Source organism: Candidatus Methylomirabilota bacterium (assembly GCA_035764725.1).
Taxonomy (GTDB): domain Bacteria; phylum Methylomirabilota; class Methylomirabilia; order Rokubacteriales; family CSP1-6; genus DASRWT01.
Map to the genome: position 1 here is coordinate 1 of DASTYT010000059.1, position 57,671 is coordinate 57,671.

45 protein-coding genes and 1 pseudogene (1 of these 46 running past the window's edge) are annotated in these 57,671 nt (G+C 70.2%); 23 read left to right on the forward strand and 23 right to left on the reverse strand.

From position 1 onward, the window contains the following. Positions 1-1,367: alkaline phosphatase family protein (locus tag VFX14_10910; protein HEU5190190.1), on the forward strand; the 1,367-nt coding region annotated here is incomplete at its 5' end. Here VFX14_10910 and VFX14_10915 read toward each other — a convergent pair. The 3 genes from VFX14_10915 to VFX14_10925 are packed head-to-tail and all read right to left on the reverse strand — an operon-like array spanning position 1,324 to position 6,767. Then, positions 1,324-4,587 (reverse strand): adenylate/guanylate cyclase domain-containing protein, encoded by a 3,264-nt coding sequence (locus VFX14_10915; protein HEU5190191.1) that lies wholly within the window; start codon positions 4,585-4,587, stop codon positions 1,324-1,326. The genes VFX14_10910 and VFX14_10915 overlap by 44 nt on opposite strands. A 10-nt stretch (positions 4,588-4,597) precedes the next feature. After that, positions 4,598-5,503, reverse strand: coding sequence for an NAD(P)-dependent oxidoreductase (locus VFX14_10920; GenBank protein HEU5190192.1), 906 nt, complete (start codon positions 5,501-5,503; stop codon positions 4,598-4,600). Between the two features lie 19 nt (positions 5,504-5,522). Beyond that, positions 5,523-6,767, reverse strand: a complete 1,245-nt coding sequence (locus VFX14_10925; protein ID HEU5190193.1) for an ABC transporter substrate-binding protein — start codon at positions 6,765-6,767, stop codon at positions 5,523-5,525. A gap of 115 nt (positions 6,768-6,882) precedes the next feature. On the opposite strand from VFX14_10925, the gene VFX14_10930 reads away from it, so the two are divergent. The 5 genes from VFX14_10930 (at position 6,883) to VFX14_10950 (ending at position 12,613) form a co-directional block, all read left to right on the forward strand. Beyond that, positions 6,883-8,358, forward strand: a complete 1,476-nt coding sequence (locus VFX14_10930; GenBank protein ID HEU5190194.1) for a hypothetical protein — start codon at positions 6,883-6,885, stop codon at positions 8,356-8,358. Between the two features lie 57 nt (positions 8,359-8,415). After that, positions 8,416-9,720 carry a homogentisate 1,2-dioxygenase gene (locus tag VFX14_10935; GenBank protein HEU5190195.1) on the forward strand — a complete coding sequence of 435 codons (1,305 nt, stop codon included), beginning with the start codon at positions 8,416-8,418 and terminating at the stop codon, positions 9,718-9,720. Next, positions 9,720-10,709, forward strand: a complete 990-nt coding sequence (locus VFX14_10940) for an LLM class flavin-dependent oxidoreductase (protein ID HEU5190196.1) — start codon at positions 9,720-9,722, stop codon at positions 10,707-10,709. Before VFX14_10935 ends, VFX14_10940 begins: the two co-directional genes overlap by 1 nt. A gap of 80 nt (positions 10,710-10,789) precedes the next feature. Continuing rightward, positions 10,790-11,530: an alpha/beta hydrolase gene (locus VFX14_10945; protein ID HEU5190197.1), complete on the forward strand. Its 741-nt coding sequence runs from the start codon at positions 10,790-10,792 to the stop codon at positions 11,528-11,530. Positions 11,531-11,569: 39 nt separating this feature from the next. Further along, positions 11,570-12,613 (forward strand): cupin domain-containing protein, encoded by a 1,044-nt coding sequence (locus VFX14_10950; GenBank protein HEU5190198.1) that lies wholly within the window; start codon positions 11,570-11,572, stop codon positions 12,611-12,613. A 57-nt stretch (positions 12,614-12,670) separates the two neighbouring features. On the opposite strand, the gene VFX14_10955 is transcribed toward VFX14_10950, so the two are convergent. After that, positions 12,671-13,180: a hypothetical protein gene (locus VFX14_10955; GenBank protein ID HEU5190199.1), complete on the reverse strand. Its 510-nt coding sequence runs from the start codon at positions 13,178-13,180 to the stop codon at positions 12,671-12,673. Positions 13,181-13,430: 250 nt separating this feature from the next. Between VFX14_10955 and VFX14_10960 the strand changes: the two genes are divergently transcribed. Beyond that, complete coding sequence (locus VFX14_10960; GenBank protein ID HEU5190200.1) at positions 13,431-15,533, forward strand: catalase; 2,103 nt, start codon at positions 13,431-13,433, stop codon at positions 15,531-15,533. Positions 15,534-15,583: 50 nt separating this feature from the next. Here VFX14_10960 and VFX14_10965 read toward each other — a convergent pair whose 3' ends face one another. Then, a complete protein-coding gene (locus VFX14_10965; GenBank protein ID HEU5190201.1) occupies positions 15,584-15,991 on the reverse strand; it encodes a DoxX family protein in 408 nt (135 codons plus the stop codon). Positions 15,992-16,056: 65 nt separating this feature from the next. Here VFX14_10965 and VFX14_10970 point away from each other — a divergent pair, with 65 nt between their 5' ends. Continuing rightward, positions 16,057-17,634 (forward strand): ATP-binding protein, encoded by a 1,578-nt coding sequence (locus VFX14_10970; GenBank protein HEU5190202.1) that lies wholly within the window; start codon positions 16,057-16,059, stop codon positions 17,632-17,634. On the opposite strand, the gene VFX14_10975 is transcribed toward VFX14_10970, so the two are convergent. From VFX14_10975 to VFX14_10985, 3 genes are read right to left on the reverse strand one after another with little or no spacing between them, the layout of a single operon-like run. Further along, positions 17,631-18,584 carry a P1 family peptidase gene (locus VFX14_10975; GenBank protein HEU5190203.1) on the reverse strand — a complete coding sequence of 318 codons (954 nt, stop codon included), beginning with the start codon at positions 18,582-18,584 and terminating at the stop codon, positions 17,631-17,633. The two genes, VFX14_10970 and VFX14_10975, sit on opposite strands and share 4 nt — an antisense overlap. Positions 18,585-18,591: 7 nt before the next feature. Next, positions 18,592-19,707 (reverse strand): hypothetical protein, encoded by a 1,116-nt coding sequence (locus VFX14_10980; protein HEU5190204.1) that lies wholly within the window; start codon positions 19,705-19,707, stop codon positions 18,592-18,594. A 7-nt stretch (positions 19,708-19,714) separates the two neighbouring features. Then, complete coding sequence (locus tag VFX14_10985; protein ID HEU5190205.1) at positions 19,715-20,239, reverse strand: hypothetical protein; 525 nt, start codon at positions 20,237-20,239, stop codon at positions 19,715-19,717. 58 nt (positions 20,240-20,297) lie between these two features. On the opposite strand from VFX14_10985, the gene VFX14_10990 reads away from it, so the two are divergent. Genes VFX14_10990 through VFX14_11000 form a run of 3 tightly spaced genes read left to right on the forward strand, consistent with a single transcriptional unit; the run spans position 20,298 to position 23,354 of the window. Further along, on the forward strand, positions 20,298-20,675 hold the full coding sequence (locus tag VFX14_10990) for a hypothetical protein (GenBank protein HEU5190206.1): 378 nt from the start codon (positions 20,298-20,300) through the stop codon (positions 20,673-20,675). A 14-nt stretch (positions 20,676-20,689) separates the two neighbouring features. Next, the gene (locus VFX14_10995; protein ID HEU5190207.1) at positions 20,690-22,081 is read left to right on the forward strand and encodes a lysophospholipid acyltransferase family protein; all 1,392 of its coding nucleotides are present in this window, start codon (positions 20,690-20,692) and stop codon (positions 22,079-22,081) included. Next, complete coding sequence (locus VFX14_11000; protein ID HEU5190208.1) at positions 22,071-23,354, forward strand: MFS transporter; 1,284 nt, start codon at positions 22,071-22,073, stop codon at positions 23,352-23,354. The genes VFX14_10995 and VFX14_11000 overlap by 11 nt, the downstream gene beginning before the upstream one ends. A gap of 6 nt (positions 23,355-23,360) precedes the next feature. Here the strand turns inward: VFX14_11000 and hisC are convergent, their stop codons facing one another. Then, positions 23,361-24,461: a histidinol-phosphate transaminase gene (gene hisC / locus VFX14_11005; GenBank protein HEU5190209.1), complete on the reverse strand. Its 1,101-nt coding sequence runs from the start codon at positions 24,459-24,461 to the stop codon at positions 23,361-23,363. Positions 24,462-24,538: 77 nt separating this feature from the next. Here hisC and glnD point away from each other — a divergent pair, with 77 nt between their 5' ends. From glnD to VFX14_11025, 4 genes are read left to right on the forward strand one after another with little or no spacing between them, the layout of a single operon-like run. Beyond that, positions 24,539-27,238: a [protein-PII] uridylyltransferase gene (gene glnD / locus VFX14_11010; GenBank protein ID HEU5190210.1), complete on the forward strand. Its 2,700-nt coding sequence runs from the start codon at positions 24,539-24,541 to the stop codon at positions 27,236-27,238. After that, complete coding sequence (locus tag VFX14_11015; protein ID HEU5190211.1) at positions 27,216-27,821, forward strand: CDP-alcohol phosphatidyltransferase family protein; 606 nt, start codon at positions 27,216-27,218, stop codon at positions 27,819-27,821. Before glnD ends, VFX14_11015 begins: the two co-directional genes overlap by 23 nt. Positions 27,822-27,830: 9 nt before the next feature. Then, positions 27,831-29,894: a transglycosylase SLT domain-containing protein gene (locus VFX14_11020; GenBank protein ID HEU5190212.1), complete on the forward strand. Its 2,064-nt coding sequence runs from the start codon at positions 27,831-27,833 to the stop codon at positions 29,892-29,894. Further along, positions 29,894-30,325, forward strand: a complete 432-nt coding sequence (locus VFX14_11025) for an RDD family protein (protein ID HEU5190213.1) — start codon at positions 29,894-29,896, stop codon at positions 30,323-30,325. Before VFX14_11020 ends, VFX14_11025 begins: the two co-directional genes overlap by 1 nt. 119 nt (positions 30,326-30,444) lie before the next feature. Here the strand turns inward: VFX14_11025 and VFX14_11030 are convergent. Beyond that, a pseudogene (locus VFX14_11030) lies at positions 30,445-31,059 on the reverse strand (M48 family metalloprotease). A gap of 175 nt (positions 31,060-31,234) precedes the next feature. Between VFX14_11030 and msrP the strand changes: the two are divergent. Continuing rightward, positions 31,235-32,206, forward strand: coding sequence for a protein-methionine-sulfoxide reductase catalytic subunit MsrP (msrP, locus tag VFX14_11035; GenBank protein ID HEU5190214.1), 972 nt, complete (start codon positions 31,235-31,237; stop codon positions 32,204-32,206). 13 nt (positions 32,207-32,219) lie between these two features. Then, entirely contained in the window at positions 32,220-32,849 is a 630-nt protein-coding gene (locus VFX14_11040) for a protein-methionine-sulfoxide reductase heme-binding subunit MsrQ (protein HEU5190215.1), read from the forward strand. On the opposite strand, the gene VFX14_11045 is transcribed toward VFX14_11040, so the two are convergent. Further along, a complete protein-coding gene (locus tag VFX14_11045; GenBank protein ID HEU5190216.1) occupies positions 32,846-33,478 on the reverse strand; it encodes an ABC transporter substrate-binding protein in 633 nt (210 codons plus the stop codon). The genes VFX14_11040 and VFX14_11045 overlap by 4 nt on opposite strands. Positions 33,479-33,965: 487 nt before the next feature. Between VFX14_11045 and VFX14_11050 the strand changes: the two genes are divergently transcribed. From VFX14_11050 to VFX14_11070, 5 genes are all read left to right on the forward strand, one after another. Continuing rightward, positions 33,966-34,724 (forward strand): ABC transporter ATP-binding protein, encoded by a 759-nt coding sequence (locus VFX14_11050; protein ID HEU5190217.1) that lies wholly within the window; start codon positions 33,966-33,968, stop codon positions 34,722-34,724. 1 nt (position 34,725) lies between these two features. Next, entirely contained in the window at positions 34,726-35,439 is a 714-nt protein-coding gene (locus VFX14_11055; protein ID HEU5190218.1) for an ABC transporter ATP-binding protein, read from the forward strand. Positions 35,440-35,444: 5 nt separating this feature from the next. Next, complete coding sequence (locus tag VFX14_11060) at positions 35,445-36,326, forward strand: branched-chain amino acid ABC transporter permease (GenBank protein ID HEU5190219.1); 882 nt, start codon at positions 35,445-35,447, stop codon at positions 36,324-36,326. 4 nt (positions 36,327-36,330) lie between these two features. Beyond that, on the forward strand, positions 36,331-37,341 hold the full coding sequence (locus VFX14_11065; GenBank protein ID HEU5190220.1) for a branched-chain amino acid ABC transporter permease: 1,011 nt from the start codon (positions 36,331-36,333) through the stop codon (positions 37,339-37,341). 62 nt (positions 37,342-37,403) lie between these two features. Then, positions 37,404-38,579 carry an ABC transporter substrate-binding protein gene (locus tag VFX14_11070; protein ID HEU5190221.1) on the forward strand — a complete coding sequence of 392 codons (1,176 nt, stop codon included), beginning with the start codon at positions 37,404-37,406 and terminating at the stop codon, positions 38,577-38,579. Between the two features lie 60 nt (positions 38,580-38,639). On the opposite strand, the gene VFX14_11075 is transcribed toward VFX14_11070, so the two are convergent. From VFX14_11075 to VFX14_11090, 4 genes are all read right to left on the reverse strand, one after another. Further along, positions 38,640-38,930 (reverse strand): NifU family protein, encoded by a 291-nt coding sequence (locus VFX14_11075; GenBank protein ID HEU5190222.1) that lies wholly within the window; start codon positions 38,928-38,930, stop codon positions 38,640-38,642. A gap of 86 nt (positions 38,931-39,016) precedes the next feature. Beyond that, positions 39,017-40,408, reverse strand: a complete 1,392-nt coding sequence (locus VFX14_11080; GenBank protein HEU5190223.1) for a CUAEP/CCAEP-tail radical SAM protein — start codon at positions 40,406-40,408, stop codon at positions 39,017-39,019. Continuing rightward, on the reverse strand, positions 40,405-41,433 hold the full coding sequence (locus tag VFX14_11085; GenBank protein ID HEU5190224.1) for a DUF2332 domain-containing protein: 1,029 nt from the start codon (positions 41,431-41,433) through the stop codon (positions 40,405-40,407). The genes VFX14_11080 and VFX14_11085 overlap by 4 nt, the downstream gene beginning before the upstream one ends. A 22-nt stretch (positions 41,434-41,455) precedes the next feature. Beyond that, positions 41,456-41,800, reverse strand: a complete 345-nt coding sequence (locus VFX14_11090; protein HEU5190225.1) for a hypothetical protein — start codon at positions 41,798-41,800, stop codon at positions 41,456-41,458. Positions 41,801-41,880: 80 nt separating this feature from the next. On the opposite strand from VFX14_11090, the gene VFX14_11095 reads away from it, so the two are divergent. Continuing rightward, positions 41,881-43,107: a TCR/Tet family MFS transporter gene (locus VFX14_11095; protein ID HEU5190226.1), complete on the forward strand. Its 1,227-nt coding sequence runs from the start codon at positions 41,881-41,883 to the stop codon at positions 43,105-43,107. Here the strand turns inward: VFX14_11095 and VFX14_11100 are convergent. The 8 genes from VFX14_11100 to VFX14_11135 all read right to left on the reverse strand — a co-directional run. After that, positions 43,104-44,069, reverse strand: coding sequence for an oligopeptide/dipeptide ABC transporter ATP-binding protein (locus VFX14_11100; GenBank protein HEU5190227.1), 966 nt, complete (start codon positions 44,067-44,069; stop codon positions 43,104-43,106). The two genes, VFX14_11095 and VFX14_11100, sit on opposite strands and share 4 nt — an antisense overlap. Positions 44,070-44,080: 11 nt before the next feature. Then, positions 44,081-45,100, reverse strand: coding sequence for an ABC transporter ATP-binding protein (locus VFX14_11105; protein ID HEU5190228.1), 1,020 nt, complete (start codon positions 45,098-45,100; stop codon positions 44,081-44,083). A 97-nt stretch (positions 45,101-45,197) separates the two neighbouring features. Continuing rightward, a complete protein-coding gene (locus VFX14_11110) occupies positions 45,198-46,103 on the reverse strand; it encodes an ABC transporter permease (protein ID HEU5190229.1) in 906 nt (301 codons plus the stop codon). Further along, complete coding sequence (locus VFX14_11115; GenBank protein HEU5190230.1) at positions 46,100-47,020, reverse strand: ABC transporter permease; 921 nt, start codon at positions 47,018-47,020, stop codon at positions 46,100-46,102. The genes VFX14_11110 and VFX14_11115 overlap by 4 nt, the downstream gene beginning before the upstream one ends. A 151-nt stretch (positions 47,021-47,171) precedes the next feature. Continuing rightward, positions 47,172-48,854: an amidohydrolase family protein gene (locus VFX14_11120; protein HEU5190231.1), complete on the reverse strand. Its 1,683-nt coding sequence runs from the start codon at positions 48,852-48,854 to the stop codon at positions 47,172-47,174. 24 nt (positions 48,855-48,878) lie between these two features. Then, a complete protein-coding gene (locus VFX14_11125; GenBank protein HEU5190232.1) occupies positions 48,879-50,432 on the reverse strand; it encodes a response regulator in 1,554 nt (517 codons plus the stop codon). Then, positions 50,429-50,806 (reverse strand): response regulator, encoded by a 378-nt coding sequence (locus tag VFX14_11130; GenBank protein HEU5190233.1) that lies wholly within the window; start codon positions 50,804-50,806, stop codon positions 50,429-50,431. The genes VFX14_11125 and VFX14_11130 overlap by 4 nt, the downstream gene beginning before the upstream one ends. Beyond that, positions 50,806-57,671 carry the 3' portion of a GAF domain-containing protein gene (locus VFX14_11135; GenBank protein HEU5190234.1) on the reverse strand. Its footprint extends 3,286 nt past the window's final position, so 6,866 of the gene's 10,152 nt are visible here — the last part of the coding sequence; its start codon lies beyond the right edge, outside the window; its stop codon occupies positions 50,806-50,808. Before VFX14_11135 ends, VFX14_11130 begins: the two co-directional genes overlap by 1 nt.

Genomic DNA, 57,671 nt, shown 5'->3' on the forward strand with positions numbered 1-57,671 from the left:
TCGGCTACATGAAGGCGGTGAAGCCGGCCGTGGACGGTCTCAACGGGACCGAATCCATCCCGGCGGACCCGACCGTGCCGGGTTCGCCGCCGGTGCCGGTGACCTCGCTGGCCGGCGACGCCGAACCCGATCCCGACGCCGGGCACGAGCTCGAGGACGTCAGCGAGCAGATGTACGGCTATGAGGACCTGAGTTTCCCCGCCGGCGGCCCCATGAACGGGTTCGTCGTCAACTACGGCCACAAGACGGCCGCGCCCGCCGGCATCATGAACTGCGTGAACCCCACGCGGATCCCAGCCCTTGGAACCCTGGTCCAGCAATTCTGCGTTTGCAACCGCTGGTATTCGTCGGTGCCCGGCCCGACGTGGCCGAACCGGCTGTTCGTCCATGCCGGTACCTCGGGAGGGCATGTCACGAACGATCTGACCCTCTACTTCCTACCTACGATCTTCGACCGGCTCGAGAAGGCCGGGCTCTCGTGGCGGATTTATTACCACGATATTCCCCAGTCACTCCTCTTCTTCTCTCTCTGGGACGACTTTCTCAACCAGCTCTTCACCAAGCGCTTCCGGACCTTCGATCGATGGGGATCGGATCTCTCGGGGCCGACGTGCCGGCTGCCGACCTATACCTTCATCGAGCCACGGTACTTCTCGCTCTTGAACATCGTCGAGGCAAACGATCAGCACCCGTCCCACCACATCGCCATGGCCGATCGCCTTGTCAACGATGTGTACACCAAGCTCCGCAACTCTCCCTGCTGGGCGCATTCGCTTCTCGTCATCGTCCACGACGAGCACGGGGGCACATACGATCATCGGTTTCCGAGCCAGCCCGCCGTCAACCCCGACGGGCTGGTGTCCGCGAGTCCCGCGTTCAATTTCACGCGTTACGGGGTGCGGGTGCCGGCGGTGGTGGTCTCGCCATGGGCGACGAACGGCGTGTGCAAGAACGTCTACGACCACACGTCGATTCTGGCCACGCTCGAGCAGCGCTTCGGCCTGATGCCGCTCACCGCCCGCGATGCCGCCGCCAACTCGCTCGGCAGCTGCCTCACGGCCTCGGTCCCGCGGTTGACCACAGCGCAGGCGCCGCGAGTGCTGCCTCGAGCGGCGATGGCGCGCATGATCGGTCCACGTCGCCGGCCGCTTTCAGAGTTTCAGCGCGGGCTCGTCGAGCTGGCCCTGCAGGTGCGTATCCCCGGTGAGCGGCGTCGTCGAGCGCTCGACGTTGAGAAGATCCGAACGGAGGACCGGGGCGCGCGCATCGTGCACGAGCGCATGGACGCGCTGCGGCGCGCGGTGGGCGCGCCGACTCCCCGCGTCAGGTGGTCGGCCGGTCGCCGAGGTCGGCGGCGAGCGCGCTGAGCACGCGGTCGTAGCGGCGCACGCCCAGCTCGCGCAGGAGCAGCGTGGCGCGCTCCATCTCGCGCGCCGCCATCCCGCGGTCACCGCGGGCGTGGTAGAGGGCGGCGAGGTCGAGGCGGGTGCGCGCTTCCTCGTAGCGGGCGCCGATGGTGGCGAACGTGCTCGCGGCATCCTCCAGCCGCCGCGCCGCCTCCGCCGCGTCGCCCTCGGCCTGCGCGATGTGGCCGAGCGTGCGCTGCGCCCAGCCGGCGCCCTGGGCGGCGTTCACGTGCAGCGTCATCTCGAGGCCCTGCCGGGCGAGGCCGCGGGCTCGGTCCAGGTGCCCGGCGAGAAAGCACGCCTGCGCCAGCAGCGCGGTGAACCAGCTGTGTGTCTGCCGGATGCGGAAGCGTCCGAGCTGCTCCACCGAGCGCTCGAGGAACGGAATGGCGGCATCCGCGTCCCCCTTCTCCAGGAGGCTCGCGCCGAGGAATCCTCGGGCCACCGCGGTGCCCACGGGGTCGCGCGCGAGCTCCACCGCGCGGCGGCAGCGCTCGATGGCGCGCTCGGAATCCCCTCGCAGGGCATGGATGCCGCCCGCGGTGAAGGCCACCGTGCTTTGCAGGCGCGGGTCCATCAGGCTCTCGCCAATGGCCTGCGCGCGCGCGAGGGCGGCGAGCGCGGCGTCGAACTCGCCGGTCATCGCGTGGTTGATCCCGACGACCCAGTGGGCCTCACCCAGCCACCACCGCTCCCGGCTCCCTTCAAGCGCGGCCACCGCTTGGCGGCCCTGGGCGAGGCCGTCGGCGTAGCGCCCCGTCCAGTAGCCGACATAGGCGAGGACGAAGCGCGCCTTGCCCTCCACCGTGCGGTCGCCGCCGCGCTGGGCCTCCTCGATCGCGCGCCCCGCGCACTCGACCGCGCGCTCGTGATCGGCGAGGACGTCGTAGGTGCGGCCGAGGCGGAAGTAGTACTCGCCGGCCAGCGCCGGGTCGCCGAGCTGCTTCACCTCCGGCTCCTGTCGGAGGAGGAGGTCGAGGATTTCGTCGAAGCGCCCCAGGAAGTGCAGCGAGTGAGCCTGGCGCAGGCTCAGCTCGAGGATCTGCCGGTCGCGCGTGCGACCGGCCGGCAGCCGCCGAGCGTGGGCGAGCGCCTCGCCGTACGCGGCCACCGCCTCGGCATTCGCGTACCAGCGCGCGGCCCGCCCGGCCAGGCGCCCCAGGTACTCGACGGCCTTGTCCGAGATCGTGGTGCGCGCATAGTGGTAGGCGAGCCGATCGTCCACGTCCTCGAGGCGTCCCGCATGCAGGCGCTCCAGCGCGGCGGCCACGCGGAGATGGAGCGCCTGGCGGCGCGCCGTCAGGAGGCTCCCGTAGGCGACCTCCTGGATCAGCGCCTGCTTGAACACGTAGATGGGCTCGCCGCCCGACGTCTCCACGTGCACGAGGTCCATGCGCTCGAGGTCGGCGAGCGGCAGCTCGAGCGTGGCCGCGTCGCCCCACAGCACGGCGAGGAGGCGGTGCGGGACGAGGCGACCGATCACCGAAGCCTCCTGCACGAGGCGCTTGGCGTCGGGACGCAGCCGGTCGATGCGGGCCATGAGCACTTCCTGGATGGTGCCGGGCAGCTCGCCGTCGGACCGGCCCTGGCGATGCTCGACCACGTGGCGCGTCAGCTCCTCGATGAAGAACGGGTTGCCCTCGGATTTGCCGAGGATCTCCGCGTCGGTGGCCTCGGAGAGGGCGCCGCCGCCCGGCATCGCGCGCACGAGGGCGAGGCTCTCCTCGGGCGTGAGCGCGGTGAGCGCGATCTGGTGGACGTGGGAGCGCTCCATCCACCGCGGCCGGTACGGCGGGCGATAGGTCGCGACCACGAGGAGGCGGGCGCGGGCCGCCCAGTCGACGAGCGCGTCGAGAAAGTCCTGGGAGGACCGGTCCATCCACTGGAGGTTCTCGATCACGAGCACGGTGGGCTCGCGCTCGGAGGTGCGCAGCACGATCTGTCGGAGCGCCTCCACCGTGCCGGAGTGAATGGCCTCGGGGCTGAGCGGCCCCGCCGGATCGCGCTCCTCCTCGATGCCGAGCAGGCGTAGCACGTGCCCGAGATGCTCGTTCCCCATGATGCCGAGCGCGTCGAGACCCCGCCGCGACTTCTCGCCCACGACGTCGGGTGGGTCGCCGTCGTCGATCTCGAACCGCCCCCGCACCACGTCGATCCACGGCAGGTACGGCACGCCGACGCCGTAGGACACGCAGTGCCCCTCCAGCCACGCGATGGGCCGCGCCTCGGTCTCGCGCCGGAGCTCCGAGACCAGGCGCGACTTGCCCATGCCGGGATCGCCGATGAGCCCGATCGCGCGGCCCGCGACGCGCCCGCGCTCCACGTCGAGCAGGGCGCGGCGGAGCGCGGCCATCTCGTGCTCCCGGCCCACCAGCGCGTGGAGGCGCGGAGGCTCGGGTCGCATGCCCCGGGAGAGCAGCTCGACGATCCGATAGGCGACCACGGGCTCGTCGCGGCCCTTGATCGGCATCGGCCCCACCGGATGCACCTTGAGATAAGCCTGAATGGGCCGGACCACGGCCTCGCTGGCGAGGATGGTATTGGGCTCGGCCTCCTGCTGCAGCCGCGCGGCGAAGTTGGTGGTATCGCCCACGGCGATGAAATCGCTCCGCTTGTTGCCGATACGGCCCACGACCACCGGCCCGCTGTTCATCCCGATGCGAATACGGAGGTCGCGGCCAGCCCAGTCGCGCTCCTGCGCCTGGCGGAGGCGCAGCGCCTGCAGGATGCCGAGCGCGGAGAGGATGGCCCGACGCTCGTGATCCTCGTGGGCGACGGGCGCGCCGAACAGCGCCATGAAGCCATCGCCCAGGAACTGATTGATGGTGCCCTCGTAGCGATGCACCGCGCCGAGGGCGAGATCGAAGAATTCGTTGAGCAGACGGTGCATGCCCTCCGCGCCGAGCCGCTCGGCCAGGGGCATCGAGCGCACGATGTCGCAGAACATGACCGTGACCTGCTTGCGCTCGCCCTCGAGCTCGCCGGGGAGGCGGTCCTGGGGGGCCTCGTCCTCCTGGGCGGCCGCCGCCATCGGGAGGGCCATCCCGCAGGCGTCGCAGTAGCGATTGCCGGGAAGGAACGGAGTCCGGCAGCGGGGGCAGAGCTGGTCGAGCCGCGTGCCGCAGGACTGGCAGAACAGCGCGCCGTCCCGGTTCATGGCCTGGCACGCGGCGCACCTCATGGTGACCAGCCTAGCGCGGAGAGGAAGCTCCGGGCGTGGCTGCCGGCGTCGCGCCGTCCCGGAGGGCCCGGATGACGACCGATAGGTCTTCGTGGTGGTGACCGGCAGCCATGGCCGCCGCGTACAAGCGCTCCGCGACGTCGGTGAGCGGCACCGGGGCGCCCACGGCGCCCGCCGCGTCCTGGATCAGGTGGAGGTCCTTCATGAAGAGGTCGAGCTTCATCTGGGCCGGGAAGGCGTCGCGCACCATCATGGGCCCGCGCACCTCGAGCATGCGCGAGCTCGCCGCGCTCTTCGCCAGCACGTCGAGGGCGAGTTCCAGGTCGAGACCGGCGCGGCGGGCCATGTTGAGGGCCTCGGCCGCCGCGGCGCTGTTGAGCGCCACCAGCAGATTGGCGATCAGCTTGAGCACCATGGCCTGGCCGGCCCGGCCGATGTAGACCGCGCGCGGGAGGATGGCCTCCAGCACCGGCCGCCAGCGGTCGTAGAGCGCGCGCTCGCCGCCCACGAAGAGGATGCCGTCGCCGCGCTCGACCATGCTACTCGTCCCGCTGACCGGGCAATCGAGGAAGGCCAGGCCGCGGGCGGCCAGCGCGCCGGCGAGGCGCTCGGTGAGAGCCGGCGAGATCGTGCTCATCTGGACGATCGGCTGATCGGGACGCGCGGCGGTGACCAGGCCCGCCGAGCCGAGCACGACCTCCTCCACGCTGGCCAGCGAGGGCAGGAGGGCGAGGACGGCGTCCGCCGCGCGCGTCACCGCGACGGCGGACCCGGCGCCCTTGCCGCCGCGCGCCTCCAGCGCGGCGACGCGCTCGCGCGCCACGTCGAAGCCCACCACGGCATGGCCGGCGGCGAGCAGCCGCGAGGCGACGGCCCCGCCGAGGAGACCCAGGCCGACCACGCCGACCGTCGCCATCACGTTCTTGCCCCGACATTCAGCACTTGGTGCACGGCGGGTAGTCGCGGGAGTAGACAGGGTTCTTCAAGAAGTCCTCCGGCTTGTAGGTCCAGAACTGGCTCACGTTCGGGAACGTGTGGATCACCGTGTTCTGGAGCCGGCCGTTCACCCGCTCCACCTTCCGCACGTAGACATTCTGAATCGGGTTGCCGAAGTCGTCGAAGCGGATCGGCCCGCGGGGCGCGTCGGAGAGATCCACGCGACGCAGCGCGGTCAGGAACTTGTCCGCATTCTCGACGTCGCCGCCGATGCTCTCGAGCGCGGCCTTCATGGCGAAGCCGGCCACGTAGGTGCCCTCGGAATAGTAGGAGGGAATCTGCTTGAACTTGGCTTCGTAGGCCTGGGCGAACTTGCGGTTGGCCGGCGTCGCCAGGGCCGCCGAGTACTGCAGCGCCGTCACCACCCCGAGCACCTCGTCGCCCATCGTGCGTAGCACGTGCTCATCCGTGAAGGTGCCGCCACACACCAGCGGGAGCTTTGCCTTGAGGCCGGCCTCCGCGTATTGCTTCGAGAAGCGCAGCGCATCTGCGCCCGAGAAGATGCAGTACACGGCGTCGACGTCCCGGCGCAGCTGGGCGAGATAAGGGCCGAAGTCCGGCGTGTTGAGCGGCGGCCAGAGCTTTTGCACGACCTGGCCGCCCGCCTCTTCGAACGTGCGCTGGAAGCCCGCGGCGACTTCCCAGCCGAAGGCGAAGTCGTACCCGATCATGGCGATCCGCTTGTAGCCGAGATTGTCGAAGACCCACTTCCCGAAGGGGTGCGAGGGCTGCGCGCTGGACCACCCGGTGCGCACGATGTACGGACTCTTCTTCCGCTGAGTGATGTCCTCGGAGGACACGATGGGGAAGATGGTCGGCATTTTCTTGCTGTCCACGTAGGGCGCGATCGCGTAGCCGACGGCGGCGGAGAGAGGACCCACCAGCATGTGCACGCCCTGGCTCTCGACCAGGCTCCGCGCCTTCGCGAGCCCGGTGGGCGGCTTGCCCTCGTCGTCCTCGGTGATGAGCTTCACCTCGCGGCCGGCGACCTTCCAGCCCTGCTCTTCGAAGAAGAGCTGAAAGCCATTCGCCATGTCCTTGCCGTTGGCGGCGAGCGGACCGGTCTCGGGGATGAGAAAGCCGATCTTGATCGGCCCCTTCTGGGCCGGCGCTCGGCCCGGCCCTGCGAGCGCGAGGGCGAAGGCGGCGGCGACGACCACGGCGAGCAGGGCGAGCTTGCGCATGGGCATGTTCCTCGGCGGCGAGAGCGGCCGCGGGTCGGAGTCTCAGCCGCCGAGAGCATGGCACAGCGCGCGGCCGGATGCTAGGCTACGGCCCCGGATCCGAGGAGACACGCGGATGATCAGATCGCGGCACCGTGCCCACTGGGCCACCGTCCTGACGCTCCTGCTCGCGACCGGCTGTGCAAGCAGCCCTCCGCCGCCGGGCGCCTCCGCCGCGCTGAGGGCCGCCGACTCCGAGACGCGCGACATGCGCCTCGTGGGCCATGACGGCCTGCAGACCCGGTCCGCGTATCAGCCGGTGATCCAGAAGCAGGGCAATCGCTGGATCGCCTACATCGGCCATCACGGCGGCCGCAAGCTGAACCCGCTCACCGGCCAGATGGAAGAGAGCGGCACATCCATCGTGGACGTCACCGATCCGCGCGCGCCGCGCTACCTCGTCCACATCCCCGGTGCGCCCGGCGAGGCGGAGGCGGGCGGCGCGGCCATGGTGCGCGTGTGCGACGGCGCGACCCTGCCCAAGGGCAACCCGGCCAAGGTCTACCTGCTCCGCACCCTGGGCAACCTCGCGCATGAGATGTGGGACGTGACCGATCCCGCCAAGCCCGCGCGGATCAACACCATCGTCTCGGGGCTCGAGCAGACGCACAAGAACTGGTGGGAGTGCGACTCCGGCATGGCCTACCTCGTCTCCGACGGCAAGCCGGGCGGGTGGCGGACGAACCGGATGACGAAGATCTACGATCTGTCCGATCCGGCGAATCCGCGCTTCATCCGCGACTTCGGATTGCCCGATCAGGCGCCGGGCTCCACGGGCACCGCCACGCCCGGCGTGCACGGGCCCATCTCGATGGGCAATCGCGTGTACTTTCCCTACGGCACCGGCGCGGACGGGGCGCTGCAAATCGTGGACCGCGAGCGTCTGCTCGCCGGCGATCCCCGCGTGCCGGCGGCCGGCCGCTTCGCGCCGACACGGGAGAATCTGCTCTATCCCCAGGTGGGCTGGATGCCGATGTCGCCGTCGTGGGGCGGGCACACGAGCTTCCCCGTGCTGGGCGTCTCCATCGGCGACTGGACCCGCAACGCCTACGGCGGCACGCGCGACTTCGTCGTGCTCGTCTCCGAGTCGCTGAAGAACGAGTGCCAGGAGGCGCGCCAGCTCACCTTCATGGTGGACGTGACCACCGAGGACAAGCCCTTCTCGGTGGCGACCTTCGAGGTGCCGGACCAGCCCGGCGACTTCTGCGGGCGAGGCGGACGCTTCGGGCCTCACTCGAGCAACGAGTCCTTCACCAGCGCCTTCTACGGCCGCCTGGTGTTCCTCGCCTACTTCAACGCCGGCGTGCGCGCGGTGGACATTCGCGACCCGTTTCATCCCAAGGAGGTCGCGTACTTCATTCCCGCTGTGACCTCCGCCACCGCGCAGCGCTGCGTGAAGGTGCACGGGACCGATCGCTGCAAGGTCGCCATCCAGACCAACAATGTCGAGGTGGACGAGCGCGGCTACATCTACCTGGTGGACCGTGCCGACACCGGGCTTCACATCGTGGAGCTGACCGGCGCGGCGCGGGCGATCGCGCGGCTGCCCTGACGAGGCCCGCGCGCGGGGCGGCCCGAACGGCGTAGAATCGCCTCAGGAGGAGAGGCCATGGAGAAGTACGACTACTTCCGAGGGCTCCCCGAGGTCGGCATCGTCCCCCGCGCGCCCCACGCGGGGCCGCTGCTGCGTCACGTCTACGAGCAGGAGCACGGACGGGGCGGGTTCGCGGGCAAGGTGAGCCACACCTATCACCTCTATCCGCCCACGAACTGGATCGCCGAGGAGGCGCGGGTGCTGGACGGGGCCCGGTGGGCGCCGCTCTGGGAGTCGCCGATGCGCGCGGTGGGCGGCACCCATCACGCGCTGGAGGTCTACTCGCCTCCCATTCCAGGCGATGTCTATCGCGGCATGGCGCGGCTGGTCGCCAACGCCACCGTGGCGATGAACGTCACCGCCCCGCAGGCGTCCATGGACTACTTCTTCGAGCACCACTCCGCGACGTGCGTCTACTTCGTGCATCAGGGCGGAGGGACGCTCGAGACCACGTTCGGGCCGATCGAGTACCGGAAGGGCGACTTCCTCATCGTCCCCAAGGGCATCACGCACCGGTTCGCCATCGCCCCCGGCCCCCAGTACTACTGGATGTACGAGAGCTTTGCCGGCGATCCGGAGAAGGGCGAGGCCCCCACCACCGGCCGCTTCCTCACCCACAGCCAGAGCGACTACCGCTACCCGCGCACGCTCGACACGCGGAACGAGGCGGGCCGCTTCGAGATCGTCTCCAAGGTGGAGGGCGTCTACACGCGGCGCGTGCACGCCACCCACCCCTTCGACGCGGTGGGCTGGCGTGGCGACTATCTCCCGTACAAGCTCGCGGTCGAGGACGTGCGGCCGCTCACCGCCGACCGCTCCCACGTGCCGCCCTCCGGGCACACTGTGTTCAAGCTTCCGGGTTGCTACGTCTGTGTCTTCACGGTGCGCCGTGCAGAACGTGACGGCATGTGGGTGCCGTTCTTCCACAAGAACCTCGACTACCTCGAGACGCTCGGCTATCACTACGGCGACTTCTTCAGCGCCGGCGGCGTGGTGCAGCAGGGCATGGTGACGGTGCATCCGGTGGGGCTGCCGCACGGGCCCAAGCCCGGCTCGCTCAAGCCCTTCCTCGACGGCAAGCGCCCCGAGCAGTTCGACGAGGTCGGCATCATGGCCGACTTCACCAACCCCGCGAAGATCTCGGAGTTCGCGCTCGGCCTCTCGCGCCCCGGCTACATGGCCTCGTGGGGCGGCTACGTGAGCGAGCCGCGCTTCGGCTGGAGTCCCACGCGCCTCGACGAGGTGCGCGCGCTGGGCGAGCAGCTGGCGGACGCGCGAGACACGCTGCGGCCTCCGGGCGAGGAGGGCGCGGGCGGCTGATGCGCCTCGGCCTCTTCTCGGTCGTCGATCACTATCCCGCCGAGATGGGCCGGAGCACCGGCGAATTCTACGCGGAGCTGCTCGAGCAGGCGGAGGCCGCGGAGGAGTGGGGCTTCGACTCCTTCTGGGTGGCTGAGCATCACTTCCACGAGTACGGCGCGGTCCCGCGCCCGCCCATTCTCCTCTCCGCGGTGGCCCAGCGCACGCGCCGGATCCGCCTGGGCTCCGGGGTGGTGGTGCTGCCCTTCGACCATCCCCTCCGCGTGGCGGAGGACTACGCGATGGTGGACGTGCTGTCGGCCGGCCGCCTCAACTTGGGCGTCGGCTCGGGCTACCTCAAGCACGAGTATGCGGGCTTCGGTGTCGATCCCGAGGACAAGCGCGCGCGCTTCGACGAGGCCCTCGAGGTGCTGCTGCGCGCGTGGACGGGCGAGCGCGTGTCGTACGCGGGGGCCCACGTCGAGGTGCACGACGTGCGGCTCAATGTGCTGCCCGTGCAAGAGCCGCGGCCGCCGGTGTGGGTCGCCACGCTGCGCACCGACGGCGGCGCGCGGGTGGGCGCCCGACGCCTCCCCGCCATGTTCATCCCCTACGCCTCCGCGGAGACGCTGCCGCAGATGACGGCCGGCCTTCGTGACTATCGCGCGGCGTTCGTGGCCGCGGGCGGGCGCCTCGAGGACGCCACCGCGCCGTTCGGCTTCCACACCTACTGCGCGGAGTCCACCGCGGACGCGCGCGCGGAGGCGCGGCCCCACATGGAGCGCTACGTGCGCACACGGCTCTATGCGGTGCAGCGCTCGTTCGAGACCCTGCTCGAGCAGGACGTGGTCGCCATCGGCGATCCGGACGAGATCCTGCGCGTGGCCCGCCGCTACGAGGCCGCCGGCTTCACCCACTTCCTCGCCATCGCCAACTTCGGAGGGCTCCCGCACAAGCGGGTGCTGCGCTCGATGGAGCTGATGGCCCGCCACGTCCTGCCACGACTCTGAGCTGCGGGACCCCGCGGAGCATCGACGCTGGCGGGCTCACGCTGCGCCTGCACGAGTGGGGCCGCGCGGGCGAGCCGCCGGTGCTCCTGCTGCACTCCATTGCCGCGCACGGCCACTGGTGGGATGGCGTGGCGCCGCGCCTCGCCGAGCGCGCCCACGTGGTGGCGCTGGACTTCCGCGGCCACGGCGGCAGCGCGTGGGCGCCCGACGGTGCCTACCCGTTCGCCGACTACGTCGCCGACGCGCTGGCCGCCCTCGGCGCGCTGAGCTGGCGCGCGCCCCTCGTGATCGGGCACTCGCTGGGCGGCTACGTCGCGGCCCTCGTCGCCGCGCGTCATCCCATGAAGGTGGGCGCGGTCGTGATCGCCGACATGCTGACGGGGTGGAGCGACGAGATGGCGGCGCGCGCCCGCCGGCAGGCCGAGCGGCCGGCCGCGACGTTCCCCAGCGCCGCCGCGGCCGCCGCCGCCTTTCGCCTCGCCCCGCCCGAGACGCGCGCGTCCGCGGCGACGCTGGCGCATCTGGCCGAGGCCGGCGTCGTGGAGCGGCGGCCGGGCCAGTGGGAGTGGGCGTTCGACCGTCGCGTGCTCCTGCATCCCCCCATCGACCCGTGGCCGTTCCTCGGCAGCGTGCTCTGCCCCGCCCTCGTCGTGCGCGGCGAGGGCAGCGCGCTGATGAGCCGCGACCAGATGCTGCGCGTGGCCGCGTCGGTGCGGCAGGGCCGCTTCACCGAGGTGAAGGGGGCCTATCACCACCTGGTGCTCGACGATCCCGCCGCCTTCGCCGACGTCGTCACGGGCTGGGCGCCGATCCGGGGTTGATCGACCCCGCTCGGCGCCGGTGCTATCATCGCTCGCACCATGACGCTCAAGGCCCGGGACGAGAATCTCCCCGCCGCCTACTCGGACAGCCTCGAGCGCCTGGCGGTGGCGCCGCTGTGGACGGCGTTGCACGCGCTCCTGCCCGGCGAGCGCGAGAGCCGCGTGGTGGCGCATCGTTGGCGCTGGGCGGAGCTGCGCGGGCCGCTGCTGGAGGCGGCGCGCCTGGTCCCGATGGAGCAGGCGGAGCGGCGCGTCCTCGTCCTGCGCAACCCCGGGCTCGGCGGCGCCTACGGCGCCACCGCCACGCTGTTCGCCGGGCTACAGATCATCCTGCCGGGCGAGGCGGCCCCCAGCCATCACCACACGCCGGCGGCATTGCGCCTCATCGTGGAGGGGCGGGGCGCCTTCACCACCGTGGAGGGCGTGCGGTGCGACATGGAGCCCGGCGATCTGATCATCACGCCGCCCATGTGCTGGCACGATCACGGTCACGAGGGCTCCGAGCCGGTGATCTGGCTCGACGGGCTGGACATCCCGATGGTGCGGGCCTTCGAGGCCGCGTGGGCGTCGAAGATGCGGCCGGCGGAGCCGCCCGCAATCGGCCATGACTCCTCGCAGGACGAGCTCACCGCGGCCGGCCTCGTGCCTCGTGACTCGCGCTACCCCGACACGGGCTATCCGCAGGTGCGCTGGCCCTGGCGCACAGTGCGCGCGGCGCTCGCCCGGATGGCGGAGTCCGCGCCCCTCGACTCACGGGTGTCCCTTCGTTACGTCAATCCGACCACGGGGCGCCCGCCGCTGCCCACCATGGGCTGTGAGGCGCACTGGGTTCGCCCCGGCGAGCGCACCCGCGCCACGCGGCGCACCACGAGCGCGGTGTACCACGCCATCGAGGGGCGGGGCGAAAGCCGCGTCGGCGATGCCGTCCTCACGTGGGAGGCGGGCGACTGCTTCGTGGCCCCGCCGTGGCAGTGGATCGAGCACCGGAATGGCACCGGCGCGCCCGCCTGTCTGTTCCATTTCGACGATGAGCCCGCCGTCCGTGCGCTCGGGCTCTGGCGAGAGGAAATCAGCGCCCGGTAAGCCGCGCACCGCCCGTTGACCTGGCTCGCGCGGCATACCGGGCACGTGCTCGGCTAGCTAGATGCGGCGCCCGTAGACGTGCTCGCCGTGGCTGTTCTTCCACTCCTGCTCGAAGTACTCGGCGTCATCGTCGGTGCGGGGATTGACCCCGAGCACGATGCCCCCTTCGGACAGGCCACTCTGGTAGTGCCGTGCGCGCTCCTCCGGTATCCCTGCGCCGACGAGTGCTCCGATGGCTCCGCCGGCCACGCTTCCCGCGCCCGCGCCGGCAAGGGCGGCGGCGATGGGCCCTGCCACGACCAGGCCGACACCGGGGATCGCGATGGTAGCCGCCGCCACGACCGCCGCGATCACTCCGCCGGTGACCGCGCCCACGCCCGCACCCACGCCCGCCCCTTCGAGCGCCTTCGTCCCGAGCTCGCTCTTCGGAGCGTTGCCGTCGGCGAAGTACTTCTTCCGCGTCTCGTCCGTCATCAGCACGTTGAGGTCATCCCTCTGATAGCCCCGCCCCTCGAGCGCCTGATAGGCACGCTCGGCGCTGTCACGGTCCCGGAACAATCCCGTCACGAGTCGATCCTGTTCGGCCATTTTGCTGAGTCCTCCGCATCAGATTTGAACTGGTGACGAATTAGAAGAGCAATAAGCGTACCGGCATGGCATAGCCCTTGCCGCATGAGAGGACGCCCGCCCCACGGGCGAATCTTTCAAGGGGAGCGGAACCGTGGCCAATGACAAGCGGCGCAACAAAAGGGTGACGGACAAGGCCAGCAACGGCCAGGCTCGGCGGAGCAACGGCAAGCCATCCTCGAGCGAGAAGATCGACGCACTCGACGCATTCCGCGAGGACGGGACGGAGGCGCGTCTCACCACCGATCAGGCCGTCCCCATCAACGACGACCAGAACAGCCTGAAAGCGGGTGCCCGGGGCCCGTCCCTGCTCGAAGACTTCATACTTCGCGAGAAGATCACCCACTTCGACCACGAGCGGATCCCCGAGCGCGTAGTACACGCTCGGGGCGCTGCCGCGCATGGCGTGTTCAAGGTCTACAAGCCGCTCGGCCGCCTCACCCGGGCTGCCTTCCTCCAGGACCCCGCCAAGGAGACGCCGGTGTTCGTGCGCTTCTCCACGGTGGCCGGCTCGCGCGGCTCGACCGACCTCGCCCGCGACGTCCGAGGCTTCGCGGTGAAGTTCTACACCGAGGAGGGGAATTTCGATCTCGTGGGAAACAATATCCCGGTCTTCTTCATCCAGGACGCGGTGAAGTTCCCCGATCTCGTCCACGCGGTGAAGCCGGAGCCGCACAACGAGATCCCCCAGGCCGCCTCCGCCCACGACACCTTCTGGGACTTCATCTCGCTGATGCCCGAGTCCATGCACATGATCATGTGGGTCATGTCGGACCGCGCCATCCCGCGGAGCCTGCGGATGATGGAGGGGTTCGGCGTCCACACCTTCCGACTCGTGAACGAGCGGGGCGAGGCGCGCTTCGTGAAGTTTCACTGGAAGCCGCTCCTGGGCGTGCATTCGGTCCTGTGGGACGAGGCGCTCAAGATCTCGGGCAAAGACCCCGACTTCCACCGGCGCGACCTCTGGGAGGCCATCGAGTCCGGCACCTTCCCCGAATGGGAGCTGGGCCTCCAGATGATCGAGGAGAAGGACGAGGACGCGTTCGACTTCGACCTTCTCGATCCCACCAAGATCGTGCCCGAGGAGCTGGTGCCGGTGCAACGCGTTGGACGGCTCACCCTCAACCGCAACCCTGACAACTTCTTCGCCGAGACCGAGCAGGTGGCCTTCCATCCCGGTCACGTTGTACCCGGCATCGACTTCACCGACGACCCCCTGCTCCAGGGCCGGCTCTTCTCCTATACCGATACCCAGCTCCTCCGCCTCGGCGGCCCCAACTTCCACGAGATCCCCATCAACCGGCCTGTCTCCCCCGTGCACAACAACCAGCGCGACGGGCTCATGCGCCAGACCATCAGCGTGTCGCGTGCGGCCTACCATCCCAATTCGATCGGGGGCGGCTGCCCCGTGCAAGTCGGGGGGCGCGACGGCGGCTTCGTCAGCCACTCCATCCCGATCAGCGCGCCCAAGCTCCGGCAGCGGGGCGAGAAGTTTTTCGATCACTTCAGCCAGGCCACACTGTTCTGGGTGAGCCAGTCGGACCCCGAGAAGGACCATATCGTGAGCGCGCTGCAGTTCGAGCTGGGAAAGCTCGAGCGGCCCGCAATCCGGGAGCGCATGGTGGGCATGCTGACGCTCGTGGACGAGGGGCTGGCCAACCGCGTGGGCGAGGGGCTCGGGGTGAAGCCCCAGCGGCCGGACGGCCCGCTCAACCTGAGCGTGCCCGCCGACGGCGACCCCGAGGCCTATCAGCCGCGGCGCGCCAAGGCGCCGGCGCGGCCCTCCCCCGCCCTCAGCATGGCCAATACCGTGAAAGACACCGCCAAGTCACGAAAGGTGGCCATACTCGCCGCCGACGGTGTGGACGATGCCGCGGTGGCGACGATGAGTCGGCTCCTCACCGCCGCAGGCGCGGTGCCCAAGGTGATCGGCCCCCGGCTCGGCGCGCTCAAAGGCGCGCGCGGCGGCACGGTGCCGGTGGACATGAGCCTCGCCACCGTGGGCTCCGTGCTCTTCGATGCGGTGTACGTGCCAGGCGGCCCGCAGAGCGTGGCCGCGCTTCGGGAGGACGCCATGGCCGTGCTCTTCGTCCGCGAGGCCTACAAGCATTGCAAGGCTCTGGCGGCCACCGGGGTGGGTGCGGAGCTCCTGCCCCCGGCGCGCTCGGCCGACGAGGCGATCGTCGTGGGCGAGGACGCGCAGGTGGCCAAGCTCGCGCCCGACTTCATCCGCGCCATCGGCCGCCACCGGAACTGGGCCCGGGAGGCGGCGGGCCGGCGCGTCCCCGCCTGACGCGCCGGGGGCGCCGCCCACCGTCCGCGCTTTGCCCACTTTTTCAGGGCTTAGTCGCGGGTCAGCGCGGCGGCGCCGCCGCCCGATAGCACCGAGGCGATGGTCACCCCTGCCAGTGTCAGCACGTACTCGTAGCCCGCCGCCTGCGCCTTGCCGTCCACGAGCACGCCGTGGATGAAGAAGCCCTCGTGGAGATGCACGAAGACCAGCGCGCCCAGCACCACGACGAGATTCACAAGCGCGGCGAGGCGCGTCCAGAGTCCCAGGATCATCATGAGCCCGCCCACTCCGTGCGCGATGATGGTGAACCACGCCGCCACCGCGGGCAGCGGCACTCCCAGCTTGCCGCTGAAGGCCGCGAACCCGGTCGGGGTGTACTCGAACAGCGCCAGATAGGCGTGCATGACGAAGATCGCGCCAAGCACGATCCTCAGGACGGTCGGGCCATAGGCTTTCATGGGGGCATCCTCCCCTGAAGGTGCGCTGCTTGCATGGGCTGGACGGCTTGGTACCATCTGCACCCATGGGCGCCGAGGAAGCGCTGCGGGAGCACGAGGACCGCTTCCGGCAGCTGGCCGAGCACATCGACGCGGTGTTCTGGATCACCGATCTGGCCACTCGTCGCGTGCTTTATCTGAGCCCTACCATCGAGCGCTGGGGCTTCGATCGCGAGGCCTTCTATCGCGACCCGCTGCTGTGGAGCGCGTCCATTCACCCGGACGACCGAGCGCGAGTCGAGGCGACCTTGGTGGAGCGCGCCCGGCACGCCGCCTTCGACGAGACCTATCGCATGATCACCCCGGCCCACGGGCTCCGGTGGGTGCGCGACCGCGGCTTCCCCATCACGGATGCCGCCGGCCGGGTGTACCGGCTGGGCGGGATCGCCGAGGACATCACCGAGCGGGTGCACGCGGAGGCGGCGCTGCGCGAGGCGCGCGCCGCAGAGCGCCGTGCCCACGCCGAGCTCCGGGCGAGCTACGACGAGATGGCAGCGGCGAAGCGCGAGCTCGAGCGCGCCAGCCGCGCCAAGGACGAGTTCCTCGCCATGCTGGGACACGAGCTGCGCAACCCGCTCGGCGCCATCCGCAGCGCCATCGGGGTGCTTGACGCGCGCGCGGGCGACGCGGGCGCCCGCGACGTGATCCGCCGCCAGGCCGACCACCTCGCGCGGATCGTCGACGATCTCCTCGACGTGAGCCGCGTGACGCGCGGCCAGGTGACCCTGCGGCGTGAGCCGCTCGATCTCGCCGACGCGGTGACCCGCGCCGTGACCATGCTGGGCGCCGCGGGCATGACTCGCTTCCACCGCGTGGGCCTCACCGCGGGGAAGCCGGTGTGGGTGGAAGCCGATCCCGCCCGCGTGGACCAGATCCTGAGCAATCTCGTGAGCAACGCGGTCAAGTACACACCGGACGGCGGCGAGATCCGCATCAGCGTGGACCAGGAGGGCCGGTGGGCACGCCTCATCGTCCGGGATACCGGCGCCGGCATCCCCGCCTCCGCGCTGCCACACGTCTTCGATCTCTTCTACCAGGCCAGGAGCGATCCGAGCGATCGGCGCGGCGGCCTCGGCATCGGGCTCACACTGGTGCGTCACGTCGCCCAGCTCCACGGCGGGACCGTCACCGCGGCGAGCGGGGGCGCCGGGGCGGGGAGCGTCTTCACCGTCACGCTGCCGACGATCCTGCCACCGGGTGCGGCGCCCCGGCCCGCGGAGAAGCCGGCCGCGCCCACGGCGCGCCGCGTGCTGCTGGTCGAGGACGGCGAGGACGCCCGCGAGATGCTGCGGATGGTGCTGACGATCACGGGACATCAGGTCTGGGACGCTGCCGACGCCCGCGCCGCGCTCGGCGTGCTCGCACGCGAGCGCGTCGACGTCGCCATCGTGGACATCGGCCTGCCGGGCCTCGACGGCTACGAGCTGGCCGAAGCCATTCGCGCGCGGCCCGACGGCGGGCAGATCTTCCTGGTGGCCCTGACCGGGTTCGGCCGGCCCGAAGACCAGCGGCGCGCCCTCGACGCGGGATTCGATGCGCATCTCGTCAAGCCGGTGGATCCCGAGCGCCTCGCCACGCTGATCGAGCGCGGCCGCCGCGCCTAGCCGCCGCCTCCGCCGAGATCGCGCGCCGCGGGGAGACCCGGCAGTCCGGTGGCGGCGCGCACGCCGCGGACGATGGCCCGCGCCACCACGTGCGCGGCGGCCTTGCCCACCTGAGCCGGATCGACCTCGCGCTCGCCGACCGACAGGCAGAACAGCGTGTCCCCGTCCGACGGCAGATGGGGCGGTGACAGGGCGAGGGCGTAACCGTCCATCGCCAGCGCCGCGACCCACGCCGCCTCCGCCTTGGTGAGCCGCGCATTGGTGACGATGCAGCCGATCGTGGTGTTGCTGGGGCGGAAGCCGGGCGGCGTCGCGCCCGCGGCCAGCGCCGAGGCGGTGTCGATCAGGCCCCGGCCGTCGGGCGCGTCGCGCGCGCCCGCGACGAGGCGGCCCGTCTCGGGATCGAGAACGTCGCCGACCGCGTTCACCGCCATGATGGCGCCGGCGGTGAACGCGGAGTCCTCGACGACGGCATGGCCGATCCCGCCCCGCATGGCGCGGTCTATCCGATAGAGCTTGCCGATGGTCGCCCCGGTGCCCGCGCCGACATTGCCCTCCGCGGGCGGACCCGGCCGCGCCGCGCGTGCCGCTTGATACCCCATGGCCCGCCCCGGACGAACGCGATGATCGCCCACCCCCAGGTCGAAGAGGATGGCGCCCGCCACATGTGGCACCACGGTGTGCGAGACGGGAAACCCTACGCCCTGCTCCTCAAGGTACTCCATGACGCCCCAGATGGCCTCGAGACCGTAGGCGCTGCCGCCGGCCAGCACCACGCCGTCGAGGGTGGGGACCAGGTGCCGCGGGTCGAGAAACTCGAGGCCGTGCACGCCCGCCGCCCAGCCGCGAATCTCCACGCCCCCTACGGCTGGCCGGTCGGTGAGGATGACCGTGCAGCCGGTGAGGGCCTGGGCATCCGTGGCGTGACCGACGCGGACACCCGGGATCATCGCGTGCTCACGCGTGCCGCCGTGCCGGCGCGCGGCTGACGTCGTCCAGGCGCGCGCGGCCCAGCGTCACCTCGCCCGCGACCTCGAGCCCGCGGAGCGCAAGCGCGCGGGCGAACGCCACCGATTCCACGGGGTGCTCCATGTCCGCGAAGGCGGCCGCGGCCGCGCGGGCCAGCGCGGCAGGCTCAGGGCGCGCCGTGGCGTCGAAGATCAGCGCCATCTCGCCGAGCCGCCGCGCCCAGCGCTGGCGGACGGGCGGCGGGAAGCAGCGCGCGACCGCGCGGTCCACGATGGCGGCCTCCCGCTCGGCCTTGATCTGGTCGGAGACCACGAGGCGGCTATCGCGCGCCTCGAGCAGCGCCACCGCCTCCTCGCGCACCGCCGCGGGATCGACGAACCAGCCGCCCAGCTCGGGCAGCTCCAGCAGCGACACCGCGCGGTTCGCGGCATCGCGATCGACCACGGCGGGCGGGGCGGCGTCGGCGAGCTGGGGATCGGGCGCGGGGCGTGGCGGGAAGAGCCCGCGCCAGCGCCCGAACTCCGGCGGCGGCGCGGTACCGAGGACGCCGTGGAGCGCGAGCGCCTCGGCGACGAGGGCGGCCGCGCGCGCGGGGGGCGCCGCCACCCAGGGTAGCTTCTGCGTCTCGCGCAGCGCGCGCTGCTCGGCGTCGAGACGCCTGCGCGTGACCGGGCCCCCGGCCGACTCGAGAATGCCCACCTCGTCGTTCAGGATCAGGGAGCAGAGACGCATCCCGCCGCCCCGGCCCCCCTCGAAGACGATCCAGGCCGCGCGGGAGCCCGCGCCGTCGATGCCCGACATCCACGCGGCGGTGGCGCGCTCGGGCTCGCGCCGGATCAGCGGGCCGGCGAGCGGCCGCGTGCCGCCGGCGGCCTCGGGCAGCGTCACGCCCGCCTGGGCCAGGCGGTAGAGCTCGCGCCGGGCGCCCTTGCGCGTGGGCTTTTCCGGCGCTTCCTCGGCGAGGCGGCGCAGGAGCGGCGCCGCGGCCGCCCCGTGCCGCCGTCCCAGCTCCCGCAGGGTCTCGTCCAGCGCCTCCTCCGAGAGCCCAGCCAAGTCGGGCAGGGGCCCGCCGCCCAGCGCGGCGTCGAGCGCGGACGCGCTCACCGGGCGCTCATGACGCGGCGAGCCCGCGCCACGGGAGCGCGGTGTCGCGGAAGTACACCTTCTTCATGTACGCGAGCGCGCCGGCGTAGCGCTCGAAGCCCTCGGCCAGGCGCGCGTAGAGCGGCGCGTCGAGCTCGTGACCGGCGCGGCCCAGTTCGGCGAGGAAGCGGTACGCGCGGCGCCCCTCCGTCTCGTAGTAGCTGGTGACGGCCAGGCGCTCGACGTGCTCGCGGAAGAGCCCCAGCATGAACAGCGTGTAGTCCCCGATGTGCCGTTGCACCACCCGCTCCTGCTCTGGCGCGAAGCGCGGGTCCGTCCAGTCCCACACCCGCTGGATCTCGAGGAGCGCGTCCGCCACTGTCGGCAGCGGCCGCCCCGGCAGAGCATCGATGGCGCCGAGCGCCTCGGTGCGGGCGTAGCGGGTGAGGAGATCGGTGAGGTAGCCGGCGGCGCGGGAGTCGTCCAGCGCGAGGTCACCGAACGCGCTGCGCGTCACTCGCTCGAAGAAACGGGGGAGCAGTCCGGGCGCCACCGGACTCAGTCTAGCAGACCACTGGCCGCCGCTCGGGGGGTCTGCTAGACTCGCGCGCATGGCCCTCCGGGGCAGCGATCGCATCGACGGCATGGAGATGGAGTCGCGCGACGTCGAGGTCGCGCGGCCGCGCCGTCCCTGGGCCCTCATCGTCGCCGCCCTGCTCCTGGTCGTGCTGTCCGTGGTGCTGTGGGCCAAGTGGAGCGAGAGCCGCTCGGAGGTCGAGCGACTGCGCGCCGAGCTCAAGGTCGTCTACACGGAAGCGGAGGCCATCCGCACGCAGGCCGCGCTGGCGCAGCAGCGCGTGTCGATCCTCGAGAAGCAGCTCGGCGTGCTCCGCGAGAAGCCCGCCCCCGCGGACGCCACCAAGCCGATCGAGAAGCCGCGGGCGAAGTCGTCCACCAAGTCGAAGAGCACGCGGCAGATCACCCGCTAGCGCGCGGGGAGTGCGTGGGATACCGGCTCGTCCGGGGCATCGTCCGGCTTCTCCTCTGGCTGTTCTATCGGCGCATCGACGTGGTGGGACGCGATCACATCCCGCCGGCCGGCCCCGTCGTGGTGACGCCCAATCACCACAACGCCCTCGTCGACGCCATGCTGATCATGGTCACCTGCCCCCGCCCCATCCGCGTGCTCGCCAAGTCCACGCTCTTCCGTCACCCGCTCATCGCGCCGTTCCTGTGGCTGATGGGCGGTGTGCCCGTGTACCGGCGGATCGAGGCCGGCAACGACCCGCGACGGAACGAGGAGATGTTCGACGCGGTGGTGGCGGCGTTGCATGGGGGCGGCGCGGTCTTGATCTTCCCCGAGGGGCGCAGCCAGCCCCTGCCCATCGTGCTGCCGCTGCGCACCGGCGTGGCCCGCATCGTGCTCGAGACCGCGGGCGCGGCGGCGCGGACCGGCGAGCGGGGTGACGTGACGATCCTGCCGGTTGGCCTCGCCTACTACGAGCCTGGGATCTTCCGCTCCGCCTCGGTCGTGGTGAAGTTCGGCGCGCCGCTGCCCACCGCCGAGGCCCTCGCCCTCGCCCGCCGCGAGCCCGCGCAGGCGGTGCGCCTCCTGACCGACCGTCTCCACGAGGCCATCCGTGCGCAGATGGTGGAGGCGGAAGACCAGCACACGCTCGACCTGCTGGTCGCGCTCGAGCACGCGTGGTGGGAAGAGGCGGCGCGCCGCGGCGAGCCCGCGGACCCATCCGGTCCCGCGCGCTCGCTGGCCTGGCGGCAGGAGGTGGCCCGCGGCGCCGGCGCCCTCGCCGTCACCGAGCCCGACCGCGTGAAGGACGTGCGCCGGCGGCTGGAACACTACCGCGCGCGGCTCGACGAGGTCGGCATCACCGGTGAGCAGCTCGGCCGGCCCTACACGGTGAAGCTGGTCACGCGGTACATCGGCGAGAACCTGCTCTGGCTGGCGCTGGGCCTGCCGCTCGCGCTCTGGGGCATCGTGTGCCACGCGGCGCCCTACTGGCTCACCGGCGTGGCGGCAGACATGCTCAGCTCCACCGCCGAGGAGGAGGGGACCGACAAGATGGCGGCCGGGACGGTGCTCCATCCGCTGCTGTGGATCGCGGAAGGCTGGATCGTGTGGCGACTGGCGGGCGTTCGCGCCCTCGTGGCCTTCGCCGTACTTCTCGTGCCTTCCGGGCTGCTGGCGCTGGCCTGGCGCGAGCGACTGGGCGAGGTCGCGCGCCAGGCCCGCGCGTTCTTCCGCTTCCTCGGCGACCGGGACCTGCACCGCTCGCTGATGCGCGAGCGCCAGGCGCTGGTCGAGGAGGTGCGCGCGCTTGCCGCGCGGGTGCCGACCACGGCCCCGCCCGCCCCGGGAGGCGCCGATGCCCGGTAGCGACTGGCGGCGCCGGCCCGGCCTCATCCTGGGCGCCCTCACCGCTCTCAACGCTCTCAACTACCTCGACCGGTACGTCGCTGCCGCCACCCTCACGCTCATCCTGACCGACCTCCATATCTCGGATGCGCAGGGCGGGCTGCTCCAGTCGATCTTCATCGTGACGTACGCGCTCGCGTGTCCGGTGGCGGGCACGCTCGGCGACCGCGTCAACCGGATGCATCTCGCCGCCATCGGCATCTTCGTCTGGAGTCTCGCCACGGTGGGCTCGGGCCTCGCCACGACCTATGCGCTGCTCGTGCTCGCGCGCGCGCTCACCGGCGTGGGGGAGGCGGGCTACGGCGTGGTGACGCCGCCGCTGCTCTCCGACGTCTACCCGCCCGATCAGCGGGCCCGCGTGATGGGCATCTTCTACGCGGCAATTCCCGTGGGCTCGGCGCTGGGCTACATCGTGGGCGGCGTGATCGGCGAGCACTACGGCTGGCGGCACGCCTTCTTCGTGGCCGGCGCGCCGGGGGTAGCGCTGGCGTTCTTCCTGCTGCTGCTCGTGGAGCCTCGGCGCGGCGCGCTGGACACCGGCGGTCCCGTGGCCCCGATTCCGTTCGGCGGCGCCGGGATACGCGCGCTGCTCGCGCGTCGAAGCTACACGGTGAACACCGTCTCCCAGATCATCTACACGTTCGCGATGGGCGGGCTCGCCACGTGGGCGCCCGCCTACTTCGTCCGGGAGCGCGGCATCCCGCTCGCAGTCGCGACCTCGACCTTCGGCATGCTCCTCGTCATCGCCGGCTTCGTCGGGACACTGGTCGGCGGACGGCTCGCCCAGGCGCTGGCCCGGCGCCACCCCGGCGCGGACTTCGTCCTGTCCGGCTGGACGCTGACCGTGTCGATCGTGTTCACCCTCTTCGCGATCCTTTCGCCCTCGCCGCTGGTGTTCTGGCCCGCCATGTTCGTGATGCTGCTCTTGCTCTTCGTCAACATCGGGCCCCTCAACGCCGCCATGGCCAATGTCCTGCCCGCCGAGGTGCGCGCGCGCGGCTTCGCGCTGACCACCATGATGATCCACCTCCTGGGCGACGCCGTCTCCCCCTGGCTGATCGGGGCGGCCTCGGATCGTATCGGGCTCAAGATCCCCGTGCTGGTCACGGGCTGCCTGCTCGCGGTGTCGGGCCTGGTCCTGCTCCTCGGGCGCAAGACTCTGGAGCACGACCTGGCCGCGATGCGGGCCTCGGGCGCGGCGCCGGCGGCGCCGACCCTCGGCGCCCACGGCTGAGGCGGGCTAGGCGGCGACGCCGACGACGCGGTCCCAGACGTCCAGGACGCGGGTATTGCCCGCGGCGTCGCCGATGCTGATGCGAAGATGGCCGGGAAAGCCCACCAGCGCGCCGTCGCGCACGAGGATTCCCGACTTCATGAGCGCCTGCCGGCAGGTCTCGGCCTTCTCGCCCACCCGGACGAGGAGGAAGTTCGACTGGGACTCGGGCACGGTGGCGCCGCGGCGCCGGAGGGCCTCGGCGAGCTTCGGCCGCTCCGCGAGGACGAGCGCCCGCGTGCGCTCGAGATGTGCGCGGTCCTCCAGCGCCGCCACGCCCGCGACCTGGGCGAGGCGATTCACGTTGAAGGGGGCGCGCACGCGATCGAGCATCTCGATGACCTCGGGCCGCGCGATCGCGTAGCCCACGCGCAGCCCCGCGAGCCCCGCGATCTTGGAGAACGTGCGCAGCGAGAGCACGAACGGGAAGTCGCGCGCCAGGGCCGCGCCATCGGCGGTCTCCGGGTGATCGCAGAAGTCCCGATAGGCCTCGTCGAGGATCACGAGCGGCGCGTCGGCGCCGAGCGACTCGATGAAGTGCCGCAGGGGCCCCTTCGGCACCAGGGTGGAGGCCGGGTTGTGCGGCGTGCAGATGAACACCAGCTTCGTCCGGGCGGTGATCCGGCGGCGCATGTCGTCCAGGTCGGTGTCGTAGCCGCGCAGCGGGCTCATCACCGGCGTGGCCCCGGCCAGGAGCGCCTCGGTGCTGTAGGGCTCGAAGGCCGGGTGCGGCAGCACCACCTCGTCGCCGGGATCCAGGGTGGCCCGAGCGATGAACGACAGGAGCTCGTCCGCGCCGTTGCCGCAGACGAGCCAGGACGGCTCCATGCCGATCCACTCGCCCAGCGCCTTCCGGAGCGCGTGGGAGCCGCCGTCGGGATAGAGGTGGACGCGCGCGGCCTCGGCCCGCAGCGCTTCGATCACCTTCGGCGATGGCCCGAGCGGATTCTCATTGGCGGACAGCCGGATCACGGAAGCCAGACCCAGCTCCCGGGCCACCTCTTCGATCGGGGGCCCGGCCACGTATGGGGTGACCTGATGGAGGGCGTCGCGCCAGATCCTTCGCATGGCCGGGACATTGTATACGCGCGGGGAAGTCCGCGCCACGTTTGACAGGATCGGCTCTGGCCATGTAACGTCTCGACATGTCAGCCGAGCTGTTCCGCCAGCTCCGCCGGGTGGAAGCCCAGGCCGAAAAGGGGTTCAACGGGGAGCCGGCCGAGCGAGCGGAGCGGAAGCGGCGGCTCAGACTCGAGCTTCTCCGCCAGCACCTTTCCTCCAATGTGAACTTCCTCCGGGCCGCCCATCTCGGCGGGGCCTCCGGCCAGCAGTCGGTGCAGGCCTATGCGTCCTTCATGGACGGCTTTCTGGTCACGCTGTTCCGCCTGGCCGTCGACGATGCCCGGCACGAGGGCGCGGCCCCCATGCCCATCGTGCTGGTGGCACTGGGCGGCTACGGGCGCGGCGAGCTGCATCCGCTCTCGGACCTCGACCTGCTGCTGCTCTACGACGGCGAGATGGGTCCCTACGTCCAGCGGGTGACCCAAGGCCTCCTCTACACCCTCTGGGATCTCGGGCTCCAGGTGGGCCACGCGGTGCGAAGCCTACCGGACTGCGTGGCGATGGCGCGCACGGACTTCACGAGCCGCACGTCCATGCAGCAGGCGCGCTACCTCGCGGGCGACCGCCGCTTCTTCAACCGCTTCCGGAAGGTGCTCGCCGAGAACGTCTATCGGAAGGACTTCGCCCAGTTCCTGGAGACGGCGCTGGCCGAGCGCGATCAGCGCTATCGCAAGTTCGGCGGCTCGCCCTACATGGGCGAGCCGAACGTCAAGGAGTCGGCGGGGGGCCTGCGCGACATTCACACGGCGATGTGGCTCGCCTCCACCAAGTTCGGCACCCGGACCCTCCTCGAGCTCCGCGACAAGCGCCTCATCACCGAGCGCGAGCAGAAGATGGCGGACGCCGCGCTCACATTCTTGTGGCGCGTGCGCAACGAGCTCCACTTCATTTCCGGCCACAAGAACGACGTGCTCGGCCGCGAGCTCCAGCCCCAGATCGCGAAGAACTTCGGCTATCAGGGCGACGACATGTCGCTCGCGGTGGAGAAGTTCATGCGCGACTACTACCTCCATGCCCGGGTGATCCACCGCGTGTCGAAGCGCCTGATCGCGCGCTGCCGCGAGACACTGTCGCGTCCGCGCCCGGTGCAGCGGCGCCTGCGTCAGGAGGCGCTCGCGGACGGTCTCTACGTGCTCGACGGCCAGCTCCACCTCGTGGAGCCGGATGGCCGCGCGTTCCGCGAGGACTCCACGCGGCTCATGAAGGTGTTCTGGCACTCGCATCGCCTGGGGCTCGAGCTGGGCGTGGACGTGGAGCGGGCGATGGAGGACACGCTGGACCTCGTGGACGAGAAGTTCCAGCGCTCGCCCGAGGTGCGCGATCTCTTCCTCGCCATCTGCCGCAACTGGGGACGCACCGCCCAGACTCTCCGGGAGATGCACGAGCTGGGGCTGCTTGGCCGCTATCTTCCCGAGTGGGGCGCGCTCACCTGCCTCGTGCAGTACGACGTCTACCATCGGTTCACCGCCGATCAGCACTCGCTGCTCGCGGTGGAGAACCTGGAGGCGCTGGCCCCCGGCCAGTCCACGGAGTCCGAGGGCATCGCCGAGGTGCTGAACGAGCTGGCGCGCCCCGACCTCCTGATGCTCGGCATGCTGCTCCACGACATCGGCAAGGGAAAGGGGCACGGCCACGTCGCCAAGGGCATTCCGCTCATCAAGGACCTGACGGCGCGCATCGGGCTGCCGCCGGCGGACGCCGACGCGGTGACCCTGCTCGTCGCGCATCACCTCACGCTGTCGCACATGGCGCAGCGCCGGGACATCGACGATCCCAAGACGGTGGCGTCGCTGGCCGAGGTGGTGGTCACGCCCGAGCGGCTGCGGATGCTCTACCTCCTGACGTTCGCCGACATGCGCGCGGTGGGCCCCGGCGTGATGACGGGCTGGATGGCCCGTATCCTCTGGGAGCTGTTCTCGCGGACGATGGCTCAGCTCACCGGCGGGCGGCTCGAGCGGCCCAGCCGCGAAAAGGTGGCCGAGCGGGTCGCCGAGGAGATGGGGGGTGCGCGCGGCGGCGTGGTGGCCCACCTTGCCATGATGTCGGACCGCTACCTCCTCACCACTTCCGCCCAGCGCATCGCCGCGCACCTGCGCCTGGTGGAGCGGCTGGAGGAGGACGTGGTCGCCACCGAGCTCTTCCACCACCCGGACCTGGACTCGTCCGAGCTGGTCGTGGCGACGAAGGACGTGCCCGGTCTCTTCGCGCTGATCGCGGGCACGCTGGCCGCCGAGGGCATCAACATCCTCTCCGCCCAGATCCATACCCGTGCGGACGGGATCGCGCTCGACACCTTCCAGGTCAACGACCCCTTCGGCGAGGCGGTGACGGAAGACGCCCGGTGGCGCCGCACCCTGGGCGCGCTCCGCCGCGTGCTGGTGAGCGAGCAGACCGTGGAGGACCTGCTGGCGGCGCGCCGCAGCGGCCGTCCGGCCGCGGCCGCGGTGGCCGGTCCCCCCAAGATCACCGTGGACAATCAGCTCTCGGACACCCACACCGTGGTCGAGGTGAAGTGTCCCGACCGCGTCGGCCTCCTCTACCTCATCACGCGCACCTTCCAAGCGCTGGGCCTGGACATCGGCAGCGCGCGCATCGCCACCGAGATCGAGCAGGCCTACGACACGTTCTACATCACCGATCACCAGGGCCGCCGCCTCGAGGATCCCGCTCAGATGGACCGCCTCCGCGACGCCCTCGAAGATGCTCTCCTCAAGCCGCTTTAAGGCTCCGGTTCAGCGCGCGGCCGATCCCATCGCGCGGCTTCTCCTCCGCGCGCGGGTGCGGCCGAACCACCTCACGATCGCCGGCCTCGGCGTGTCGTGTGTCGCCGCGTGGGCCTTCGCCGGCGGCTATCTCCGCACGGGCGCGGCGCTGCTCACCGTCGCGGGACTCTTCGATCTCTTCGACGGCTCGCTCGCCCGTCTCGCCGGCCAGGACACGGACTTCGGCGCGTTCCTGGATTCCGTCGTGGACCGCTACTCCGACCTGGTGGTACTGCTGGGCCTCGTCGTCTATTGCCAACGTATCGGTGAGTGGACACTCTGCCTCTTCACGATGGCCACGGTGATCGGGACCGTGATGGTCTCCTACACCAAGGCGCGGGCGCAGTCGATCGGGCTCGCCTGCGAGATCGGGCTCATGGAGCGGCCGGAGCGGCTCATCGTGCTGATCGCGGGGGCAACGTTCAACCTCATGACGCCCGCCATGGCCATCCTCGCCGTGCTCACCCACACCACGGCGCTCCAGCGCATCTTCTACACGCGGCGGGTCGCGCGAAGCATGGAGCGGACGGACACCCTCCGGTAAACTCGTAACATGTGGCGGTGGCTGCGCTCGCTCGCCCTGATCGTCGCGCTCGCCGCTCCGGCGGCGGCGTCGCAGGGGGCTGCTCCGCCTCTGGCGGCGGCCCTCGCTGCCCAGCGAGCGAGCGACTATCCGACTGCCGCGCGGCTCTTCGGCGAGGCGGCCTCGGTCCCGAACCCCATCCCCGAGTACGCCCTCTACCTCCAGGCCGACTCCCTGTCCCGCATGGGCGATCGCAGGGCCGCGGGCGTGGCCGCACAGGCGGTGGAGTTGACGGGCGAGGGGCCGTTGCTGCCCTCGGCGCTGCTGCTCGTCGCGCGCGAGGCCGCGCGCGCCGGCGACACCGGGAGCGCGATGGTGTTCTACCGCCGCTTCCTCGACCGCTACCCCGAGCACTGGGAGAGCCCCGGGGCACGGTTCGGCCTGGCCGAGCTGCTGGAGGCCACCGGGCAGGGTGAGGAGGCGCAGCGCCTCTTCCGCACCATTTGGCTCACCGCGCCCCTCTCGTTCGCCGCCAATGCGGCCCGCGATCGGGAGCTCGCGTTGATCAATCGAGGAATCCCGGCGCCGCCGGTGAGCGCGAACGAGCGCGTGGACCGCGCGGAGCGGCTGCTCGCGGGCGGCCAGGCCACGCAGGGACGGCAGGAGATGGAGGCGCTGCTCGCCGAGGGAGTCACCGGCAACCCGCAGCTCCGCGCGCTGCGCGTGGTCGCCGAGGCGTATCGGCGCACCGGCAAGCCGGACGACGCCCTCCGTACCGTGGATCGCGCCATCGCGGTCGCGCCGTTCGAGCGCCGGCCCGCCTGGCTGTTCGAGCGCGCACGCCTGCAGCAGCCGAAGAGCCCGCCCGCGGCCATCGCCACCCTCGACCGGATCGTGCGCGACCATTCCAAGAGCAGCGAGGCCAGCGACGCGCTGTTCCTGAAGGCCCAGATCCAGGAGTCGCTCAACCAGACCGCGGAGGCGGAGGTCACCTACACGCGGCTCGCCGCCGACTATCCCGACGACGACGACGCGGGCCGCGCGCAGTGGCGCCTGGGGTGGCTCGCGTGGTTCCGGCGGGACTACGACGGCGCGGCGGCCAGGTGGACGCGCCTCGCCACGCTGCCGGGCGGTGTGGCCTATCGGGAGAATGCGACCTACTGGATCGGCCGGGCGCACGAGGAGCGGGGCGATCTCGACGCGGCCACGCGCCAGTGGTCCGAGGCGGTGGTGTATCAGCCTCGCGGCTACTTCGGCATCCTCGCGACGACACGGCTCACCAAGCGCGGCCTGGCCGTGCCTGCCGCGCGCGACCCTCGCACGCCCCTGGTCCTCCCCGAGGATGGACTGGTGTCGCTGCGCGACGACCCGCGCTTCGCCAAGGCGGAGGCTCTGCGCTCGCTGGGGCTCGCGGCGTGGGCCGACGCCGAGCTGAACGACCTCGCGCACCGCTCGGCCGGCGAGGCGCGGCGGCTCTATGCCATCTCCGCCGCGTTCGCGCAGGACGCCCGGCACCATCAGGCGCTGCGCATCCTCCGCCGCGACTTCTTGCCGGTCGCGCGGGGCGGCTATGCCTGGCTGCCGCGCGCGTTCTGGGAGATGTTCTACCCGCTGGGCTGGCGCATGGAGGTCGCGGGCTCGGCGCAGCGCGCCGGCATCGACCCCTTCCTCGTCTCGGCGGTAGTGCGCGAGGAATCGTCCTACAACCCGCAGGCGCGCTCGCGGGTGGGCGCGCGGGGGCTCATGCAGCTCATGCCGGAGACGGCGCGGCCGATGGCACGGGTGCGCGGCCTCGCCTTCCAGGAGGGCGAGCTGCTGGACGACCCGGCCGCCAACATCGAGCTGGGCACGGCGTACCTGGGCGGGCTCGTCCGCGACTTCGGGGACGCGCGGCTGGCCGTGGCCGCCTACAACGCCGGCCCCGCGCGGGTGCGCGAGTGGTGGGGCGCGCGGAAGTCCGACGACCTCGAGGTGTGGGTGGAGCAGATCCCCTACAACGAGACGCGGAACTTCGTCCGCCGCGTCATGGTGGGCTGGGAGGAGTACCGCCGCCTCTACGCCGATGCGGGCAGCTCGGCGTCCGTGACGCGCTGATGGTCACGGCGGGCTACGTCCGCCGGATGCTGGCGGGGCTGCTGGATACCGTCATGGGTCTCACGCTGTGGGCCCTATGCTCGATGTGGCTCATCCTCGGCGTGTGGGCGATTCGCGGCCTGCCCCGTGACGCGCGAGGCGTGCTCCTCATCTACGCTGGCGTCCTCGGCCTCGCCGTGGGTCTGCACTTCATCTACCACGTGGTGCTGCTGGGCGGGTGCGGCCAGACCGTGGGCCGGATGGCCCTCGGCATCGCGGTGGTGCGCCGCGGCGGCGGGGCACCGGGCTACGGGCGTGCGGCGCTCCGCTCGGTGGGGAACGCCCTGGTCGTGGTGACGCTGGGGCTGGCGGCGCTCGTCGCGCTCTTCAATCGCGAGCGGCGGGACATGGCGGATCTGATGTCAGGGACGCGTGTGGTACGCCTCGGCTGACCAGAAGCGCGAGCCCGGCATCGCATCGCTCCCGTTCGGCGAGAGGGCAGGAGAGACGACGGGGCGCGGGGACTCGGCGGGAGCGGGCGGCCCCTCCCCCAGGGGGTCAGGCGCTCCTCCAGTGTCGGATGCGTGCTGAGCAATCCCGTGAGACCCTCCGTCGGCCGCGGGCTCGTCCGGTCGAGCGCGCGCAGCGCGCGGGCCATGCTGGCCTCCGGCTCGCGGTGGCCCATCGCGCTCAGGATCTCGACGGCGCGACGATCCGCCTGCAGCTCCTGATGCCGCGAGAAGGCGCGCACGGCGAGGGGATTCACGATGAGGTCGAGCAGGCCCACCCCCGGCGCGACTACGCCCAGCAGAGTGAAGCCGGCGAAGATGCTCAGCGAGAGCCGGCGGCGATCGCCGATGTGCCCGAGCACTTCGTGGGCTACCTCGTGGGCCACCACGGCCTCGATCACCTCCGTCGGCTGCTTCATGAGCCCGTCGGTGAAGTAGAACACCGCCTCCTCGTCGCTGTAGGCGGCGGCGGCGCGGCTCTGTACGAACGCGAAGCTGTAGCGCTCAGGATCGTCGCCCGCCGCCACCGCGGCGCGGTAAAGAATATCGGACACGCGTACGGTCGCGGAGCTGGTGGGAGACGGGAAGTACGCGCCCTTGGGCGAGCTGGCGCAGCCCGTCAGGAGCGCGGCCGCCATCAGCGCGGCAAGGGCGCGAACCCGCGCCGGTCTTGGCATGTTCAGATGGTAGGGGGCACCTCCCTGGCCTGCGGAGGAAATTCGGGAGCCTTTGGTGCGCCCAAGGGGTTGATATCTCGGGGCTCCCTCGACCCCCGCGGTGGTGGACGAGGCGCGGCTTCATTTGACATTCCGGTGACATCGGCCCGGTGACGGGCTGGTAGACTGAGGCCATATGCTGATCAAGCACGGCGATCGCTTCAAGAGCTCGGAGATCACCCCGCGGGCGCTCTATCTCGACCGGCGGAGCTTCATCACGGGCAGCCTCATCACGGGGGCGGCGGCGCTGGCCCTGATGCCGCGCGATGCGCGGGCGGCCGCGCCCCCGGCCAAGGGGCAGCCGCTGGCCGCCCAGAAGAACGCGCCGATGAGCCTCACCGAGGCCCAGACCCCGTTCAAGGACGCCACCACCTACAACAATTTCTACGAGTTCGGCACCGACAAGGAGGACCCGTCGCAGAACGCCCACACCCTGCGCACGCGCCCCTGGTCGGTGAAGGTGGAAGGCCTCTGCGCCAAGCCGCGCAGCTTCGACATCGACGAGCTCCTGAAGCTGGCTCCGCTCGAGGAGCGGGTCTACGGCCTCCGCTGCGTGGAGGCCTGGTCCATGGTGATCCCATGGATCGGCTACTCGCTCTCCGCGCTGCTGAAGAAGGTCGAGCCCACCAGCCAGGCCAAGTTCGTCGAGTTCATCACGCTGCTCGATCCCGAGCAGATGCCCGGGCAGAAGAAGGGCCTCTTCGGCTGGAGCGGGCTGGACTGGCCCTATGTCGAGGGTCTGCGGCTCGATGAGGCCATGCATCCCCTCACCATGCTCACCGTCGGCATGTACGGTCAGGTGCTGCCGAACCAGAACGGGGCTCCCGTGCGCGTGGTGATTCCCTGGAAATACGGGTTCAAGAGCGGCAAGAGCATCGTGCGGATCCGGCTCGCGAGCGAGCAGCCGAAGACGACGTGGGAGAAAGCGGCGCCGTCCGAGTACGGCTTCTACTCGAACGTGAATCCCGCGGTCGATCACCCGCGCTGGAGCCAGGCGACCGAGCGACGCATCGGCGAGTTCCGCCGCCGGAAGACGCTGCCGTTCAACGGCTACGGCGATCAGGTCGCGTCGCTCTACGCGGGCATGGACCTGAAGAAGTTCTACTAGGCCGCGGCCTCCGATGACGCGCCGGGGCCGGACGGCGCTCAAGGTCTTCGTGTGGGCGGCGTGCCTCGCCCCGCTGGCCTGGCTCGGCCAGCGGGCCTGGGTCGGCGATCTCGGCGCCAACCCCATCAGCTTCATGACCAACACGCTCGGCGACTGGACCTTCCGCATCCTGCTCGCGAGCCTGGCGGTGACGCCGCTGCGCATCGTGAGCGGCTGGTCGTGGCCCATTACGCTGCGCCGCCTGCTGGGCCTTTTCGCGTTCTTCTACGCCTCGCTCCACTTCGGCGTGTGGCTCGTGCTCGATCACTACTTCGACTGGCACGAGATGGGCGCGGACATCGTGAAGCGACCCTTCATCACGGTGGGGATGGCGGCGCTGACGCTGCTGATCCCGCTCGCCCTTACCTCGACGAGCGGAATGATCAAGAGGATGGGCGGTGTGGCGTGGCGGCGGGTCCACAGCCTGGTCTACCTGGTCGGCGTCCTCGCCGCCCTCCACTACCTCTGGCTGGCGAAGAAGTCGGTGACCGGCCCCTACTACTACATCACCGTACTGGTGATCCTGCTCGGGATCCGGCTGGCGGACTGGGCCCGCCGGCGCCTGACCGCCCGCGCGCGGGTGCGGGCGGCCTCGGGCGCCTAGGCGGACGCGGGAGCGGGGGCCGACTCCACTTCCTTCACGCGGAGCTTCCACATGAAGTCCTGGTAGCTCGTGTCGGCCAGCGTCTTGTCGAAGAACTCGCGGTAGCTTCCGACCAGGCTCCGGCGGTCGACGAGCACGTCGTGGACCTGCCACTTGCTGTGGCCGGCGGGGGCGAGCTGATACTCGAGCAGCACCTGGCCCTGGCGCTCGAGCAACACGGTCGAGCGAACGGTGGCGCGGGTGCCGTCAACCGTCACGCCCGTATAGTTGATGCGCTTGCCCGTGCGGATCGTGCGCAGCCAGGCACGCCCCAGCATGCTGGTGAAGATCCGGGTGAACTCGTCACGCTCCTGCGGGGTGCGGGCCACCCAGTGCCGGCCCAGGCTCTTCTTGGCCATCTCCCGGACGTCGAACAGGAAGAAGGCGACACGGGCGATCTCCGCGGCGCTGGGCGCGCGGTCGCCCCGGGCCTTGACGGCCTTATCGCCCAGCAGCTCCTCCACGGCCTTTTGGATCACCTCGGCGGGCTCCGCCCGACGGATCTCCAGGACCACCTTGGCTGGCCGGCTCACGGTGAAGAGCGGCGCAAAGAGGACGGCTCGGGTCAACGCGGCGATGTTCCGGCCCATTCGCAAAACCTCCCGGGTCGAGTTCGCTGCCTGTTGCGTCGGGCGACCCATTGGCGGCCCGTGTCAACAAAGCCGGCGCGGTGGGTTGCCCCGCCTGGCCGGCCATTGAATCCCTGTCGGGAGGCCCTGCGTGTCAGGTGCTGCGTACGCCGGCCATCAGGGGAGCAACCGGGGTGCCACGGGCCCTGCCCCTGGCCAGGACGACCTAAGTCATGTAGATCAGGGGGTTATGGGACCCAATGGGAGGGGGTCTTCCGACCGCGCCGAAACGGCTCGTCAAGGATCGGACGTCACCCGAGGCGATCTCAACGTGTGCTGGGGGTGACGGCGTGTCCGATAGCGTGACAGGGGTTTGGTAGGCCTTCCAGGGGCTTCCGGCCGGCGGGACGTTCGCATATACTCTCCCAACCCTCGCGCCCGAAGCACGCCTGAGGCGCATAGGGCACAGTGAGCCACGACCAACCGTGATCTGTGACGTGAGGCATCGTTGCCAATCCTGAAGGTCCGCCAGCTGGGCGTGCGCTTCGGCGGCATCATCGCGCTGGACGATGTTTCCTTCGACATCGAGTCCCGCCAGATCGTGGGCCTGATCGGCCCGAATGGGGCCGGCAAGACCACCCTCTTCAATTGTCTGAGCCGGCTCTACGAGCCCTCGACGGGGACCATCGCCTTCGAGGATCGCAACCTGCTCGCGGTGGAGCCGCACGACATCGCCGGGCTGGGTATCGGCCGTACCTTCCAGAACCTGGCGCTGTTCGGGACGATGTCGGTACTGGACAACGTGATGGTGGGCGCCCACTCCCGCACGAGCAGCGGCTTCCTCGCCTGCGCGCTTCGCGTCCCCAGCGTGGGCCGCGAGGAGACGGCCCAGCGCGAGGCCGCCCTCGAGGCCATCCGCTTCATGAGCCTCGAGCCGGTGGCGCATCTGCCGGCGGCGGGGCTGCCCTTCGCCACGCTCAAGCGCGTCGAGGCGGCGCGCGCGCTGGCCGCGAAGCCCAAGCTGCTGCTCATGGACGAGCCGGCGGGTGGGCTCAATCACGAGGAGGTCTCGACCCTGGTCGGGCTGATCCGGACGATCCGCGATCGGCTCGGGATCACCATCCTCCTTGTCGAGCACCACATGAGCCTGGTCATGGAGGTCTCCGACAAGGTCGTGGTGCTGGACTTTGGCAAGCGCATCGCCGAGGGCACGCCGGCCGAGGTGCAGCGCAACCCCGACGTCATCAAGGCCTATCTTGGAGAGTAGGGTGGGCGCCATCCTCGAGGTCGAGAAGCTCGAAGCCTTCTACGGGCGTACGCAGGCGCTGCACGGCGTGAGCTTCGCGATGCAGGAGGGAGGCATCACCACCGTGCTGGGCGCCAACGGGGCGGGGAAGACCACGACCCTCCGCGCCATCTCCGCCATGGTGAAGACCCGCGGGTCCGTCCGCTTCGGCGGGACCCCGATCGAAGCCAAGGCCACCGAGCAGATCGTGGCCATGGGCATCGCGCACGTGCCGGAGGGCCGCGGGACTTTCATCGACCTCACGGTGGAGGAGAACCTCCGCGTGGGCATGTACGCGCGCCGGGACAAGCGGAACGCCGCGCGCGACATGGAGCGGGTGTTCGAGTTCTTCCCGATCCTGCGCCAACGCCGGAAGCAGCACGCGGGCACGCTGTCCGGCGGCGAGCAGCAGATGCTGGCGGTGGCGCGCGCCCTCATGCTGGAGCCGCGGCTCCTCCTCCTGGACGAGCCCTCGCTGGGCCTGGCCCCGCTGGTGGTGCGCGAGATCTTCCGCATCCTGCGCCTCATCAACCAGGAGTCGCGCGTGAGCATCCTGCTCGTGGAGCAGAACGCCTCGCTCGCCCTCGATCTCGCCGACCACGTGTTCCTCCTCGAGACCGGCCGCGTCGTGCTCTCGGGCACCTCCGACGTCCTCAAGAAGGACGACGCGATCCGCCGCTCCTATTTGGGGTACTGACCAGCATGGACATCTTCGTTCAGCAGGTGATGTCGGGGCTCGCCACGGGCGGGATCTACGCGAGCCTGGCCCTGGCGCTCGTGATGATCTATCAGGCCACCGACGTGGTGAACTTCGCCCAGGGCGAGATGGCCATGTTCGCTACCTACCTCGCGTGGACGTTCATGAACGCCGGCGTGTCGTACTGGACCGCCTTTATCCTGACCCTCGCCATCGCCTTCGTGGGCGGCGTGGTCATCCAGCGTGTGGTCATCCGGCCAGTCGAGAGCAAGCCCATCCTCACCATCGTGATCGTGACGCTGGGCCTGCTCGTCATCCTCAACAGCATGGCCGGCTGGATCTGGACCTACCTGCAGAAACCATTCCCGTCGCCCTTCCCCCGCGAGCCCATCCGGATGGGGACGGTGGTGCTCGGCACCCACGACATGGGCGAGATCGTCGTCACCCTCGTCATGCTGGCGCTCCTCTTCGCGTTCTTCCGCTTCACGCCGCTGGGGCTGGCCATGCGGGCGGCTGCGCAGAACCCGCTGTCGAGCCGGCTCGCGGGGATCCGCGTGAGCTGGATGCTCGCGCTGGGCTGGGGGCTGGCCGCGACGTTCGGCGCGGTGGCAGGTATCATGGTCGCACCGATCCTCACCCTGGATCCGAACATGATGGGCGGCATTCAGATCTACGCGTTCGCCGCGGCGACCCTGGGCGGCTTCGGCAGCCCGGTGGGCGCGGTGGTGGGCGGCTTTCTCGTGGGTGTGGTGGAGAACCTCGTCGGCACCTATGTGTCCTTCATCGGCACCGAGCTCAAGCTCACGGTGGCGCTGGCCATGATCATCGTGGTGCTGCTGGTCAAGCCGAGCGGCCTCTTCGGCCGCACGCACGTGCGACGAGTCTAGGCGCATGAATCGGCGCGCGAGCGTGATCCTGGCGGTGGTGGTGATCGTGTTCGCCTACTCGCTGCCCATCTACATGAGCGGCTTCCGCCTTTTCCAGTTCACCCAGGTGTGCATCTACGCCATCGCGCTGATGGGGCTGAACCTCCTCACCGGCTACAACGGGCAATTCTCGCTGGGGCACGGCGCGTTCTATGCCATCGGCGCCTACATCTCGGCGATCATGATGGACCAGTGGGCCATCGCATACGGGTGGACCATCCCGGTGGCGGGCGTGCTCTGCTTGATCGTCGGCTTCCTCTTCGGCCGGCCCGCGCTGCGCCTCGAGGGGCTCTACCTCGCGCTCGCCACGTTCTCGCTGGCCCTCGCGGTGCCGCAGATCCTCAAGTACTTCGAGCACTGGACGGGCGGCTCGCAGGGCATCGTGCTCACCAAGCCCAAGGCGCCCTGGGGGCTCAAGATCAGCGAGGATCAGTGGCTCTACCTCGTGACCCTGACCGTGACCGTGCTCATGTTCGTCCTCGCCGCCAATCTCGTGCGGAGCCGCGTGGGCCGGGCGATGATCGCGATCCGCGACAACCACATCGCCGCCGAGACCATGGGCGTGGACAGCGCGCTCTACAAGTCGCTCACCTTCGGGGTGAGCGCGGCCTACACGGGGGTGGCGGGGGCCCTGTCCGCCATCGCCGTTGCGTACGTGGCCCCGGATTCCTTCAACGTCTTCCTCTCCGTGACCTTCCTGATCGGTATCGTCATTGGCGGGCTGGCCTCGGTGTGGGGCAACGTGCTGGGCGCCATGTTCATACAGTTCGTGCCCAACTGGGCGCAGGACATCTCCAAGGCCGCCCCCTGGGCCATCTTCGGTGTCTTCCTCATCGGGTTCATGTACGCGATGCCGTACGGAATCGCCGGCGCCATCAAGCGAATCTGGATCTCCCGGGTCGTCTCGCGAGTTTCTCAGGAGCAAGGAGGTGAAGCCGTCACCTCGCAGCGGCAGGCGCAGTCCCCATCTCGCTGAACAACACCAAGGAGGATGACATGATCGGACGGAAGCTGACCGCCGCCGTGCTGGCCGGGGTCATGGTGGCCCTCGGGCTGGCCTCGGGCGCGCCCGCTCAGACCGTGGTGGGCGTGACCGCCACCGAGATCAAGATCGGGAACACGAACCCGTACAGCGGCCCCGCATCCGCGTACGGCACCATCGGCAAGACCATCGCCGCCTATTTCAAGAAGGTCAACGACGAGGGCGGCGTGAACGGACGCAAGATCAACTTCATCAGCTATGACGACAGCTACAGCCCGCCGAAGGCGGTGGAGATGGTCCGCAAGCTCGTGGAGCAGGACCAGGTTGCCGCGGTGTTCCAGACCCTCGGGACCCCGACCAACACCGCCATCCACAAGTACATCAACCAGCAGAAGGTGCCGCACCTCTTCGTGGCTACCGGCGCCACCAAGTGGGACGATCCGAAGAACTTTCCCTGGACGATGGGCTGGCAGCCCAACTACCAGACGGAGGGCCGGACCTACGCGACGTACATCCTGAAGAATCTCCCCGATGCGAAGATCGGGATCCTGTACCAGAACGACGATTACGGCAAGGACTACCTCAAGGGCATGGAGGACGGGCTCGGCGCCAACGCGTCGAAGATGATCGTGATGAAGCAGAGCTACGAGGTGACGGATCCCACCATCGACTCGCAGATCATCAACCTGAAGAACTCCGGGGCCAACGTCTTCTTCAATGTGACGATCCCCAAGTTCGCCGTCCAGGCCATCAAGAAGGCGCATGACATCGGCTGGAAGCCCACGCACTTCCTGAACAACGTGTCGAGCTCGCTGGCCACCGTCCTCAAGCCCGCGGGCCTCGACGCCTCACGCGGCCTGATCACCGCGCTCTACATGAAGGAGATCACGGACCCGCAGTGGCAGAAGACGCCGGCCTACACCGACTGGGTCGCCTTCATGAAGAAGTATTATCCGGACGGCGCGCTCGACGATCAGTCGAACGCCTTCGGCTATACGGTGGCCCAGGTCATGACCCTCGTGCTCAAGCAGTGTGGCAACGATCTGTCCCGCGAGAACATCATTCGGCAGGCCGAGAACTTGAAGAACGTGGAGCTGCCGTTGCTGCTCCCCGGCATCAAGGTGAACACCAGCCCGACGGACCACGCCCCCATCCAGCAGGAGCAGCTCGCGAAGTTCGACGGCGAGCGGTGGGCGCTGTTCGGTGAGCTGTTCGAGGCCTATCACAAGTAGGCAGTCGCCAGAGAAAGAACGGGCGGGGTCGGCTCAGCGCCAGCCCCGCCCGTGTTCTTGCTACTTGCTGGGCGCGTAGTAGGGATTGGCCCCGGACGCGTGATCGGTGGTGTCCAGCACTTCCTCTACCTCGGGCAGCTCTTCCTTGATCAGCCGCTCGATCCCGGACTTGAGCGTGACATCGGCGGCCCCGCAGCCCTGGCAGCCTCCGCCCATCTGCAGGTACACCTTGTTGTCCTTGACGTCGATGAGGTCCACGAACCCGCCGTGTCCGGCCACCGCGGGATTGATCATGTTGTCGATGAGCGCCTGCACCTTGTCCTTGAGATCGGTCGCCGACTCGTCGCTCATGCCTGGCTCCTCCTTGGGCTGCGCCGCTAGATCACTACTGTACTTGAATATCCGGTAAGGGCCAACTGGCCCTTGGTGGGCTCCGCTCAGCAGAACCAGGGCTCGGTCAGCCGCGGCGGACGTCGCCGGTCGGGGGCGAGGCGGGGCGCGAGGGCGGCGGGCGCGGGCGCGCCGGCGGTCTCGGCGGCGAGCGCGCGCACGCGGTCGAAGGTCACGGCGGCGTCCTCGGCCTTCTGCGTCGCCTCCGCGATCACCGCGGCCGCGCGGGCCTGCAGCGCGTCCATCCGCGGGTCCGGGTGCGTCCATTGATAGGAGAAGTCGGTCTCCACGAGCCGCCCCAGGTACGGCCGCATCCCGGGATGCGCGGCCAGGAGCGAGCCCGGAGGCACCAGCAGCCGCAGCGAGTACTGCACCGGGTCCACGTGATCTACCAGGGCGTTCGCCTCCACCCAGTCGAGCATCGCGAGGTAGTCGGCGAGCGTGGTCCAGGGCGTGAACGCGACCCAGGTCGGGCGCATGTCGAGGCCGGCCGCCCGCAGGGCGGCGAGCGCGGCGTCGATGTCGGCCCGCGTGTGCCCCTTGTCGAGATGGCTCAGCACGGTGTCGGAGAGGGATTCCACCGCGGACACCACGAAGAGACAGCCGAGCCCGGCCATCTCGCGCAGGAGCTCACGGCGCTCGAGAAGATGCTCCACCTTGGCGGTGAAGTCCCACGTGAGCGAGGGAAACTCCCGGTGGAGCCGCCGCGCCACCTCGATGGCGTGCCCGGGCCCATTGAGGAAGTCCGGATCGCCAAAGGTGATGTGCTCGGCGCCCGCCTCGACCTGCTGACGCACGTCGGCCAGCACGACGTCGGCGGGGACCACGAAGAAACGGCCGCCGTAGACGGGCGGGATCGGGCAATGGCGGCAGAGATGCTTGCACCCGCGGCTTGCCTCCACGTAGCCCACGAGCGAGTGCCGGCCATCGCGCTCGAGCCGCGCGTAGGTCTTGAGCGAGGGCAGGGCGGAGCGGCTCGGACGCGGCAGCGCGGGTCGCGCGATGTTCGGGCCCACGCTCTCCCCGGCGCGGCACACACCGGGTATCGGCCCCGAGCGGCCGGCGTCGAGGGCCTCGGCGAGATCGGCGAGCGGCGCCTCGACCTCGCCCCCGATCACGCTGTCCGCGACGTGGGCCAGCAGGTGCTCGGCGTTGAGCGTCGCGTAGAGCCCGTAGAACGCGAGGTGGCAGGAGGGATTCAATGCCAGGACGCGCTCCGCCACCCCGAGCCCCACCCGCAGCGCGGTGTGCATGGGCACGGAGATGGCCACGAGGCGGGCGCGCCTGACCTTCTCGGGATCCAGCGGCTCGACGGAGACGTCCAGCACCGCGGGCTTGAAGCCGCGAGCTTCCAGCACCGCCGCCGGCCAGGCCACCGCCAGCGGCTGATGCCCCAGCTCGTAGCAGGCGATCAGGAGCACCGCGCCTTGCCCTCTCACGTACGTGAGTCTACACCGCGAGCGTCAGGCGCTGCCTCCCACTGAAGATTCGCGCCGTGAGGGTGGGTGAGCGCGAGCGCGTGATCAGTTCGCCCGCCCCTGGTCAGCCGCGTGCGGCCGAGCACGAACCGCATGCCGCCCTTCCGCGCGCCGAGGGCGGGGATGCCGGGCACGATCCCCGGCCCTTCATTCGAGATCCAGACGATGTCCCGCACCCGGGACTCCGCGGTGAGCAGGTCCGCGAATGCCTGCCGGCGCTCGGGCGCCACGTAGGCGAGCACCGCGGAGTGGAAAACCACGAGCTGCGCGTCCGCCGGCGCCTCCCCGAGAAGCGCGGGCAGATCGTCGACCAGGTCGCCCTTGCGGATCTCCGGCGCTTCGGCACGTCCCAGCTCGAGGGCGTGCTCGAGGCGCCGGCGGCGCTCGGGCTGATCGGACCACACGCACGCCAGGAGCCAGCGGGTCGCGGTCTCGTCGTGCACGTCCACGGGCGCCAGATCGAGGCCGCGTCGCCACACGATCGCGGGCATCACCGAGGGCAGGGGCGCGGGGCCGGTGACCGGACAGCGGAGGCGCACCGGCGATCTGGGTGGGCCGAGCCGCGCGGTGCCCCAGTCGTAGAAGAACCGGTCGAGCAAGAGGCAGAGCCCGGCGCTCGCGCCCACCTCGACGAGGGCGAGCGGCCCCGCGGGCAGCGCGGGGAGCAGGGCCGCACAGCGCGCGACCTCGTTGGTCTGCGTGCGGTGCACCCGCATCAAACCGGCGACCTCGGGGCCCCGCCGCGCGAGCAAGGCGCGCAGATCGTGGCCGGCCGTCGGCATGTCGTGAGGTCCGGTGAGGAACTGGAGGGCCGCGAAGAAGAGATTCGGCTGCCAGACGGGCAGGGGCGCGAGGAAGCTCAGGACTTGGGTGTCGTTGGCGACCGCGAGGGCCAGGCGGTAGTACGCCTCCGAGTAGCCCTTGCACTCCAGATCCGCGAAGCGCCGATAGCGCTCGGCGATCTCGTGCGGCGCGGGCGTGCGCACGCCTTCTACGTGCGGGCGCCTTCTAGGTGAAGCTCGGCTCGCGCGCGGGATCGGCAGGGGCGGCGGATCCGCGCAGGCGCCGGACGGTATCTTCCAGGATGCGGTGCAGGCCGTCGGTCAGGAGCGCGGCGGATTCCACGCGGTCACGGCGCAGGCGCTCGTTCTCGCACTGGAGGCTCTCGATCTCGCGCCGGAGATCGTTAACTTCCTGGAGGAGCCGGGACGCCGCGCGCTCCGTGGCTTCGAGCCGGTCGCGAAGGCTCTCGTGCTCGTGGAGGATGATGGGCAGATAGGCGAAGACTCCCGCGGTGTCCTCGATCCAGCGTCCAATCCGCAGCCGCGCCTCCCGGAACTGGAGATCATCCATGGCACGAGTCTACCACGAGGTCTCGAAGCAATGCGACCCTGAACCACAATATGTGGTGGCCATACGGTGTGTTAGCCTCGATGGCCATGACCATGCCCGCCGCTCAGGCGACCGCGCGTCCGGCCGCGCTCGTCTTCATCTTCATCACAGTGATGCTCGACATGCTGGCCCTCGGCATGATCGTGCCCGTGCTCGCGCCCTTGGTCGCCACATTCCTCGGGGGTGACACCGCCCGGGCCGCGAGCGTCTACGGCCTCTTCGGCACGGTGTGGGCGCTCATGCAGTTCCTCGCCTCGCCGGTGCTGGGCGCCCTGTCGGACCGGTACGGGCGGCGCCCGGTGATCCTGCTCTCCAATCTCGGCCTCGGGCTCGACTACGTCGTGATGGCGCTGGCGCCGAGCCTCCCGTGGCTCTTCGTCGGACGCGTCCTGTCCGGTGTCACCGCGGCAAGCGTGCCCACCGCAGGCGCCTACATCGCTGACGTGACGCCGTCGGAACGGCGCGCGGCCGGCTTCGGCCTCATCGGGGCCGCCTTCGGCATCGGTTTCGTACTGGGGCCCGCGGTGGGGGGCGTCGTCGGCGCGGTGGACCCGCGGCTCCCGTTCTGGCTGGCGGCGGGGCTGAGCCTGTTGAACTTCCTCTACGGGCTGCTGGTGCTCCCGGAGTCGCTGCCCCCCGAGCGGCGCGCGCCATTCGCCTGGCGCGCCGCCCACCCCCTGGGCGCGCTGACCTTCTTGCGGACCCAGCCGATACTCTTCGGACTCACCGCCGTGGTGTTCCTCGGCCGCATCGCGCACGACGTGCTCCCCAGCACCTTCGTGCTCTTCGCGGGGTATCGCTACGGCTGGGACCAGCGGACGATGGGCTTCTTCCTCGCCGGTGTGGGCGTGAGCACCATGATCGTGTCGGGCGGCCTCGTCCAGCCGATCGTGCGCCGGCTGGGGGAGCGCCGCGCGCTGCTCCTCGGGCTCGCCTGCGGCGCGGCGGGCTTTTCCATCTACGCCTTCGGCTCCTCCAGCGCCGCCGCGCTGGCGGCCCTGCCCATCATGGCGCTGTGGGGCCTGGCGAGTCCGGCCGCGCAGGCGTTGATGACGCGGCAAGTGGCGGCCTCCGAGCAGGGGCGGCTCCAGGGCGCGATCGCGAGCATCACCGGCGTCGGGGGCCTCATGGGGCCCGCGCTCTTCACGCTGACCTTCGCCTACTTCATCAGCGGGAGCGCCCCCGCGGTCCTGCCGGGGGCGCCGTTCTTCCTCGCCGCCCTCCTGCTGGCGGCGTCGATGGTCCTCACTTGGCGGGTGACGCGCTAGTCGTAGAGGTGGCAGGCCACCAGCCGCCCCTCGTGCGATTTGAGGGCGGGCACCTCGGTGGAGCAGCGCGGCATCACGTGCGGACAGCGCGGATGGAAGCGGCAGCCTGCGGGCGGGCGCAGCGGGCTCGGGACCTCGCCGGGCAGGATGATCTCGTCGCGCCGCTCGTCCGGGTGCGAGGGCAGTGCGGCCGAGAATAGCGCCTGCGTGTAAGGGTGCTTCGGCGCCCGGCTGAGCGCGCTCGCCTCGCCAGACTCCGCGATCTTCCCCAGGTACATCACCGCGATCGTATGGCTCATGTGCGCCACCGCGGCGAGGTCGTGGGCGATGAAGAGATAGGAGAGCCCGAGCTGCGCCTGGAGATCGCGCAGCAGGTTCAGGATCTGGGCGCGAATCGACACGTCGAGAGCGGACACCGGCTCGTCGAGCACGACCAGCCGAGGCGCGAGGGCCAGGGAGCGGGCGATGGCGATGCGCTGACGCTGGCCGCCCGAGAACTCGTGGGGGAACAGCTCGGCGGCCCTCTCCGGCAGGCCCACGATCTCGAGCAGATGGGCGATGCGCTTCTTCACCTCGGGTCCGGGCAGCGTGTCGTTGGTGACGAGCGGCTCGGCGATGATCGCACCCACCCGCATGCGGGGGTTGAGCGACGCGAACGGGTCCTGGAAGACGGCCTGCACCGACTTCCGGTAGTGGCGCCGCCCCGCCGCATCCAGGGTCTGGAGGTCCTTGCCCTCGAAGCGGATGCTGCCCCCGGTCGGCTCTTCAAGGCCGAGCACGAGCTTGGCGGTGGTCGTCTTGCCGCACCCGGACTCACCCACGAGGCCTAGGGTCTGGCCGGAGCCGATCGCGAACGAGACGTCGTCCACCGCGCGGACCACCCCCGCGCCGCGCCCCAGGAAGCCGCCCTTCACCGGGAAGAGCTTGCTGAGATTCTTCGCCTCCATCACCGGCGGGGCCATCGGCGATTGGCCTAGCGGCCGACGGCGTCGGCGCGCGCGGCCGCTGCGGGGACGGCGGGCCCCGGCGACGCGAGCCAGCAGCGCGCGGCGTGGGCGGGTGCCACGACGATGTCGGGCGGCGCCTCGGTACGGCAGCGGTCCACCGCGACCGGGCAGCGCGGCTGGAAGGCGCAGCCCGCCGGCAAGCGAGCGAGGTCCGGCGGCTGGCCCTCGATGGCGGTGAGCCGCTGCCGGGCGTCACTCATGCGCGGGATGGATTCCAGAAGCGCGCGCGTGTAGGGGTGCGCGGGGTGGTCGAACATCGCCTTCACCGGTCCGGCCTCGACCATGCGGCCCGCGTACATCACCGCGACGCGGTCGCACATCTTCGCCACGATGCCGAGGTTGTGCGTGATGAAGATCAGCGCGAGCCCGTGCGTGCGCTGCAGCTCGCGGAGGAGATTGAGGTACTGGGCCTGGATGGTGAGGTCCAGGCTCGTGGTGGGCTCGTCGGCGATGAGGAGCCGCGGCTCGCACGAGATCCCGATGGCGCCCACGATGCGCTGGCGCATGCCCCCGGACATCTGGTGCGGGTACTCCTTCACGCGCGCCTCCGGTGCAGGAATGCGCACGGAGCGCAGCAGCTCCTTGGCACGCGCCCACGCGCTCTTGCGCGTGGCGCGCTCGTGAACGCGCAGCGGCTCCGCCACCTGATCGCCCACCGTGAAGAGGGGGTTCAGCGAGGCCATCGGGTCCTGCAGGATCATCGCGATGCGCTTGCCGCGGATGTGCCGCATGTCACGCTCGGGCTTGGCGACCAGGTCCTCGTCCTCGAAGCGGACCTCCCCACCCACGATCCGCGCCGCGGTGGGAAGCAGTCGCAGCAGCGAGAGCGCGAGGGTGGTCTTGCCCGAGCCCGACTCGCCCACGATGCCGAGCGTCTCGCCGGCCTCGAGGGTGAACGAGACCTCGTCCACCGCCTTGGTCACGCGCGTGCCACGGGCAGTGACGTAGTGCACGCCGAGCTTCCGGACATCGAGGAGCGGGCTCAATGCGTGATCAGAAACGCGAGGAGGAGGAGGGCGGACCCGATGAGGAGGTCCAGGATCCCCTTCAGTCGGTGATGGGGATACGGCAATGCGGCCACGCTCATAGCTGGCGCAGCTGCGGATCGAGCTTCACGCGCAGCCAGTCCCCGAGGAGGTTGGCGGAGAGGACCATCAACATGATGCAGCACCCGGGGAGAACGGTGAGCCACCAGTAGCCGGCCATGAGGCCCTTCTTCCCGTCGGCGAGCATGAGCCCCCACGCGGGCTTGGGCGGCGGCACGCCGACGCCCAGGAAGGAGAGCGAGGCCTCGGTGACGATGACCACCCCGAGCATGAGGGTGCCCAGCACGATGGCGGAGTTCAGCACGTTGGGCAGGATGTGCTTGCGCATGATCTTGCGCTTCGAGCAGCCCGCCACGATGGCCAGGCGTACGAAGTCGCGCTCCTTGAGCGACAGCACCTCGCCGCGGATCACGCGCGCGTAGCGCGTCCAGTAGATCGCGCCGAGGATGATCACGATGTTCATCTCGCTCGGCCCCGCGATGGCGGCGAGGAAGATCGCGAACGTCAGCGCGGGCAGGGCCAGCCAGGTGTCGGTGAGACGCATGATCACCTGATCGACCCAACCCCCGAGATAGCCGGAGAGGATGCCGAACAGGGTCCCGATGGCGCCCGCCACGATGACCGCGGTGAAGCCGACCACCATCGAGACGCGCGCGCCGAAGATGAGCCGGGCGAGCACGTCGCGCCCGAGATGGTCCGTGCCCAGGATGTGCGCGACGGTCCCGCCCGCCTGCCAGAAGGGAGGCTTGAAGCGATCGCCCAAGTTGCCCACCTCGGGATCGTAGGGCGTGATGAAGTTGGCGAAGATCGCCACGAATGCGAGCGTGGCCAGGATGGTGCAGGCCACGTAGGGGAAGCCGCTCGACCGGAACGCGGCCAGGCGCCACGCGACGGTGAGGGCGGCGGCACGACTGCCTGGCATGGCGGGAGCGGGGACGCTCATCGGTCGTACCTTATCCGCGGGTCGATGACCGCGTAGAGGATGTCCACGACGAGATTCACCACCACGATCATGGCGCCGGCGAGGATCACGGTCGCCTGCACCACCGGGAAGTCACGGAAGGAGATGCCTTCGTAGAGCAGCCGGCCGATGCCGGGCCAGGCGAAGACGGTCTCCACCACCACCGCCACGTTGACCATGATGACGAGGTTGATGCCCGCAAGCGTGAGCACGGGGATCAGCGCGTTCTTGAACGCGTGCTTGCTGATGACCAGCGCCTCGGGCAGGCCCTTGATGCGGGCCAGCTTCACGTACTCCGAGCCCAGAACTTCCAGCATGGATGACCTGGTCAAGCGCATGTGGGCGGCCGCGAAGTACCAGCCGAGGGCGAAGGCCGGCATGATCAGGTGCGCGAGGCTGCCCGAACCCGAGGAGGGGAGCCAGCCCAGGTACACCGAGAAGAACAGGATCATCACGAGGCCGACCCAGAACGAGGGGAGCGATAGGCCGAGCAGGGCAAAAATCTTCCCAGCGCTGTCCCACCATTGATTGACGCGCACCGCCGCGATGATGCCGGTGGGGATGCCGATGATGAGCGAGATGGCCATGGCCGCGGCCGCGAGCAGGAGGGAGTTGGGTAGCCGCGACATGTACAGCTCGAGCACGGGGGTGCGGTAGTAGAAGGACTGGCCGAAATTGCCGCGTAACAGGTCGGACATGAAGCTCACGTACTGGACCCAGAGGGACCGGTCCAGGCCGAGCTGTTTCCGCACCGCGTCAAGATCACCCTTGCTCGCCCCGGGCTCGACCAGGAGGACGGCGGGGTCGCCGGTGAGACGGACGAAGAGGAAGATCGTGACGCTCAGCAGCGCCAGCGAGACGAGCGCATAGCCCACACGCCGGAGGATGAAGCGCTTCACCGGGCGCTCATCCTACCACGGGGTGCTACGGCGTCGGAGCGATCGCATCGGCGAAGATCCTCCTGACGGTGTGGGACGCCAGCCCTGGACCGCGGTCGGTGGGCTGGAAAGTGCCCGCGATTATCCCCGAATCTCCGCCTCTGTCAATCCCTCAGGTGCCGCTCCGGAGCACCGTCCCGGGCCAGACCCCGGTGTGGACATCGTGCTGATAGAGCACGCGGCCATTCACGATGGTGGCGTGCACTCCGCGGGCGCGGGCGACCAGGCGCTTGCCGCCGCCGGGGAGGTCGCGCACGTACTCGGGCGGCACGTCGTCCACCGTGTCGGGATCGAAGAGGGTGAGGTCCGCCGCCTTGCCGGGCGCGACCACGCCGCGGTCGCGAATGCCGAAGAAGGCCGCCACCTCGGAGGTGAGGCGCCGCACGCCCTCCTCGAGCGTCAGCGCCTGCCGCTCACGCACCCACTTGCCGAGGAGATACGTGGCGTAGCCCGCATCGCAGAGCTGATCCACGTGGGCGCCACCGTCGGAGAGCCCGATGAGGAAGCGGGGGTCGGTGACGAGCGGCTTCACGCCCTCGGGGTCCTGGTTCATCACGGGGAAGTCGAAGAGGGTCTCGAGCCCATCGGCGAGCGCGATGTCGAGGATGGTGTCGGCCGGATCCTTGCCCCGCCCCTCCGCGATCTCGGCGATGGACTGCCCCGCGAGGGCGAGCGTCGCCGCGCCCGCCGCATCGCGCACGGTGATGCGGCGCCACTGGCCGCGGAAGATGCGCCGGCGCTCCATTTCTTCCTTCCACCGGCTGCGGAAGGTCTCGCTCGCGTAGAGCGCGCGCTGCTCGGTCTCGGGGCGGTTGAAGGCCTGGCCCCACGTCGCCATGGTGGCGAAGATGAAGGGGTTCTTCAGCGTGAACTGGATGCGCAGCGGCCGGCACGACACCTGCGGCACTGCGCGCTCGCGCCCGAGGAGGGGAGCCATGCGCTGGACGACCTCCTCGTGCGCGCCCGGCGGCCGGCCCGGCCGCGCGAACACCGCGAGATAGGTCACCGGTCGGCGGCTCTCGTTCACGAGCAGCTCCAGCGTCGCGTACTCCTCGTCGGTGACGCGGTCGGGCAGGGAGGTGATGGCCGCCTCGATGACGCCCTTGCCGCGCCGGCGCATCTCGCCGCAGAGCCCGCGCAGCTCGTCCGGGCTGGCGAGCCGGCAGGCGAGCGGCCGCCCCTGGTCGCCCACGTGATTGGCGAGGATCGTGGTGGAGAGGCCGAACGCCCCCGCGTCCAGCGCCTCGCCGTAGAGCCGGCCCAGCGTCGCCGTCTCCTCCGGCGTCGCCGCGCGGTCGAAGGACGCCTCGCCCAGCACGTAGTGGCGCAGCGGCGTGAGGGGCATGAGCGGCGCCACGTTGATGCCGAGCGGCCGGCGCGCGAGCGCGTCCATGTACTCGCCGAAGGACTCCCACTCCCAGCCGATGCCCCGCCGCATGACCTCGAGCGGGATCGCCTCGACGTTGACCAGGTCGCCCATGAGGGTTTCGCGCGCGGCGGGCCGGCAGGGCGCCACGCCCACGCCGCAGTTGCCCATCACCACGGTGGTGATGCCGTGCCAGGACGAGCACGTGAGGAGAGGATCCCACGCGACCTGCGCGTCGTAATGGGTGTGGGGATCGATGAAGCCGGGCGCCAGCACGAGGCCGCGCGCGTCCAGGCGCTCGCGGGCCGCCTCGCCCGCGCCGATGCCCACGGCGGTGATGCGTCCATCGGATAGCGCGACGCCGCCCATCCGGGCGGGTGCGCCGGTGCCGTCCACGATGCGCGCGTTGTCGATCACGAGATCATGCATGGGGCCTACGGTCCCCCCTGAGGGCTAGCGAGTCAAGCCGCGCACGTTCCAGATCCGCACGGGCCGCGAGAGACCCTTGAGCGTGATCGCGCCGACGTCCTCGGCGTCGATCAGCCCCTCCACCGCCGCGGCCACCTTGGCCGAGATGAAGAGCTGCCCCGTCTTGGCCTCCGCGCAGAGCCGCGCGGCGAGATTGGTGACGGTGCCGATGGCGCCGTAGTCCCAGCGCCCCTCGAAGCCAATGGCGCCGATGGTCGCGTAGCCCTGTGCGATGCCCATGCTCGCGCCAAGGTCCCAGCCGCGCTTGCGCCACCGTGCGCTCAGTCCCTCGAGAACGTCGCGCATCGCTACCGCCATGCGGACGGCGCGCGCCGCCGGGTCCGGCACCTCGACGGGGTCGTTGAAGAAGATCATCAGACCGTCGCCGGTGAAGCGCTCGAGCGTGCCCTCGTGGGCCAGGATGAGCCGGCCCATCTCGGCGTGGTACTCGCGCAGCATCTCCATCAGCTCCTCGGGCTCCGCGGTCTCCGCGAACGAGGTGAAGCCACGGAGGTCCAGGAAGACCACGGTGATGTCCCGCCGGTGGGTCTTGAGCGGGTCTGCGGCGCCGCCGGCGACGATGGCCTCCGCGAGCTGAGGCGAGAAGAAGCGCTTGAGGCGGCCGAGGCGCTCGAGCTGGGCGACCTGCTCGGCCACGCGCCGCTCGAGGGTTCGGTTCATCTCCGCGAGGGCGCGCCGGTGGCGGGCCTCCTCGTCGTGGAGCCGCTTCTTCTCGAGGCACGCGCCCACCCGCGCCTGCAGGAGCACGGGATCGAACGGCTTGCCGAGATAGTCGTCGGCGCCGAGCTGGATGCAGCGCACCACGCTGTCCATCTGGTCCAGCGCCGAGATCATGAGCACGGGAATGTCGCGTAGCGCGGGGTCCCCCTTGATGCGCTGGAGCACCGCGTAGCCGTCCAGGTCGGGCATCATGACGTCGAGCAGCACGAGATCGACCGCCGTGCGCGCGAGCACGTCGAGCCCGGGCAGGCCACCCGACGCCGCCAACACCTCGTAGCCCTGGCGCCGCAGCCGGCGCATCAGCAAGTCGCGGTTCTCCTCGTTGTCGTCCACCACGAGGATGACGCTCCGAGCCTTGCCGGGCTCGGCGCCCGCGCCGGCCGTCTCCGCAGTCGCCCTCGGCGATGAGGCGCCAGGCATGCCGCCTTCGCCGAGCAGCCCGCCAAGACGCTCGGTGGCAGCGCGAATCCGCTCGAGGTCGGGCGCGAGCGATCCGGCGCCGGCTTCCGCGGCCTGCCGGCGTACGGTGTCCGTCGCGGTGCGGAGACGCTCGAGCACGGGGGCGAGGCTGCTCCGGGCGGCCGCGAGATCGGGCGGCCCCCCCTCGCCCTCCGCCAGCGCGGTGTTGAGCCGGGCCAGGAGCTCGCGGGCATCCGTGCGCACCGCGCCGAGGCCGGCGGCGAGGACGGACCGGTCATCGCCTTCCAGCTCCTCGAGCAGCATCTCGGCGTAGCCGATGATGTGGTTCAGCGGCGTGCGCAGCTCGTGGCGGAGCTGGGCGGCGAGGTCGATGGTCACGCTCCCGCCGCCGGTCCGATGAGGGCCTCGATCTTTTGCAGGAGGCGCGGAAGATCGACGGGCTTGGTGTCGAAGTCGTCACAGCCGGCGGCGAGCGCCTTCTCGCGGTCGCCGGCCATGGCGTGCGCGGTGAGCGCGATGACGGGAATGCCGCGCGTCTCCGGCGCCGCCTTCACCCGGCGCGTGGCCTCCCATCCATCGATGCCGGGCAGGCTCATGTCCATCAGGATGAGGGCAGGCGCCTCCGACCGCACCATGGCGAGGCCCTGCTCGCCGTCCACCGCGATGGCGACGTCGTAGCCGCGCTTCACGAGGCGGCGCGAGAGCATGTCGCGGTTCATCTCGTTGTCCTCGACGAGCAGGATCTTGGGCATCAGGTCGTGGGCCTCCGCGCGGCCACGCTGACCGCCACGAGCTCGCGCACGTCCGCCAGCAGCTCGTCGCGGCCGTGCGCGCCCTTCAGCAGGATCTTCTGGACGTAGCCGTTGAGGCGCTCCCGGTCCTCGCGCGTCAAGTCCTTGGCGGTGACGACGACGATGGGGATGCCGCGCCACGCCTCGTGGCGGCGGAACTCGGACACGAACGCGAAGCCGTCCATCTCCGGCATCATGAGGTCGAGCAGGATGACGGTGGGCTTCACCTCGCGCAGGCGCTCCAGCGCCGCGCGGCCGTTCTCCGCCTCAACGACCGCGAAACCTGCGGGCTCGAGCATGCGTCGCAGGAGGCTCCGGACCTCGGGGTCATCATCCACCACCAGCACGGGCTGATCGCGGCGGTACTTGCCGAGGACGGCGGTGAGCCGCTCACGATCGATGGGCTTGGTGAGGTAGTCGGCCGCACCCAGCGCGTAGCCCAGGTTCTTGTCGTCGACGATGGTCAGCATCACCACCGGGATGTCGGCGGTGGCGGGATCGCTCTTGAGCGCGGATAGCACGGCCCAGCCGTCCATGCCCGGCATCATGACATCGAGGGTAATGGCCTCGGGCTTGAGCTCGCGCGCGCGGCGCAGCCCCTCCTCGCCGCTCGCCGCGGTGACGACACGGAAGCCTTCGCGGCCGAGGAAGCGCTGCATGAGATCGCGCACCGCCGCCTCGTCGTCGATCACCAGCACTGTGCCGACCCCGGACGCGGCGCGCTCGGCCGGCGCGGCCGCCGTCGCCGCCGCCTCCTCGGTCGCGTCGCGCACGATCGCGGGCAGGCGGATCGTGAAGGTGCTACCGCGCCCGGACTCGCTGGCCGCCACCACGTCGCCGCCCATCATGCGGCAGAGCCGGCGGCTCAGCGCGAGGCCGAGCCCGGTGCCGCCATACTTCCGCGTGGTCGCCGCGTCGGCCTGGGTGAATGCCTCGAAGAGCTTGGCGAGCTGCTCCGGCGACATGCCGATGCCCGTGTCGCTGACGCGGAACACCAGCCAGTCCGCGCCGTCCAAAATCTCGCGCGCCACGTCCAGGGTGATGGCGCCCTGCTCGGTGAACTTGCAGGCGTTGCTGAGGAGGTTGAACAGCGCCTGCCGTACCTTGGTCAGGTCGGCGCGCATCGTGCCCACCGAGTCGGTGCCATGAACCTCGAGGCGATTGGCGTTCTTCGCGGCGAGCGGCTGGATGACGGCCACGATGTCGTGGACCAGCGTCGCCACGTCGAACGTCTCGAGATAGAGGTCCATCTTGCCGGCCTCGATCTTGGAAAGGTCGAGAACCGCATTGATCAGCTCGAGCAGATGCTTGCCCGCGGCGTTGATCTTCTTGAGATCGTCGGTGAACTGCTCTGCGCCGAGGTCGGCGGCGTCCTCCTGCAGCATCTCGCTGTAGCCGATGATGGCGTTCAGCGGCGTGCGGAGCTCGTGGGACATGTTGGCGAGGAACTCGGACTTGTGGCGGTCGGCTGCCTCCAGCTGCCGCCCCTTGTCCTCGATCTCGCGGAAGAGCCGCGCGTTCTGGATGGCCAGGGCCGACTGGCCCGCGAACGTCCGCAGGAGGTCGACGACCTGGCCGGGGAACTCGCCCGGCGCCTGCCGCGTCACGGTGAGTCCGCCGATGAGGTGCCCCTCGCGCAGCAGCGGGATCCCGAGCACGGCGCGATGGCCCGTGCTCAGGAGGACGTCGCGCAGGGGGCCGGTGTAGGCGCCCGCCTCGGCGATGTCGGGGACCTGGACGGGCTCGAGGGTGATGGCCATGCGCCCGCCGACGCCTTGGCCCCGGCGGATCGGCGTGCGCTGCATCACCGCCACGACCTCCTCGGCCAGGTTGTGGGTGGCGCGGAAGACGAGCGCCTCCGCCTGCTCGTCGTACTCGTAGACGGTGCAGGTGTCGGTGCCGGCGATCTGGCTCGCGCGCGAGGCGATCGTGCTGAGCACAGTCTCGAGGTCGAGGGTGGAGCTGAGTGCCTGGCTGACCTCTCCGAGGGCCTTGAGCTCATCGACCGAGCGTGTGAGCTGATCGGTGCGGGCCTGGAGCTCGGTGAGCAGGCGAGCGTTCTCGATGGCGATCGCCGCCTGGTCGGCGAAGGTCTCGAGAAGGGCGATGTGGCCGTCGCTGAAGGGGCGGACCTCATTCCGGTAGGTCAAGAGCACGCCGAGGAGCTCGCCGGCCCGGAGCATGGGAACGGTCAGGACCGTGCGAATCGGGTCGACCTGCTTGGCTCCGTACGTGTACTCCGGGTCCACCGTGACGTCGTGGATGTGGATGGTGCGGCGCTCCAGCGCCGTACGCGCCGCCGAGCTTTGGCGCCCCGGGGAGATGGGATTGCGCTCGACCCACTCGCGGAACTCGGGCTGGACATTGTGGGTCGCCACGACCCGGAGGAAGGTCCCGTCGAACCGGAAGATGAACGCCCGCTCTGCCTCGCACAGCCGGACGGTGTTCTCCGCCAGGGTCTCGAACACCGGCTGGAGGTCGAAGGTCGAGCGGCCGATCACCTTGAGGAGCTCGCTCGTGGCGGTCTGCTGTTCGAGGGACACCCGAAGCTCGCTGTTGCGCGTCTCCAGTTCCTTGAACAGCCGGACATTCTCGATAGCGATGACCGCCTGCTCGGCGAAGGTCTCGAGGAGCGCGATCTGCTTGTCGGTGAAGGGCCTCGCTTCGCCGCGCCAGACGCTGATGACGCCCACGGCCAGGTCGTCGCGGAAGATCGGAACGGAGAGGATCGATCGCAGCGCGATTGCGTCGCGTAGCGGATGAGTATAGGCAGCGTCGAGCCAGGAGTCCTCGACGTGGATGACGCGCCGGTCCATAATCGCTCGCCCCGACGTGGTGCCGCGGTCGATGGGAAGGGGATAGGTCTCGCGCAAGGCGGCAACTCCGTCCGGATTCACGCCCTCGACGGCGGAAAGCAGGAGCTGCCCGGATTCGGCGAGGAAGACAACGCTGAAGCTCGCATCGCAGAGGCGGCGGGCATTCCGCACGATGGCGTCGAACACCGGCTGACCGTCGGTGGGCGAGCTGGAGATCACCCGCAGGATGTCGCTGGTGGCCGTCTGCTGCTCGAGCGCGTCCGTGAGGTCGGAGTTCTTGGCCTGGAGCTCGGTGAGCAGGCGCGCGTTCTCGATGGCGATGGCGGCCTGGTCGGCAAAGGTCTCCATCAACGCGACCTGGCTGTCGGTAAACGGGCGGACCTCGAGCCGGTGAATGAGGATGACGCCGAGAAACTCCTCCCCCCGCAGCAGCGGAACGCCCAGCGAGGTACGGTACGGATCCATGTGTAACAGGCTGTAGGTGTATTCGGGGTCCGCGCGCACATCGTGAACGTGGACAGTGCGCCGCTCGACGGCCACGCGAGCGGAAACGCTATGGCGTCCAGGCGGGATCGGGTTCTGCTGGACCCAGGTGATCAACTCCTCCGTGGCATTGCTGTGCGCGACCACGCGTAGCAACTGGCCGTCGAAGCGGAAGATGAACGCCCGTTCCGCCTCACATAGCCGGACCGCATTCTCGGCCAGTGTGTCGAAGACGGGCTGGAGGTCGAAGGTGGACCGCCCGATCACCTTGAGCAGCTCGGCTGTCGCGGTCTGCTGCTCGAGCGACACCCGCAGCTCGCTGTTGCGCGCCTCCAGCTCGGTGAAGAGCTGAACGTTCTGGATCGCAATCACCGCCTGGTCGGCGAACGTCTTCAGCAGCTCGACCTGGTTGTCCGGGAACTTCTCGGCGGCCATCCGGGAGACGCCGATGACGCCGACGGCCGCGCCGTCGCGGATCATCGGCACGAACAGGGCGCTGCGGTATCCCTGTTCCTTCTGGCCCGCGGCAAAGCGGTATTCGGCGGTGACGTCCGCCACGTTCATCACACGCCGCTCCAGGACGACGGGGCCGACGAGACGGTCGGCGACGGCGCGCCGTGGGAACCAACCGCGGAGAGCCGCTTCCGCCTGCAGATCGAAGTTGTGTTGCGCGACGAATTGCAGCGTCTCGCCGTCGAAACGCAGGACAACGCTGAACACTCCGTCGCACAGACGGACGGCGCTTCGGACGATGGCATCGAAGATCGGCTGGACGTCGGTCGGCGACTGGCTGATGACGCGCAGGATCTCGCCGGTCGCGGTCTGCTGCTCGAGGGACTCGGTGAGACTCGCGTTCTTGGCCTGGAGCTCGGTCAGCAGCCGCGCATTCTCGATGGCGATGGCGGCCTGGTCGGCGAAGGTCTCCATAAGGGCGACCTGGCTGTCGGTGAACAAACGTACTTCGTGCCGGTTCACCGCGATCACCCCGAGCAGCTCGTTGCCACGGAGCATGGGAATCGCGAGAACGGTCCGGACGGGGGAGACGTCACGTATCGCCGAGGTAAAGCCCGGCTCGACCTGGACATCCGCGATGTGGATGGTGCGTCGCTCGAGGGCGGCGCGTCCCGCGCCGCTTCCCCGCGCGGGCGCGATGGGATTTTGCTCGTAGAACGCGAGCTGCTCCGCCGTCGCGTTGCCGAGCGCCACGATACGAAGATGCTCGCCGTCGAAGCGGAAGATGGCGGCTTGCTTGGCTTCGCAGAGCCGGAAGGCGTTCTCGGCCAGCGTGTCGAAGACGGGCTGAAGGTCGAACGTCGAGCGCCCGATGACCTTCAGCAGCTCCGCCGTCGCCGTCTGCTGCTCCAACGCCACCCGCAGCTCGTTGTTGCGCGCGTCCAGCTCCTTGAAGAGCCGCACGTTCTCAATGGCGATGACCGCCTGATCGGCGAACGCGCGGAGGAGCTCGACCTGGCGATCGGGGAACGGGCCGCGCTCGCGGCGGGCCACGGTAATGGTGCCCAGGGGCGTGCCGTCCCTCAGCATGGGGACCGATACCTGGGCCCGATAGCCCATCACGTCTGCGAGCTGGCGCGAGATGCCAGCCTCGGTGTCGACACGAATGTCCTCGGACTGGACGACCGTTGCGGCGAGGATGGCCCGTCCCGACATGCTGGAGCGCGTCGCCGGTGCCGGGAAGGCGCGCTGAAGCATCTGGAGAGCGTCGGGCCCGAAGCCGTGCTGGGCCATGAGGTGCATCTCGGCCCCGTCGAACCGCACCGCGTTCGCGAAAACTCCATCGCAGAGCCGGCAGGCGTGCTCGACGATCACCTCGAAGACCGGCGCGACATCGGTCGGCGAGCTCGAGATGACCCGAAGGATTTCGCTGGTCGCGGTCTGCTGCTCGAGCGCCTCACTGAGGGACGCATTCTTGGCCTGGAGCTCGGTGAGGAGCCGCGCATTCTCGATGGCGATGGCCGCCTGGTCGGCGAAGGTCTGCACGAGCGCGATCTCTGCCGTCGTGAAACCTCCCGCCTCGCGCCGGCTCACCCCAATGACGCCGAGCACGTCGGAGCCGCGCAGCATCGGCACCACCAGCACGGAGCGGGATCCCCGCGCGCGAGTGCCCTCGCGGATGAAGGGTGAGAGCGAGGGGTCGGTTTCCGCATCGGCGATGTGTTGCACGGTGCGGGTCAAAGCGGCCCGGCCATGCGGGGTGTCGTCGGTCTGCGGCCGCTTGTGCTCCAGCTCCCCCATCCAGGTCTCGCTGCTGCCCGGCAGGCCGCCCCGCGCCGCTACCATCCAGATCCTCTCGTCGCCGCACCGGAACACCGAGGCGGACCAGGCGTCCAGCAGGCGGACGACGCTGTCGGCGATGGACTCGAACACCGGCTGGACATCGGCCTGGGCCTGGCTGATCGTGCGGAGGATGTCGGCGGTGGCCGTCTGCTGGTCGAGTGCCACCCGCAGCTCGCCGTTGCGCGCCTCCAGCTCGGTGAAGAGGCGCACGTTCTCGACCGCGATGACCGCCTGATCGGCGAAGGTCTGGAGCAGGGCGGTCTGCTTGTCGGAGAAGGGCGCCACGTGGTCGCGGGCGACGAGGATGAGGCCGATGGCCGCCCCGTCGCGGAGCATGGGGACGCCCAGCGCGGTCCGATAACCAACCGTGGTGGCGAGGGGCAGCGTGTATTCCGGGTCCGCGTCGACGTCCGGAACATGGACCACGGAGCGGGAGATGATCACGCGACCGCTCACGCCTTCCCGCGAAGGCGGCCGCGGATAAGTGCGACTCAGTGACGCCAGCCGTTCGGGAGAGACATTGTGATGGGCGGCGATGTGGATCAACTGCCCATCGAAGCGCATCACCAGGGCATTGACCGCGTCGCAGAGTCGGACTGCGCTCGCTGCGATCGCGTCAAAGACCGGCTGGACATCGGTGGGCGAGCGACTGATGACGCGCAGGATCTCGGCGGTGGCCGTCTGCTGCTCCAGCGCCTCGGTGAGGGACGCGTTTTTCGCCTGGAGCTCCGTGAGCAAGCGCGCGTTCTCGATGGCGATGGCCGCCTGGTCGGCGAAGGTCTCCATCAGTGCGATCTGGCCGTCGGCGAAAGGACGAACCTCTGGGCGGAAGATGATGATCACGCCCAGCAGCTCGTCCGCCCTGAGCATGGGGATGCCTAGAACCGTGCGCGTGGGCATGGTATCGGCGTCCGCGATTCGGTACGTGTACTCGGGGTCGGCTGCGATGTCGTGAATGTGGATGGTCCGCCGCTCGAGCGCGGCACGGGCCGCCGCGGAGTGTCGGCCCGGAGAGATCGGGTGGCGTTCCGCGTAGGCATGGCGCTTGGGCGAGGTGTTGTGGCTGGCGGCGACGCGCAGCACCTCACCGTCGAAACGGAAGATGAACGCACGCTCCGCTTCGCAGAGGCGTACCGCGTTCTCCGCGAGGGTCTCGAACACGGGCTGGAGATCGAAAGTGGATCGGCCGATGACCTTGAGCAGCTCGCTCGTTGCGGTCTGCTGCTCCAGCG

Bases quoted from the DNA above. Each gene is read 5' to 3' on its own strand.
- VFX14_10915 (HEU5190191.1), bottom strand. From the start codon at position 4,587: ATGAGGTGCGCCGCGTGCCAGGCCATGAACCGGGACGGCGCGCTGTTC.
- VFX14_10920 (HEU5190192.1), bottom strand. From the start codon at position 5,503: ATGGCGACGGTCGGCGTGGTCGGCCTGGGTCTCCTCGGCGGGGCCGTC.
- VFX14_10925 (HEU5190193.1), bottom strand. From the start codon at position 6,767: ATGCGCAAGCTCGCCCTGCTCGCCGTGGTCGTCGCCGCCGCCTTCGCC.
- VFX14_10930 (HEU5190194.1), top strand. From the start codon at position 6,883: ATGATCAGATCGCGGCACCGTGCCCACTGGGCCACCGTCCTGACGCTC.
- VFX14_10935 (HEU5190195.1), top strand. From the start codon at position 8,416: ATGGAGAAGTACGACTACTTCCGAGGGCTCCCCGAGGTCGGCATCGTC.
- VFX14_10940 (HEU5190196.1), top strand. From the start codon at position 9,720: ATGCGCCTCGGCCTCTTCTCGGTCGTCGATCACTATCCCGCCGAGATG.
- VFX14_10950 (HEU5190198.1), top strand. From the start codon at position 11,570: ATGACGCTCAAGGCCCGGGACGAGAATCTCCCCGCCGCCTACTCGGAC.
- VFX14_10965 (HEU5190201.1), bottom strand. From the start codon at position 15,991: ATGAAAGCCTATGGCCCGACCGTCCTGAGGATCGTGCTTGGCGCGATC.
- VFX14_10970 (HEU5190202.1), top strand. From the start codon at position 16,057: ATGGGCGCCGAGGAAGCGCTGCGGGAGCACGAGGACCGCTTCCGGCAG.
- VFX14_10975 (HEU5190203.1), bottom strand. From the start codon at position 18,584: ATGATCCCGGGTGTCCGCGTCGGTCACGCCACGGATGCCCAGGCCCTC.
- VFX14_10990 (HEU5190206.1), top strand. From the start codon at position 20,298: ATGGCCCTCCGGGGCAGCGATCGCATCGACGGCATGGAGATGGAGTCG.
- VFX14_11000 (HEU5190208.1), top strand. From the start codon at position 22,071: ATGCCCGGTAGCGACTGGCGGCGCCGGCCCGGCCTCATCCTGGGCGCC.
- hisC (HEU5190209.1), bottom strand. From the start codon at position 24,461: ATGCGAAGGATCTGGCGCGACGCCCTCCATCAGGTCACCCCATACGTG.
- glnD (HEU5190210.1), top strand. From the start codon at position 24,539: ATGTCAGCCGAGCTGTTCCGCCAGCTCCGCCGGGTGGAAGCCCAGGCC.
- VFX14_11015 (HEU5190211.1), top strand. From the start codon at position 27,216: ATGCTCTCCTCAAGCCGCTTTAAGGCTCCGGTTCAGCGCGCGGCCGAT.
- VFX14_11020 (HEU5190212.1), top strand. From the start codon at position 27,831: ATGTGGCGGTGGCTGCGCTCGCTCGCCCTGATCGTCGCGCTCGCCGCT.
- VFX14_11025 (HEU5190213.1), top strand. From the start codon at position 29,894: ATGGTCACGGCGGGCTACGTCCGCCGGATGCTGGCGGGGCTGCTGGAT.
- msrP (HEU5190214.1), top strand. From the start codon at position 31,235: ATGCTGATCAAGCACGGCGATCGCTTCAAGAGCTCGGAGATCACCCCG.
- VFX14_11040 (HEU5190215.1), top strand. From the start codon at position 32,220: ATGACGCGCCGGGGCCGGACGGCGCTCAAGGTCTTCGTGTGGGCGGCG.
- VFX14_11045 (HEU5190216.1), bottom strand. From the start codon at position 33,478: ATGGGCCGGAACATCGCCGCGTTGACCCGAGCCGTCCTCTTTGCGCCG.
- VFX14_11060 (HEU5190219.1), top strand. From the start codon at position 35,445: ATGGACATCTTCGTTCAGCAGGTGATGTCGGGGCTCGCCACGGGCGGG.
- VFX14_11065 (HEU5190220.1), top strand. From the start codon at position 36,331: ATGAATCGGCGCGCGAGCGTGATCCTGGCGGTGGTGGTGATCGTGTTC.
- VFX14_11070 (HEU5190221.1), top strand. From the start codon at position 37,404: ATGGTGGCCCTCGGGCTGGCCTCGGGCGCGCCCGCTCAGACCGTGGTG.
- VFX14_11075 (HEU5190222.1), bottom strand. From the start codon at position 38,930: ATGAGCGACGAGTCGGCGACCGATCTCAAGGACAAGGTGCAGGCGCTC.
- VFX14_11090 (HEU5190225.1), bottom strand. From the start codon at position 41,800: ATGGATGATCTCCAGTTCCGGGAGGCGCGGCTGCGGATTGGACGCTGG.
- VFX14_11095 (HEU5190226.1), top strand. From the start codon at position 41,881: ATGGCCATGACCATGCCCGCCGCTCAGGCGACCGCGCGTCCGGCCGCG.
- VFX14_11100 (HEU5190227.1), bottom strand. From the start codon at position 44,069: ATGGCCCCGCCGGTGATGGAGGCGAAGAATCTCAGCAAGCTCTTCCCG.
- VFX14_11110 (HEU5190229.1), bottom strand. From the start codon at position 46,103: ATGAGCGTCCCCGCTCCCGCCATGCCAGGCAGTCGTGCCGCCGCCCTC.
- VFX14_11120 (HEU5190231.1), bottom strand. From the start codon at position 48,854: ATGCATGATCTCGTGATCGACAACGCGCGCATCGTGGACGGCACCGGC.
- VFX14_11130 (HEU5190233.1), bottom strand. From the start codon at position 50,806: ATGCCCAAGATCCTGCTCGTCGAGGACAACGAGATGAACCGCGACATG.